Origin of the sequence: Rhodococcus sp. JG-3 (assembly GCF_000482405.1) — a bacterium.
Lineage (GTDB): Bacteria > Actinomycetota > Actinomycetes > Mycobacteriales > Mycobacteriaceae > Rhodococcoides > Rhodococcoides fascians.
The window spans coordinates 4,275,667-4,333,088 of the sequence record NZ_KI519398.1 but is presented as its reverse complement, the minus strand read 5'-3'; the positions used below and the strand labels follow the sequence as shown (position 1 = coordinate 4,333,088).

At 62.7% G+C, this 57,422-nt stretch carries 53 protein-coding genes (2 of these 53 only partly in view); 28 read left to right on the top strand and 25 right to left on the bottom strand.

What is annotated here, in order from left to right:
* Nucleotides 1–1,218, top strand: the 3' portion of a protein-coding gene (locus K414_RS0121720) for a DUF4185 domain-containing protein (protein WP_032388551.1). The gene continues 51 nt to the left of window position 1, outside the view; 1,218 of the gene's 1,269 nt are visible here — the last part of the coding sequence; its start codon lies off the left edge, out of view; it ends in the stop codon at nt 1,216–1,218.
* On the opposite strand, the gene K414_RS0121715 is transcribed toward K414_RS0121720, so the two are convergent.
* Together K414_RS0121715 and K414_RS0121710 are read right to left on the bottom strand one after the other, a co-directional pair.
* Nucleotides 1,181–1,804: a hypothetical protein gene (locus K414_RS0121715; protein ID WP_027497847.1), complete on the bottom strand. Its 624-nt coding sequence runs from the start codon at nt 1,802–1,804 to the stop codon at nt 1,181–1,183. The genes K414_RS0121720 and K414_RS0121715 overlap by 38 nt on opposite strands.
* Nucleotides 1,801–2,757: a hypothetical protein gene (locus tag K414_RS0121710; protein ID WP_237606292.1), complete on the bottom strand. Its 957-nt coding sequence runs from the start codon at nt 2,755–2,757 to the stop codon at nt 1,801–1,803. The genes K414_RS0121715 and K414_RS0121710 overlap by 4 nt, the downstream gene beginning before the upstream one ends.
* Nucleotides 2,758–3,076: 319 nt before the next feature.
* Here K414_RS0121710 and K414_RS0121705 point away from each other — a divergent pair, with 319 nt between their 5' ends.
* From K414_RS0121705 to K414_RS0121680, 6 genes are all read left to right on the top strand, one after another.
* Nucleotides 3,077–4,057, top strand: a complete 981-nt coding sequence (locus K414_RS0121705; RefSeq protein WP_027497845.1) for an ABC transporter permease — start codon at nt 3,077–3,079, stop codon at nt 4,055–4,057.
* Nucleotides 4,058–4,089: 32 nt separating this feature from the next.
* Nucleotides 4,090–5,010: an ABC transporter permease gene (locus K414_RS0121700; RefSeq protein ID WP_027497844.1), complete on the top strand. Its 921-nt coding sequence runs from the start codon at nt 4,090–4,092 to the stop codon at nt 5,008–5,010.
* Nucleotides 5,003–6,904, top strand: coding sequence for an ABC transporter ATP-binding protein (locus K414_RS0121695; RefSeq protein ID WP_027497843.1), 1,902 nt, complete (start codon nt 5,003–5,005; stop codon nt 6,902–6,904). The genes K414_RS0121700 and K414_RS0121695 overlap by 8 nt, the downstream gene beginning before the upstream one ends.
* 35 nt (nt 6,905–6,939) lie before the next feature.
* Nucleotides 6,940–8,628 (top strand): ABC transporter family substrate-binding protein, encoded by a 1,689-nt coding sequence (locus K414_RS0121690; RefSeq protein ID WP_027497842.1) that lies wholly within the window; start codon nt 6,940–6,942, stop codon nt 8,626–8,628.
* A gap of 209 nt (nt 8,629–8,837) precedes the next feature.
* Nucleotides 8,838–9,278: a hypothetical protein gene (locus K414_RS27655; RefSeq protein ID WP_141215041.1), complete on the top strand. Its 441-nt coding sequence runs from the start codon at nt 8,838–8,840 to the stop codon at nt 9,276–9,278.
* Nucleotides 9,279–9,367: 89 nt separating this feature from the next.
* Nucleotides 9,368–10,726 carry an acetamidase/formamidase family protein gene (locus K414_RS0121680; RefSeq protein WP_027497841.1) on the top strand — a complete coding sequence of 453 codons (1,359 nt, stop codon included), beginning with the start codon at nt 9,368–9,370 and terminating at the stop codon, nt 10,724–10,726.
* A gap of 75 nt (nt 10,727–10,801) precedes the next feature.
* Here the strand turns inward: K414_RS0121680 and K414_RS0121675 are convergent, their stop codons facing one another.
* Nucleotides 10,802–11,419, bottom strand: coding sequence for a TetR/AcrR family transcriptional regulator (locus tag K414_RS0121675; RefSeq protein WP_202595077.1), 618 nt, complete (start codon nt 11,417–11,419; stop codon nt 10,802–10,804).
* An 85-nt stretch (nt 11,420–11,504) separates the two neighbouring features.
* Between K414_RS0121675 and K414_RS0121670 the strand changes: the two genes are divergently transcribed.
* A complete protein-coding gene (locus K414_RS0121670; protein WP_027497839.1) occupies nt 11,505–12,857 on the top strand; it encodes a cytochrome P450 in 1,353 nt (450 codons plus the stop codon).
* On the opposite strand, the gene K414_RS0121665 is transcribed toward K414_RS0121670, so the two are convergent.
* From K414_RS0121665 to K414_RS0121655, 3 genes are all read right to left on the bottom strand, one after another.
* On the bottom strand, nt 12,854–13,723 hold the full coding sequence (locus K414_RS0121665; RefSeq protein ID WP_152530464.1) for an alpha/beta hydrolase: 870 nt from the start codon (nt 13,721–13,723) through the stop codon (nt 12,854–12,856). The two genes, K414_RS0121670 and K414_RS0121665, sit on opposite strands and share 4 nt — an antisense overlap.
* Nucleotides 13,724–13,770: 47 nt before the next feature.
* Nucleotides 13,771–14,067: an antibiotic biosynthesis monooxygenase gene (locus tag K414_RS0121660; RefSeq protein WP_027497837.1), complete on the bottom strand. Its 297-nt coding sequence runs from the start codon at nt 14,065–14,067 to the stop codon at nt 13,771–13,773.
* A 68-nt stretch (nt 14,068–14,135) separates the two neighbouring features.
* Complete coding sequence (locus K414_RS0121655) at nt 14,136–15,512, bottom strand: NAD-dependent succinate-semialdehyde dehydrogenase (RefSeq protein WP_027497836.1); 1,377 nt, start codon at nt 15,510–15,512, stop codon at nt 14,136–14,138.
* Nucleotides 15,513–15,752: 240 nt separating this feature from the next.
* Between K414_RS0121655 and K414_RS0121645 the strand changes: the two genes are divergently transcribed.
* Complete coding sequence (locus tag K414_RS0121645) at nt 15,753–17,990, top strand: NADP-dependent isocitrate dehydrogenase (protein WP_027497835.1); 2,238 nt, start codon at nt 15,753–15,755, stop codon at nt 17,988–17,990.
* A gap of 196 nt (nt 17,991–18,186) precedes the next feature.
* Here the strand turns inward: K414_RS0121645 and K414_RS0121640 are convergent, their stop codons facing one another.
* Together K414_RS0121640 and K414_RS0121635 are read right to left on the bottom strand one after the other, a co-directional pair.
* The gene (locus K414_RS0121640; protein ID WP_051365229.1) at nt 18,187–19,023 is read right to left on the bottom strand and encodes an adenylate/guanylate cyclase domain-containing protein; all 837 of its coding nucleotides are present in this window, start codon (nt 19,021–19,023) and stop codon (nt 18,187–18,189) included.
* Nucleotides 19,020–20,000: a helix-turn-helix domain-containing protein gene (locus K414_RS0121635; RefSeq protein ID WP_027497833.1), complete on the bottom strand. Its 981-nt coding sequence runs from the start codon at nt 19,998–20,000 to the stop codon at nt 19,020–19,022. The genes K414_RS0121640 and K414_RS0121635 overlap by 4 nt, the downstream gene beginning before the upstream one ends.
* Before the next feature lie 122 nt (nt 20,001–20,122).
* Here K414_RS0121635 and K414_RS0121630 point away from each other — a divergent pair, with 122 nt between their 5' ends.
* Nucleotides 20,123–20,761, top strand: a complete 639-nt coding sequence (locus K414_RS0121630) for an isochorismatase family protein (protein WP_027497832.1) — start codon at nt 20,123–20,125, stop codon at nt 20,759–20,761.
* 45 nt (nt 20,762–20,806) lie between these two features.
* Here the strand turns inward: K414_RS0121630 and K414_RS0121625 are convergent, their stop codons facing one another.
* Nucleotides 20,807–22,009, bottom strand: coding sequence for a VWA domain-containing protein (locus tag K414_RS0121625; protein ID WP_027497831.1), 1,203 nt, complete (start codon nt 22,007–22,009; stop codon nt 20,807–20,809).
* Between the two features lie 219 nt (nt 22,010–22,228).
* Here K414_RS0121625 and K414_RS0121620 point away from each other — a divergent pair, with 219 nt between their 5' ends.
* Genes K414_RS0121620 through K414_RS0121610 form a run of 3 tightly spaced genes read left to right on the top strand, consistent with a single transcriptional unit; the run spans nt 22,229 to nt 24,311 of the window.
* Nucleotides 22,229–22,648: an EVE domain-containing protein gene (locus K414_RS0121620; protein ID WP_237606290.1), complete on the top strand. Its 420-nt coding sequence runs from the start codon at nt 22,229–22,231 to the stop codon at nt 22,646–22,648.
* 12 nt (nt 22,649–22,660) lie between these two features.
* On the top strand, nt 22,661–23,647 hold the full coding sequence (locus K414_RS0121615; protein ID WP_027497829.1) for an alpha/beta fold hydrolase: 987 nt from the start codon (nt 22,661–22,663) through the stop codon (nt 23,645–23,647).
* A 7-nt stretch (nt 23,648–23,654) separates the two neighbouring features.
* Nucleotides 23,655–24,311 carry a nitroreductase family protein gene (locus K414_RS0121610; RefSeq protein WP_027497828.1) on the top strand — a complete coding sequence of 219 codons (657 nt, stop codon included), beginning with the start codon at nt 23,655–23,657 and terminating at the stop codon, nt 24,309–24,311.
* A gap of 9 nt (nt 24,312–24,320) precedes the next feature.
* Here K414_RS0121610 and K414_RS0121605 read toward each other — a convergent pair whose 3' ends face one another.
* Together K414_RS0121605 and K414_RS0121600 are read right to left on the bottom strand one after the other, a co-directional pair.
* Nucleotides 24,321–24,965, bottom strand: coding sequence for a response regulator transcription factor (locus K414_RS0121605; RefSeq protein WP_027497827.1), 645 nt, complete (start codon nt 24,963–24,965; stop codon nt 24,321–24,323).
* A complete protein-coding gene (locus tag K414_RS0121600) occupies nt 24,956–26,176 on the bottom strand; it encodes a histidine kinase (RefSeq protein WP_037219478.1) in 1,221 nt (406 codons plus the stop codon). The genes K414_RS0121605 and K414_RS0121600 overlap by 10 nt, the downstream gene beginning before the upstream one ends.
* 170 nt (nt 26,177–26,346) lie before the next feature.
* Between K414_RS0121600 and K414_RS0121595 the strand changes: the two genes are divergently transcribed.
* Nucleotides 26,347–27,003, top strand: coding sequence for a DedA family protein (locus K414_RS0121595; protein WP_027497825.1), 657 nt, complete (start codon nt 26,347–26,349; stop codon nt 27,001–27,003).
* Nucleotides 27,004–27,032: 29 nt separating this feature from the next.
* Here the strand turns inward: K414_RS0121595 and K414_RS0121590 are convergent, their stop codons facing one another.
* Both K414_RS0121590 and K414_RS0121585 read right to left on the bottom strand, forming a co-directional pair.
* Nucleotides 27,033–28,100, bottom strand: coding sequence for a ParB/Srx family N-terminal domain-containing protein (locus K414_RS0121590; RefSeq protein WP_037219476.1), 1,068 nt, complete (start codon nt 28,098–28,100; stop codon nt 27,033–27,035).
* Between the two features lie 108 nt (nt 28,101–28,208).
* Entirely contained in the window at nt 28,209–28,739 is a 531-nt protein-coding gene (locus K414_RS0121585; protein WP_027497823.1) for a GNAT family protein, read from the bottom strand.
* 116 nt (nt 28,740–28,855) lie between these two features.
* Here K414_RS0121585 and K414_RS0121580 point away from each other — a divergent pair, with 116 nt between their 5' ends.
* From K414_RS0121580 to K414_RS0121560, 5 genes are all read left to right on the top strand, one after another.
* Entirely contained in the window at nt 28,856–29,716 is an 861-nt protein-coding gene (locus tag K414_RS0121580; protein WP_081701718.1) for an ABC transporter permease, read from the top strand.
* A gap of 3 nt (nt 29,717–29,719) precedes the next feature.
* Nucleotides 29,720–30,439: an ABC transporter ATP-binding protein gene (locus K414_RS0121575; RefSeq protein ID WP_027497821.1), complete on the top strand. Its 720-nt coding sequence runs from the start codon at nt 29,720–29,722 to the stop codon at nt 30,437–30,439.
* A gap of 36 nt (nt 30,440–30,475) precedes the next feature.
* Entirely contained in the window at nt 30,476–31,528 is a 1,053-nt protein-coding gene (locus K414_RS0121570; RefSeq protein WP_051365228.1) for an ABC transporter substrate-binding protein, read from the top strand.
* A 28-nt stretch (nt 31,529–31,556) separates the two neighbouring features.
* Complete coding sequence (locus K414_RS0121565; RefSeq protein ID WP_027497819.1) at nt 31,557–32,660, top strand: LLM class flavin-dependent oxidoreductase; 1,104 nt, start codon at nt 31,557–31,559, stop codon at nt 32,658–32,660.
* A 104-nt stretch (nt 32,661–32,764) separates the two neighbouring features.
* Nucleotides 32,765–34,021 carry a DUF4143 domain-containing protein gene (locus K414_RS0121560; RefSeq protein WP_237606288.1) on the top strand — a complete coding sequence of 419 codons (1,257 nt, stop codon included), beginning with the start codon at nt 32,765–32,767 and terminating at the stop codon, nt 34,019–34,021.
* A gap of 37 nt (nt 34,022–34,058) precedes the next feature.
* Here the strand turns inward: K414_RS0121560 and K414_RS0121555 are convergent, their stop codons facing one another.
* From K414_RS0121555 to K414_RS0121540, 4 genes are read right to left on the bottom strand one after another with little or no spacing between them, the layout of a single operon-like run.
* On the bottom strand, nt 34,059–35,192 hold the full coding sequence (locus K414_RS0121555; RefSeq protein WP_027497817.1) for an EstA family serine hydrolase: 1,134 nt from the start codon (nt 35,190–35,192) through the stop codon (nt 34,059–34,061).
* On the bottom strand, nt 35,182–35,808 hold the full coding sequence (locus K414_RS0121550; protein WP_027497816.1) for a TetR/AcrR family transcriptional regulator: 627 nt from the start codon (nt 35,806–35,808) through the stop codon (nt 35,182–35,184). Before K414_RS0121550 ends, K414_RS0121555 begins: the two co-directional genes overlap by 11 nt.
* Nucleotides 35,805–37,367, bottom strand: coding sequence for a class I adenylate-forming enzyme family protein (locus tag K414_RS0121545; protein ID WP_027497815.1), 1,563 nt, complete (start codon nt 37,365–37,367; stop codon nt 35,805–35,807). Before K414_RS0121545 ends, K414_RS0121550 begins: the two co-directional genes overlap by 4 nt.
* 25 nt (nt 37,368–37,392) lie before the next feature.
* Nucleotides 37,393–38,055, bottom strand: coding sequence for a nitroreductase family protein (locus tag K414_RS0121540; RefSeq protein WP_027497814.1), 663 nt, complete (start codon nt 38,053–38,055; stop codon nt 37,393–37,395).
* 184 nt (nt 38,056–38,239) lie between these two features.
* Here K414_RS0121540 and K414_RS0121535 point away from each other — a divergent pair, with 184 nt between their 5' ends.
* Nucleotides 38,240–40,165 (top strand): NAD(P)/FAD-dependent oxidoreductase, encoded by a 1,926-nt coding sequence (locus K414_RS0121535; RefSeq protein ID WP_237606286.1) that lies wholly within the window; start codon nt 38,240–38,242, stop codon nt 40,163–40,165.
* On the opposite strand, the gene K414_RS27650 is transcribed toward K414_RS0121535, so the two are convergent.
* The 3 genes from K414_RS27650 to K414_RS0121520 are packed head-to-tail and all read right to left on the bottom strand — an operon-like array spanning nt 40,166 to nt 42,137.
* A complete protein-coding gene (locus K414_RS27650; RefSeq protein WP_152530463.1) occupies nt 40,166–40,777 on the bottom strand; it encodes a DUF6636 domain-containing protein in 612 nt (203 codons plus the stop codon).
* Between the two features lie 20 nt (nt 40,778–40,797).
* Complete coding sequence (locus K414_RS27645; RefSeq protein WP_152530462.1) at nt 40,798–41,451, bottom strand: hypothetical protein; 654 nt, start codon at nt 41,449–41,451, stop codon at nt 40,798–40,800.
* A 14-nt stretch (nt 41,452–41,465) separates the two neighbouring features.
* Nucleotides 41,466–42,137: a hypothetical protein gene (locus tag K414_RS0121520; protein ID WP_027497812.1), complete on the bottom strand. Its 672-nt coding sequence runs from the start codon at nt 42,135–42,137 to the stop codon at nt 41,466–41,468.
* 262 nt (nt 42,138–42,399) lie between these two features.
* Here K414_RS0121520 and K414_RS0121515 point away from each other — a divergent pair, with 262 nt between their 5' ends.
* Both K414_RS0121515 and K414_RS0121510 read left to right on the top strand, forming a co-directional pair.
* Nucleotides 42,400–42,927, top strand: a complete 528-nt coding sequence (locus K414_RS0121515) for a hypothetical protein (RefSeq protein WP_051365225.1) — start codon at nt 42,400–42,402, stop codon at nt 42,925–42,927.
* 25 nt (nt 42,928–42,952) lie between these two features.
* Nucleotides 42,953–43,477: a hypothetical protein gene (locus tag K414_RS0121510; RefSeq protein ID WP_051365224.1), complete on the top strand. Its 525-nt coding sequence runs from the start codon at nt 42,953–42,955 to the stop codon at nt 43,475–43,477.
* Between the two features lie 13 nt (nt 43,478–43,490).
* On the opposite strand, the gene K414_RS0121505 is transcribed toward K414_RS0121510, so the two are convergent.
* From K414_RS0121505 to K414_RS0121495, 3 genes are all read right to left on the bottom strand, one after another.
* Nucleotides 43,491–44,681, bottom strand: coding sequence for a DUF3089 domain-containing protein (locus tag K414_RS0121505; protein ID WP_343294191.1), 1,191 nt, complete (start codon nt 44,679–44,681; stop codon nt 43,491–43,493).
* 76 nt (nt 44,682–44,757) lie between these two features.
* Nucleotides 44,758–45,231 carry a helix-turn-helix domain-containing protein gene (locus tag K414_RS0121500; RefSeq protein WP_027497808.1) on the bottom strand — a complete coding sequence of 158 codons (474 nt, stop codon included), beginning with the start codon at nt 45,229–45,231 and terminating at the stop codon, nt 44,758–44,760.
* Entirely contained in the window at nt 45,228–46,331 is a 1,104-nt protein-coding gene (locus K414_RS0121495) for a serine hydrolase (protein WP_027497807.1), read from the bottom strand. The genes K414_RS0121500 and K414_RS0121495 overlap by 4 nt, the downstream gene beginning before the upstream one ends.
* A gap of 159 nt (nt 46,332–46,490) precedes the next feature.
* Between K414_RS0121495 and K414_RS0121490 the strand changes: the two genes are divergently transcribed.
* Nucleotides 46,491–47,087, top strand: coding sequence for a TetR/AcrR family transcriptional regulator (locus tag K414_RS0121490; protein ID WP_051365223.1), 597 nt, complete (start codon nt 46,491–46,493; stop codon nt 47,085–47,087).
* Nucleotides 47,088–47,126: 39 nt separating this feature from the next.
* Nucleotides 47,127–47,561, top strand: coding sequence for a GNAT family N-acetyltransferase (locus K414_RS0121485; protein ID WP_027497805.1), 435 nt, complete (start codon nt 47,127–47,129; stop codon nt 47,559–47,561).
* 52 nt (nt 47,562–47,613) lie between these two features.
* Here K414_RS0121485 and K414_RS0121480 read toward each other — a convergent pair whose 3' ends face one another.
* Both K414_RS0121480 and K414_RS0121475 read right to left on the bottom strand, forming a co-directional pair.
* The gene (locus tag K414_RS0121480) at nt 47,614–48,387 is read right to left on the bottom strand and encodes a hypothetical protein (protein WP_027497804.1); all 774 of its coding nucleotides are present in this window, start codon (nt 48,385–48,387) and stop codon (nt 47,614–47,616) included.
* A gap of 43 nt (nt 48,388–48,430) precedes the next feature.
* On the bottom strand, nt 48,431–49,306 hold the full coding sequence (locus K414_RS0121475; protein WP_027497803.1) for a helix-turn-helix transcriptional regulator: 876 nt from the start codon (nt 49,304–49,306) through the stop codon (nt 48,431–48,433).
* An 86-nt stretch (nt 49,307–49,392) separates the two neighbouring features.
* Here K414_RS0121475 and K414_RS0121470 point away from each other — a divergent pair, with 86 nt between their 5' ends.
* The 4 genes from K414_RS0121470 to K414_RS0121445 form a co-directional block, all read left to right on the top strand.
* Complete coding sequence (locus K414_RS0121470; protein ID WP_027497802.1) at nt 49,393–50,178, top strand: SDR family oxidoreductase; 786 nt, start codon at nt 49,393–49,395, stop codon at nt 50,176–50,178.
* A 150-nt stretch (nt 50,179–50,328) separates the two neighbouring features.
* The gene (locus K414_RS0121465; protein WP_037219469.1) at nt 50,329–52,776 is read left to right on the top strand and encodes an AAA family ATPase; all 2,448 of its coding nucleotides are present in this window, start codon (nt 50,329–50,331) and stop codon (nt 52,774–52,776) included.
* Between the two features lie 492 nt (nt 52,777–53,268).
* Nucleotides 53,269–55,056 carry a DUF262 domain-containing HNH endonuclease family protein gene (locus K414_RS0121455; RefSeq protein ID WP_027497799.1) on the top strand — a complete coding sequence of 596 codons (1,788 nt, stop codon included), beginning with the start codon at nt 53,269–53,271 and terminating at the stop codon, nt 55,054–55,056.
* An 804-nt stretch (nt 55,057–55,860) separates the two neighbouring features.
* On the top strand, nt 55,861–57,422 hold the 5' portion of the coding sequence (locus K414_RS0121445) for a hypothetical protein (RefSeq protein ID WP_027497798.1). 73 nt of this gene lie beyond the right edge of the window; the window shows 1,562 of its 1,635 coding nt (coding positions 1–1,562); it begins with the start codon at nt 55,861–55,863; its stop codon lies off the right edge, out of view.

The following is a 57,422-nucleotide window of genomic DNA, read 5'->3' as shown; positions in this document are numbered from 1 at the left end:
GTGAGCGGGCTGAGCGCATTGACTGCGCCGACCGTCTCTGCAGAACCGTGCGGCGGCCTCGGTGGGCCGGGCTCCTCACCGCTGTTCGGTTCGTCGGGCAGCGCGGGAATGTCGGGCAAGAACCCGCAGGGACCGCAGGGTCCTCTGCCGCGCATCACCGGGAACACTCAAAGCATCGCCTGGGTCACCGGTCCGCAGAGCGTGAACGACACCTACGACAACCTGGCGATGTCCGGAACCGACCTCGGTATCACCTGGGACAACGGTGCGGGCCAGATCTTGATGGCGTTCGGCGACACGTTCGGTGATTGCTCCTCCGGCAATGCCCAGTGGCGCAGCAATGCACTCTTCCGCTCGGACAAGGCGTCGACGAACCTGTCGCAGGGCATCACGATCGGTCCGGCCGACCCCGCGAACACCACCTCGGGTGCGGTTGTCAGAGCGAACAATCCGCGTTACGCCGCCGAGATCATCTCGAGCGCAAAGCTACCGAGCGTCGAGGACACGACCATCCCGACGGCGGCTATCGCGATCGGCAGCACCCAGTACATCAACTACATGTCGGTGCAGAGCTGGGGCACACCCGGTCGCTGGATCACGAACTACTCGGCGACGGCCAAATCGACCGACAACGGCCAGAATTGGACGACGGATCCCAAGACGATCCGCGTCAACAAGGGTGTCACGATCCCGGGCTTCACCAACGTCCACGAAAGCCAGGGCAAGTTTCAGCAGAGCGCCTACGTTCTGGGACAAGACGGTCGGTACCTGTACCAGTTCGGTACTCCCAACGGACGATTCGGCGACGCGTTCGTCTCCCGAGTCGCGCCCGATCAGATCGAGAATCTCGACGCGTACGAGTATTCGACGCAAGATCCCGATCCGGCCAAGCAATGGTCCAAGAACGTCGGCGACACCGTGGCCGTGGTGAAGGGCCCGGTCAGCGAGATGTCGGTGGCGTGGAACGACTACCTCGGCCGGTACGTCATGATGTACGGCAACGAGAACAACCGGACGTTGGTGGCGCGCACGGCGGAAAACCCGGAGGGACCGTGGAGCGAACCGAGGACGATTCTCGACGCCAACCAGACGGCAGGCGGCATCTACGCGCCGTTCATTCACCCGATGTCGAGCGGAAAAGACCTGTACTTCACGGCTTCTCGGTGGTCCGATTACAACGTCATGCTTCTGAAGACGAACCTCGATGCGTTGAAGTGACGCGTCCGGCGGCGGCGTCGAGGTAGGCGTCGACGTCCATGTCGATTTCTGCGGACAGTAGTCCACGCCGGATCGTCGAGAGATACTTGCTCGACGGTTCGCCGTGCTCCCGCACGATCGAACTCGTCAGTGTGAGCGCGGGCAGTCCGTCGATGTCCGGAAGCCTTAGCAGCGCATCGTATTTCCCTCTGTATGCTTCACCTCGGCGGTCGATGTCGAGTGCGGCCCACTCGCCGATGCCCAGCGATTCCACAGCCGAGATATCGACGGAATCGACCACGTTCTCCACCGAGGCGACATGCGCCAACTGCACACTGTCGATCAGGTATCCGTGTACCAGAGACGGATACGCGGGATCGGTGTTCAGCGACACGAAGGCCGACGCCCCGGTCCACCGTCGGGACACGCCAGCGAAGTACAGGGCGTGATCGATCCACAACCAGCGTTCCGCCTCGACCTCTTCCGACGAGGGTGCCGGTGGATGCGCCCCGAACTCCGAGCCGTCCTCGGAGCCCGTCAGATAGACGGAGAACCTCTCTCGCAGCAGGTTCGAGCCGTATGCGACGTACCAGAGGCGGTCGGTCACTCGGCCTCGAACAGCTGCCGGTATGCCTCGGCGAGTAGGTCGGCCGCGAGATCGTTGTTGTGTGCCGCTGCGCCCGTTGAGTTTCCGGACCGCATCAGCCGCGCGTTGAGGCCGTACGCGAGATCGTCTAACGTGTCGTCGTCGATGCCGAGATCGACATCCACGTCTTCTTCCAGCAACGCGCCGAGGTCGATCGACCACGACCACACCCGTTCGTCTCGGTACGGTCCCCGTCCGGCGCTGACGGTTTCGTTGGAGACCTCGAGTTGCTCGTCTGTCCGGTCGCGCGGAACGTTGGTGTTGATGCGCAGGTCGAGCTCGATCGTGTCGTCGTCGTGCACGATTTCGTCGACTCGCAGGGTCTCGAAGCCGCCGCACGTCAGCGTCAGCAATCGTCGCGGACCGGTGTCGTCCTGTACGTCGGACAGAGCGGCTGTCTGCCACAGGTATTTCGCGGTGTTGGCTGGGTCGGGGATCGACGAGTTGATGTAGTCGGCCACGATGCTGCGGATGGCGGGGTACGCGATGTGGTCGGACAGTTCCCAGAACTGGCGACGACTGCGTCCCACGGCCGCGTCGAGGAGCGTCGTGCGCTTGGCTCGTTCTTTGGGCAGTGCCGTCTTCACTCCCGGAGCTTCGCCGATCGCGGTGGGCTCGGACGGGCGTTGTCGCAGTGGGTGGAGCTGGGACACGAGATCGGTGAGCTGCTCCAGACGATCTGCGGCACCGGGTGCAACCTCGAGCGCCTCGATGTCTGGCCATATCTCGCGGTCGGCTTGCACTCGGGCCGCGAGTGATTCGGAGTAGCCCACGAAGGCCGCGTTGTCTGCGAAATGCAGAACGTAGAGTCCGTTTCGGTAGTCCTTGGCGGCGAAGATCGTGGCGATGGCCCCGGAATCGGTGACGTCGAAGCGTTCGAGGGCGAATCCGTCGGGTGTGGAGTCTGTCGGCATGGCACTGAATCTACCGACGCGTCCGAGCACCGCCTATTCGTCTCCTGTCCGCATTGTCGCGAATGCGTTCTGTGAGCCGATGAATTAGGCGACCCTACGACAGCCAGGTCGTCAGACTCGTTCTGCGACCGATGATTCCGCATTGTCCGAAGTGTCGGTAAGAGTTTCGCAACCGTCGTCGAAATACGAATTCCTGGTGCTATCTTGAGGATTGTCCGTTTCCACCGCTAACGAAACACGCAGGAAACAAGCGGTGTGAACAATGCCGAGAGCAGTGCCGTCGGGCACGGCCGTGGTGCTCGATGGAAGGTGGTTGCGCGTGGGCGGTTATCTTGCACGCAGGTTGCTGAATTACGTCGTCCTGCTGATCATCGCGACGTTTCTCACGTACTTGCTGGCCTCGCTCACGTTCGATCCACTGTCGAATCTGCTCAGCCGCAACCCGCCGCCGTCGGATGCTGTACTCGACGCCAAGCGCGCGGCACTGCACCTCGACGACAATCCGGTGTTGCGGTATCTGAAATGGCTGTGGGCGGTACTGCACGGAGACTTCGGGCAGACCATCGCTGCAGGCTCGGTCAACGACGAATTGTGGCGACGCATCCTGGTCTCGCTGCGGTTGGTCGTGCTCGGCACCGTCCTCGGTGCGGTACTGGGAACCCTCGTCGGTGCGTACGGTGCCGTCCGGCAGTACAAGATCTTCGACCACGTCGCAACGGTGGTGACGTTCATTCTCATCAGCACCCCGATCCTGGTTTTGGCCCCGGTGCTCAAGTACCTTGCTGTACAGGTGAATCAGAGCACCGGCAGTCAGTTCTTCCAGTACACCGGTGAAACGTCGACGACGCTCGCCCCCGGTCTGATGAACGAAGTTGTCGACCGCGCACAGCATCTGCTGCTGCCGACCGTCGTCTTGATGCTGTTCACCATCGGTGGGTACAGCCGGTACATGCGCAGTTCGATGCTCGACGAGCTGAACATGGACTACATCCGTACTGCCCGCGGCAAAGGACTCACGCGCGGGCGCGCAATCTTCAAGCACGGCTTCCGTACTGCGTTGATCCCGATGGCCACACTGTTCGCATTCGGTATGGGTGCGGTGATCACCGGCGCGACGTTCACCGAGCGCGTGTTCGGCTGGTACGGCATGGGTGACTGGCTGATTTACGGCATCACCAGTCAGGACATCAACATCACGCTCGCGGTCTCGCTCTTCACTGCGCTGTCGGTCCTGGTTTCCGGAATGTTGACCGATATCTTCACTGCTGCTTTGGATCCGCGCGTTCGCTACGCGGACTGACCCGCCACTTCGAGTAGAGGAAAGGACCGGCGATGGCGACACCTGTGGTTCCCGAGATCGCTGCGGTCGAGGGCCCGATCGACTCGTCTGCCCCGATTACCCGTCGGCGGTTGGTGCTGCGCCGGTTCCTGCGCAACCGGCCGGCGCTGGTGGGCATCGTGGTCCTTCTCGCGATGTTCGTCGGCGCGTTCGTGCTCCCGCATTTCATCCCGTTCACCTACGAGGAACTCGACGCGTACGCGCTCAACTCGCCGCCGACCACACGACACTGGTTCGGCACCAATCAGATCGGCCAGGATGTTCTGGCTCAGACGCTGCGCGGTCTGCAGAAGTCGCTGATCATCGGCATGCTCGTCGCGCTCATTTCCACGGTGCTTGCCGGCGTCGTCGGCGCGGTGGCGGGGTACTTCGGCGGTTGGACCGACCGTGCGCTGATGTGGGTCGCCGATGTATTGCTCGTCGTACCCAGCTTCCTGGTGATCGCTATCTGCTCTCCGTTGTTCCGCGACAAGAGCTTCTTCATCCTGGTGCTGCTGCTCGCGGCCTTCGCGTGGATGATCACCTCACGCATCATTCGCGCGATGACGCGGTCCCTACGTGAGCGCGAATTCATCCGCGCCGCAAAGTACATGGGCGCAACACCGAGCAGCGTGATCGGCAAGCACGTGCTGCCGTCGATGGCCTCCATCCTCATCGTCGACGTCACGCTCAATGTGGGTATCGCCATCATCGGGGAGGCATCACTGAGCTACTTCGGCTTCGGTGTCCAGCGACCCGACGTCTCGCTCGGCACGCTGATCGCAGACGGTACGTCGTCCGCGTTGACGTATCCGTGGCTGTTCGCATTCTGCTGTGGCGCACTGGTATTGATCGTGCTGGCGACGAATTTCGTCGGCGACGGTCTGCGCGACGCATTCGATCCGAACTCGACGAGGGGACAGGCACGTGGCTGAGACAGTGCCGGTGTTGAAGGTCAGCGGACTCGAGGTCAGCTTTCCCAGCGAGGAGGGGCGCGTCACCGCAGTGCGCGGCCTGGACTATCAGGTCGACAAGGGCGAGGTCATGGCCATCGTCGGCGAATCCGGCTCCGGCAAGTCGGTGTCGTCGCTGGCCGTCATGGGATTGCTTCCACAGACCGCACGGGTCACCGGGTCCATCGAGCTGAACGGCCGTCAGCTGCTCGGACTGTCCGATCGCGAGATGTCCCGTGAGCGTGGCCGTTCGGTGGCGATGATCTCGCAGGACCCGTTGACGGCGCTGACTCCTATCTACCGCATCGGCGATCAGATCGCCGAGGCGATCTCGGTGCACAATCCGTCGCTGAACAAGGCGAAGGTCCACGAGCGCACCCTGGAATTGCTCGATCTGGTAGGCATCGTCGATCCGAAGACACGGGCGAAGTCCTACCCGCACGAGTTCTCCGGCGGGATGCGCCAACGCGTCGTCATCGCGATGGCCATCGCGAACGATCCGGACCTCATCATCGCCGACGAGCCCACAACCGCTCTGGACGTGACGATTCAAGCGCAGATCCTCGATCTCCTCCGTACCGCCCGCGACGTCACCGGTGCCGGCGTCGTGTTCATCACGCACGACCTGGGAGTCGTTGCCGGCGTGGCCGATCGGGCCATGGTGATGTACGCCGGCCGTGCCGTGGAGACAGCTCCCGTCGACGAGCTCTATGCGCACCCGTCGATGCCTTACACCGTCGGGTTGCTCGGCTCCGTTCCTCGCCCGGATCGCCCCGCGCAGGAGCGGCTGGTGCCCATCGAGGGCACACCGCCCGCTCTGGTGAATCTCCCGACGGGTTGTCCGTTCGGGCCTCGGTGCCCGTTGCACACGGAGGCCTGCGACAAGGGTGAACCGCCGTTGATTCAGGTTGCCCCGAATCACAGCGCTGCGTGCATCCGTATCGACGCGGCAACGGCCGAGTCGGTGGAGGCCGAGTTCGAGGGTGCGCCGCGGTCGGAGGCCCCGGCCGAGCTGGCGGTGACGGTATCCAAGGATGCCCCCGTGCTGTCGGTGACCGATCTGCACAAGAGCTACCCGGTCTTCAAGGGCTCTGTGCTTCGTCGTCGGGCCGGGGAAGTACCTGCGGTGCAGGGCATCAGCTTCGACGTGCACGCCGGATCCACCTTGGCCATCGTCGGCGAATCGGGCTGCGGCAAGTCGACGACCCTGCTCGAGATCATGGAATTCGTGAAGCCGCAGCAGGGTTCGATCGAGATCAACGGCGTCGAGCCCTACAGCCTGAGCCGCGCCGAGCAACGAAAGTTGCGCGCCCACATCCAAATCGTGTTCCAGGATCCGATGGGCTCCCTCGACCCGCGTATGCCGGTGGGGGAGATCATCGCCGAGCCGTTAAAGATCAACGGAGTCCCGGTCGACGAGCGCACCCGCCGGGTTCGGGAACTGATGGACACCGTCGGAATGCGTCCCGAGCTCGCGGATCGGTATCCCACCCAGTTCTCCGGCGGGCAGCGTCAACGTGTCGGAATTGCACGGGCTTTGGCGCTGAAGCCGTCGATCCTTGTGCTGGACGAGCCGGTGTCTGCGCTCGACGTATCGATCCAAGCGGGCGTGCTGAACCTGCTGCAGGATCTGCAGGAGGAGCTCGGTCTGGCGTATCTGTTCGTCTCACACGATTTGTCGGTGGTCCGACACCTTGCCGACGAAGTGGCGGTGATGCGCAACGGAGTATTCGTGGAGAAGGGCCCAACGGAGCAGATCTTCGACGCACCCAAGGACCCCTACACGCGCGCACTCCTGAAAGCCATCCCCATCCCTGATCCCGTGCTCCAACGAGCCCGAATCGCCGAGGCCGCAAAACTGGCCGACGCCATATGACCCGCAAGATACGGCACACTGAGAAAGGTGAACTGATGAGAGCCAAGCTATTTCGGGCACTGGTCCCGATCGCGGTGGCCGTGACCACTGTGGGACTGGTGGCGGGGTGCAGCTCCGGTGATACCGGGCCGAACGCCGATGCGCCCGCGTCCTTCGATAGCGGAGCGCAGATCAATCCGCATCCAATCAGCGATCTGCAGCAGGGCGGGAACATGAACTTCCCGCTGTCGCAGGTGCCGACCAACTACAACTACTACCAAATCGACGGCACCACAGTCGATGCCGCTCGGTACTACCTCGCCTTGATGCCGAGAGCATTCACCGCGGCGGCCGATGCGAGCCTGACCACTGCGTCGGACTACTTCACCGACATCACCGAATCGGAGGTCGACGGTAAACAGGTCATCACCTACAACATCAACCCGAAAGCCAAGTGGAGCACCGGTCGGTCGCTGGATTACACCGACCTCGTCGCGACGTGGACCGCGAACAGCGGCAAGGACCCGGCCTACGAGGCGTCGTCAACCGCAGGTTACGACAAGGTCGAATCGGTGGTTCGGGGTGAGAACGACCAGCAGGTGATCTTGACCTTCAGCGAGAAGTTCGGTGACTGGCGTTCGCTGTTCGTGCCCTTGATGCCTGCAGAGTCGGTGAACACCGTCGAGGCGTTCAACACCGGTTCGGTGAGCACGATGCCCGCTACCGCAGGCCCGTTCCGTGTTCGCAACATCGAGCCCGGCGGAAAGCGCATCGTCGTCGAGAGGAACCCGGATTGGTGGGGTGAGAACCCAGCGGTCCTCGACACCATCACCTACCTCCCACTCGATTCGACGGCCTCCGTCGGAGCGCTGCAGAGCGGCGAGATCGATTACTACGAACTCGGCAGCAGCGCAGACGCATTCAAGGTTGCGCGCGGTGTCCCGAATGTGGACCTGCGGCAGAGCCTGGGGCCGCAGTACCGCCACTTCGACTTCAACGGTGCGTCGGGTCGTATCACCTCGGACAAGGCAGTGCGTCTGGCTTTGATGAAGGCGATCGACCGCGACTACTTGGCTACCTCACAGCTCGGTCAGATCACCTCGAATCCGACGGTGCTGAACAGTCATATCTACGTCGACGGTCAGAAGGGCTACCAGGCCAACAACGGTGATATCACCTTCGATCCCGAGAAGGCGAAGTCCGAGCTCGACGCGGCCGGTTGGACTATGAACGGTGAGTTCCGCTCGAAGGACGGCCAGCAACTCGATCTGCACGACATCATTCCGGCCGACACTCCGAATGCGACGCAGGAAGCGCAGATCATTCAGCAGAACCTCAAGGCCGTCGGTGCCAACCTCATCATCGATGCGGTGCCGTCGGACGACTTCTTCGAGAAGTACATCTTGGTGGGTGCCTTCGATGTCACCCACTTCACCTGGGAGGGAACGCCGTACACGTCCAGTAGTGACGGCATCTTCCGCCTGACGCCCGGCAGCACGTTGCAGAACTACGGCCAGGTCGGTTCCGAGGAGATCAACGGTCTGCTCGACAAGGCGGCCGGTGAGCTCGACGACGATGCGCGTATCGCCGACTACAACGAGGCGGACAAGGCGATCTGGGCCGAAGGCCACAGCCTGACGATGTTCCAGCGCCCTTCGACGTACGCGACGAAATCCAATCTCGCCAACTTCGGTGCTCCAGGATTCGGCGACATCGACATGTCGAAGGTCGGGTTCCTGAAATAGACAACGGGCTCGGATATCCGGTCGGTGTCGCGGCAATCACGCTGGTTGTCGCGGCATCGACCGCTGTCTACACCCCGCTCGGCCTGGTGGTTGCGCTCGTCGTGCTGATCTGGACGGGTTGTTCTGTGGCCTCGGCCTTGTTGGCCGGACGATCCGCAGCGCGGTCTCGGGATCGAATCTCCGTGCGTCGTGTTCGGTTTCAACACCGCATGCGTTCGCGCGGGTATGTGGAGGTTCAGGAGGGCGCCGGGCGGGCCTGGTATCCGGTGTACTTCCACACCGGTCTTCTCGGATTGGTCCCCGGCGCCGAAGCGAAGGTCGGTAGGTCGTTTCTCGGACACCGCGCTTTCGTCGTCGAACCGGGGATCGTTGCGTTGCCCTCCGGTCGGCGGCGATCGACCTTACCGCCGGGAACACCTCTCGATGCCCCGCGCCTCAACGACGCCGATCTGCGCAGGCGCAGCGCCAGATTCGGTTCGCTGCGTCGTCGGATCATGCTCGACGCCCCCGCAGCGGTGGCCGGCCCGTTCATCGGGCTGCTGTGGTTGATCGTCGACGGTGGGGGCTTTGCACAATTTCTGGCGGTGAGTCTGTTGGCAGCTGTCACCGCGATCTGGTGGTCGGCGATCGCCGGCAGCGACCCCAGTTGAGTCGCTGAGCAATTCGCGTGACGCGCGTTCGTAACTGCTGAGAAACACCCCTGATCTACGTTCGAGATTCGGACAATTCAGGAGGCAGTATGGCGCAGTCGATGGCAGAGCACGCAGCGGAAACTATCAGCAAAGGAATCGGCCGACGCGGCTTCATTCGGGCGGTGGCAGCGATGAGCGCAGGGGCTGGTTTGGCAACTACAGCTGCGTGTTCGACGACCTCGACGACCACTGCCGCCGCGAGTTCATCGGCTCCGGCACCGGTCGGCATTCTTCAGCCGGGAGCCGGTGACATCTCCGGCGATCACTACCTGAGCTCGGAGGTCGACAAGGTCCTGTGGGGGTACGTCCCGACGGTCGAGTCCGAATCGGTGCTGCAGATGAAGTCCGGCGAGACGGTGACCATCGACGCGCTCAGCCATGAGGGAATCCTCGAAGACCAGGGCCGCGATCCCGTCGAATTCTTCGGCGGCAAAGGTGTTTCCGAGTCCGATGTTCTTCAGGACGCGATCGACATCGCAGGCGGGTACGACCGAACGGTTCGCAACTTCGACGTCGACGGACCGCACGTGGTGACGGGCCCGGTGTTTGTCGAAGGTGCGCAGCGCGGCGATGTGCTCAAGATCGAAACTCTGGAGGCCGTTCCGCGGGTGCCGTACGGCGTGGTGTCGAGCAGGCACGGCAAGGGCGCGCTTGCAGTTACGGCGTCCGGCGAGGCACCGGCGGGCATCAGCCTTGATGAAGTCATGCCGCCGATCGGAAGCGACGGCAGGAAATCGGGTGCCCCGACGCAGTACGGCAATGTATCCACGTTCACGGCCGTCGAGGACGGACAGGGCGTGATGCGGTACGGCGATGCGGCCGTGCGCTTTCCGCTGCGCCCGTTCATGGGCATGATGGGCGTGGCGTTCGCCAGCGACCCAGGTCTGACATCCCCGAATGCCAACTCGATTCCCCCGACGCTCGGCGGCGGCAACATCGACGTCGGTCTGCTCGGCGTCGGCTCGACGTTCTACCTTCCCGTGTTCGCGGAGGGCGCGTTGTTCTACGTCGGCGATCCGCACATGGCGATGGGTGACGGTGAGGTGGCCCTCACTGCGATGGAGGGGTCTCTGCGCGGCACCTTCCGCCTTACGGTCTGCAAGGCGGGCAGCGGTGACGCGCCGTCTGTCGCGTACTCGTATCCCTTTGCCGAGAACGAGAACTCGTGGATTCCGATCGGCCTGTCAGATCCGGACGGGGCCGTCGGCGGCCAGAGTTCGGACCTGAACGCGGCGATGCGTCGGGCTGTGGTCAATGCTCTGGACTTCTTGGAGACCGATCTCGGCATGGACCGGGCGACGGCGTATGCGTACCTCTCCGCTGCCGCGAACTTCACCGTCTCGCAGGTGGTCGACAAGACCGTCGGCGTGCACGGACAGATCTCGAAGGCGCACTTCGACCGGTAGGAGTGCGCCTGCGGCGCAGTGGTGCGGGTAAGTGCCTCTGCGGGCACATAATCACGCCACTGCGCGTAGCGCACCTCAGCGGTGCGCGGTTGCGATGAAGTGACGTGTTGCGGCGTCGACGATGTCTGCAGGTGCGATGTCGATTTCGTCGTTCAGCCAGGCGATCACGAGTTCGGCAAGTCCACCGATGAAGAGCAGACCGTTGATCTCCGACTGTGGTTGGGGCCAAGCCTTGTCGCCATACAGTTCGCGCGACTGTTCGGCCACCAGATGAGCGAAGCCGCGCAGGGACTTTCGTCGGTATTCGCGGAGGGAGTCGACGGCGAGCGATTCGATCATCGCAACCCGGCCCTTGCGACGGTCCTCGGTCAGGACGCCGACGAACGCGGTCACCGCATTGTGTACCTTCTCGTCGACGGTCCGGGCGGGGGAGTGCAGTGCATCCAGCGCTGCCGTTCGTATCTCGGCGGACACCGATTCCACGACCTGCTCGAGCAAGTCGTCTCTGCTGCTGAAGTTTTGGTAGAAGTAGCGCTCGGTCAGCTTGGCGTGTGCGCAGATCGCGGTCATGGTCGCACCCTTCGCTCCGGCTGCCGCGAATACCTCGAGGCCGGCGTCGAGCAATCTCGCTCGGCGGTCGGCCGCGCGGTCGTCGGCGCTCATGCCGTTGTAGCGACGCGTCGTAGGGGGCATGGGTAGATCTTGACAGAGACCGTGACTGTGACGCAGACTACATCCCATCTGACATGACGTCATGTCAGATTGACGGAGGTCGACAATGGCACGTGCTCTGGCTGCTCCACCCGCAGATTCAGCTCTCCAACCGGTGTTCGGCGACGGCGGTCTTCCCGTCGTCGGGCACACACTCGAGTACATTCGCGACCCTCTGAAGCTGCTCGGTAGTCGGTGGGACAAGTACGGCGAGGTCTCGTGGATGACGATGGCCGGGCAGAAGTGGATCACCGTTCTCGGTCCCGATGCGTGTCAGCAAGTGCTGCAGAACGCGGACAAGGCGTTCGCCAACGGTGACGGCTGGTCGCTGTTGATCGGGCCGTTCTTCCACGGCGGGCTGATGCTGCTCGACTCCGAGGAGCACCTACGTCATCGACGAATCATGCAGCAGGCTTTCACTCGGGACCGGCTGACCAAGTCCGTCGCAGCGTTGAATCCCGTCACGGCAACAGGTTTAGACGCATGGGAGCCGGGCCGCGACTTCCAGGTCTATCCGGCGCTCAAAGCGTTGACGCTGGATGTCGCGACGAGCATCTTCATGGGCGGTGCGGAGGGAACGACGGACGCCGACATCGCTGAGCTCAACGCGAGTTTCATTGCCTGCGTGCAGGCTGCCACCTCGATCGTGCGCTACCGGGTTCCTGGCACGCGGTGGAAGCGGGGTTTGGACGGCCGGGCGGTGCTCGACCAGTTCTTCCGCCGCTACCTCCCTGCCCGTCGAGCCACCGAGACCGACGACCTCTTCTCGGTGTTGTGCCACATCGAGGGTGACGACGGAGAGCACTTCTCCGACGACGAAGTGATCGACCACATGATCTTTCTGCTCATGGCTGCGCACGACACGTCGACGATCACGCTGTCGACGATGATGCAGTACCTCGGCCAGCATCCGGAGTGGCAGGACAAGTGCCGGGCCGAATGCGAGGCGCTGGGCACCGATGCTCCGTCGTTCGCGCAACTCGACGAGCTGACCAACGTCGATCTGGTCATGAAGGAGTGCTTGCGCCTGGTCTCGCCCACACCGGTGGTGGCCCGCCGCGCCGTGAAGGACACGGAGGTGCAAGGCAAGTTCGTCCCCGCGGGAACGTATGCCTCTGTCGCACCGCACTTCACGCATCACATGGAGCAGTACTGGCCCAACCCCGAGCAATTCGATCCCGGGCGGTTCGCCGCCGATCGCCGCGAGGACAAGGTGCACCGCTATGCGTGGGAGCCGTTCGGCGGCGGCGTCCACAAATGCATCGGCATGTTCTTCGCCGGGGCCGAGATCAAGACGATCATGCATCACCTGTTGCTGCGATTCGACTGGACGGTCGACCCCGATTACGTTGCACCTCTGAACTTCACGTCGCTGCCCTTCCCGGAGGACGGGCAGCCCGTGCAGCTGAGACGGCGTTAGACCGATCCGGCGCGGTCGGTGAGCCAACCGATGATGTCGGCTGTGACCTCGTCACGGTTGGTCTCGTTGAGGATTTCGTGGCGGGCACCGGGGTACAGGGTGACGGTTACATCGCTCATTCCCGCCTCGCGGTAGCGGGCGGCCAGCGTCTCGATCAACTGCCCACCGCCGGCGAGTGGGTCGTCCGTTCCCGACGTGATGAGCAGGGGGAGATCGGAGCGAATCTGCTCCAGGTTGTGCGGATCGGCGAGCTTCTCGGCCTCGCCGAACAACGCGGGAACCGTCGACGCCGGAAGATCGAAGCCGCACAGCGGATCTGCCACGTAGGCGTCCACCTCGGCCTCGTCGCGCGAGAGCCACTCGTATCCGGTGCGGTGCTCGAAGGCGGCGTTGAACACGCTCAGGTCACCGGCGGGGGCGTCGGCCATTCCTGCGGCGAGTACGTCGAGTGTCGTCGAACCCGACAGCACCACGCCTTCGTACAGATCCGATCGCTCGATCAGAACATGCTGGGTGGCAAAGGATCCCATGGAATGAGCGAACAAGAACAGAGGCAGGTCGGGGTACTCGGTCAGCAGTGATTCGCCCAGTTGCTCGATGTCTGCCCACAGGCCGGCGAACGCAGCGGCACCGAAATCGCCCGGGGTCTCGACGATCGACTGGCCGTGACCGCGATGATCGGAGGCGACGACGTGGAATCCCGCTTCGTTCAGCGCGGTCGCGAAGCGGGCGTAGCGGCTGCCGTGCTCGGCGAGTCCGTGCGCGATCTGTACGACGCCGCGAGCCGGATCGGCGGCCGTCGCCCAGGTGTAGGTACTGATCTCGATGTCGTCCTGCTTGGATACGAACGACGAAGCGTTGGCCACGGAAATCTCCTTGGTGCGGCGAGAGGGTCGAGACACGAACCTAACTCTTACGCCTCGTACATCGGAGCAAAATGCTCGACGACGGGGAACGGATCGTAGAAGTGATGCAGTAGCGCCTTCCACTGCTGATACTCGTCGGAACCACGAAAGCCGTCGGTGTGGTCTTCGAGTCGTTCCCACTCCACCAACAGCAGGTAGGTGTTCGGTTGCTCGATGCCCTGCGAGAGGGTCAGATTCACGAACCCCGGCATCGACGCGATGATCGATTTCGCGTCGGCGAACGCGGTTTCGAACTCGTCGGTTCGGTGGGGGATGACATGCAGCAGGGCGTGTTCGACGATCATCGAGACAGTATGACCGCAGCAGCGCGATGCTCCCCGGGCAACTGCCCGGGGAGCATCGGCGAGTACGGCTACTTTGCGGAGACTCGGACGAGCTTCTTGTTCACGAATTCGTCCATGCCCCACGGCCCCAGCTCGCGGCCGACGCCGGAGCGCTTCACGCCGCCGAACGGCAGGCCAGGCAGTGTGGTGCCGTGCTCGTTGACGAAGGCCATTCCCACCTCGAGGCGCTCTGCTACGTCCCGGGCCTTGTCGAGGTCTGCGCTCCACACCGACCCACTCAGTCCGTAGGGGGAGGAGTTCGCCAATTCGATTGCCTCGTCGGCGTTCTGGACCTTGTAGATGACGCCTGCGGGGCCGAACAGTTCCTCGGTGTAGGCCCGCATGTCCGGCGTGACGTCGGTCAGCAGGGTCGGCTGCACGTACGCACCCGGTCCGTCGATCTTCTTGCCACCGGTGAGCAGTGTCGCGCCCTTGGACACCGCGTCGTCGATCTGCTCGATCAACGTGTCGGCAGCGGTCTGCGACGACAGGGGACCGAGGGTGGTGTTGGCATCCAATGGATCGCCGGTCTGCACGGCCTCGAAGGACGTGACCAGTTTGGCGACGAATTCGTCGTAGACATCTTCGGCGACGAGTATGCGCTTGGCGGCATTGCAGGCCTGGCCTGCGTTGGACAGGCGCGCACGGGTTGCGGATTCGACGGTGGCGTCCATGTCCGCGGAGTCGAGCAGGATGAACACGTCCGAACCGCCGAGCTCGAGCACGACCTTCTTGAGGTTGCGCCCGGCCGTCTCGGCGACGGACGTTCCGGCTCGCTCACTTCCGGTGAGGGAGACGCCCTGCACGCGGGCGTCGGCGATCATGTCGGCGATCTGCTCGTTAGTCGCGAAGATGTTGATGTACGCGTCTTCCGGCAACCCGGCCTGCCGGAAGATCTCTTCCATCAGCAACGCCGATTGCGGGCAGTTCGGTGCATGCTTGAGCAGAATCGTGTTGCCCACCATCAGGTTCGGGCCGGCGAATCGGGCTACCTGGTAGTACGGGAAGTTCCACGGCATGACGCCGACGAGCGCGCCCACGGGCTTGCGCTGCAGCACACTGATTTCCGCTCCGGGCACGTCGAGTGTCTCGTCCTCGAGCAAGCGGGGGCCGTTGTCGGCGTAGTACCGGTAGATGTTCGAGGACAGTTCGACCTCGCCCTGAGACTCGGTCAGAGGCTTGCCCATCTCGAGCGAGATGGTGCGGGCCAGTTCGTCGGCGCGCTCGACATAAAGGTCGGCGACCTTGTGCAGGATGTCTGCGCGATGCTCGGGTGAGGTCTTGCGCCACGTCTGGAAACCGGCGTGCGCATCCGCGAGGGCGCGCTCGATGCCGGCCGAGTCGAGAGTTTCGAATTCCTTGACGGTTGTGCCGTCGGCTGGATTGACAGTCTTGTAGGTCGTCATGCTCGGTTCAACGGACGGCGGGGCCGATTTTGTTCCTAATCGGGCAAATCGGATGGCCCGACGGTGGTCAGAGGCGGGACGGGACACGGTCTCGAAATCCATTGAGCGCCCTACTGGTCGGTAACTTGGATGCGCAGATGGAGTGATACCCCACTGCCCCCCACAGCGGCGAGAACGAAGATTAAAGTTGAGGACGAACGCATCCAAAAGACGACGTCGAAACTGAGGCAAAGGCGAAACATGACAGCGAAGAAGCCGACCATCATCTATACCCTGACCGATGAGGCGCCGATGCTGGCGACTCACGCGTTTCTGCCGGTCATACGTTCTTTCGCCAGCGCGGCCGGCATCGACGTCGACTCCAGTGACATCTCGGTTGCGAACCGCATCCTCGCCGAGTTCCCCGATTACCTCAACGAAGACCAGCGAGTGACCGACAACCTCGCCGAGCTGGGCAAGCTGACGCAGCTGCCCGACACCAACATCATCAAGCTTCCCAACATCAGTGCCTCCGTTCCGCAGTTGCTGACCGCGATCAAGGAACTGCAGGACAAGGGTTACGCGATCCCCGACTTCCCCGGGAACCCGAAGACCGACGAAGAGCGCGAAATCCGCGACCGCTACACCAAGTGCCTCGGCAGCGCGGTCAACCCCGTTCTGCGCGAGGGAAATTCGGATCGCCGCGCACCCAAGGCCGTCAAGGAATTCGCGCGCAAGCACCCGCACAGCATGGGTGAATGGTCGCCGGCGTCGCGCACCCACGTCGCGCACATGCGCCACGGCGACTTCTACCACGGCGAGAAGTCGATGACCGTCGAGGGCGACCGCGAGATCAAGATGGAGCTGCTGACCGAGGGCGGCGAGACCATCGTCCTCAAGGAGAAGGTGTCGCTCACCGACGGCGACGTCATCGACAGCATGTTCATGAGCAAGAAGGCGCTCATCGAGTTCTACGAGGAGCAGATGGAGGACGCCTACAAGACGGGCATCATGTTCTCTCTGCACGTCAAGGCCACGATGATGCGGGTCTCGCACCCCATCGTCTTCGGGCACGCCGTCAGGGTCTTCTACAAGGACGCGTTCGCCAAGCACGGCGACCTGTTCGAGGAGCTCGGCGTCAACGTCAACAACGGCCTCTCGGACCTCTACAGCAAGATCGAGGCACTCCCCAGCGCGCAGCGCGAGGAGATCATCGACGACCTGCACAAGTGCCACGAGACTCGTCCGGAGCTGGCGATGGTCGACTCCGCACGCGGAATCTCGAACTTCCATTCGCCCAGCGACGTCATCGTCGACGCGTCGATGCCTGCGATGATCCGCAGCGGCGGCAAGATGTGGGGCGCGGACGGTCGGCCGAAGGACACCAAGGCCGTCAGCCCGGAGTCGACCTTCTTCCGCATCTACCAGGAAATGATCAACTTCTGTAAGACCAACGGACAGTTCGATCCGACGACGATGGGCACAGTTCCCAACGTCGGCCTGATGGCGCAGAAGGCCGAGGAGTACGGCTCGCACGACAAGACGTTCGAGGTCCCTGCCGGTGGCGTCGCGAACATCACCGACCTGGCGACGGGCGAGGTTCTGCTGACGCAGGACGTCGAAGAGGGTGACATCTGGCGTCTGTGCATCGTCAAGGACGCGCCGATCCGCGATTGGGTTGCCTTGGCAGTGCGACGCACCCGTGAGTCCGGAATGCCGGTCGTCTTCTGGCTCGACCCGTACCGCCCGCACGAGAACGAGCTCATCGGCAAGGTACGCAAGTACCTGAAGGATCACGAGACCGAGGGCCTCGACATCCAGATCATGTCGCAGGTACGGGCGATCCGCTACACGATGGAACGTCTCATCCGCGGGCTCGACACCATCTCCGCGACCGGCAACATTCTGCGTGACTACCTCACCGACCTGTTCCCGATCCTCGAACTCGGCACCAGCGCGAAGATGCTCTCCATCGTTCCGCTGATGGCCGGCGGTGGACTCTACGAGACGGGTGCGGGCGGCTCGGCCCCCAAGCACGTCAAGCAGCTCATCGAGGAGAACCACCTTCGCTGGGATTCGCTGGGTGAATTCCTGGCTCTCGCAGTCAGCCTCGAGGACCTGGGAACCAAGACCGGTGACGTCAAGGCGACCATCCTCGCCAACGCACTCGACTCGGCCACCGGCAAGCTGCTCGAGAACAGCAAAGGGCCGTCGCGCTCGACCGGTGAACTCGACAACCGTGGCAGCCAGTTCTACCTCGCCCTCTACTGGGCACAGGAACTCGCCGAGCAGACCGAGGACACCGAGCTGGCCAAGCACTTCGCAGCTCTGGCAAAGACCCTCGCGGAGAACGAAGAGAAGATCGTCGGCGAGCTCAACGCGGTACAGGGCAACCCGGTCGACATCGGTGGTTACTACTACCCGGACCCCGAAGCCACCGCCGCAGTGATGCGTCCGTCCTCGACGTTCAACGAGGCACTGGAGTCGGCGAAGCAGTAGTTCTTCTGCCTGCTTCACCACCCTTTGGGATGAATGGCCCATTCACGCGCTCAGACGTTGTGAATGGGCCATTCATTCGTTCGGGGGCAACAACTTTCGGGCTTAGCAGCAGCTGCCAGCCGTCTGGGGTAGACAGTTCGCCCCCCGGTTGGGATCAATGCGACATTCACGCGTTCAGACGTTGTGAATGGGACATTCATGCGCTCGCGTGGCCGGTCTCCGCACTCGGAAGTGCCGGCAGCGCCACCGGATACAACTGAAAGCTTCCGCTCATTCCCTTGAGTTCGACGTCGCGGGGCGTCCCCAGAGTCAGGCCGTCCGCCCTGGCGATGGCGTTACGCACCGGCTCGCTGACAAGAATTTCTCCGCCCTCGGCTTGGTTCGCCACTCTCGCCGCCATGGCCACGTTGAGTCCGAACAGGTCGTCGCCTCGACGCACCGAACTGCCGACGTGGATGCCCATACGGACGCGGATGCGATCCCAGCGGTCGGGGTTCTTCTGCAGCGCTTCTTGGACTTCCACCCCGCAGCGCACAGCTTCAGCCGGGTCGGAGAAGGCGATCATGTAACCGTCGCCCTGGCTCTTGACCACGTGTCCGCCGTGGTCGTCGACGTGTTTGCGGATCAGCTTGTTGTGCTTTTCGAGCAGCTTCACCCAACCGCGGTCTCCCAGTTCCTCGTTGCGGGCGGTGGATCCTTCGATGTCGGAGAACATGACCACGATGTCGCCGTCGGCCGTCATGCGTGCCAGGTCGGGGCGTTCCACCTTGGCCCAGCCCGCGAGGTCTTCGACGGAGTTGCGGACGGTCGCGCCAAATCCCTTGTTGATGAGTAGGTCCGTGGTGTGGAAGGCGGTTCTGATCGCGAAGGGCACCAGGCCGCGTCGCTTACGGCGTTGCTGCGATTCGAGAGCGCGGTCGAGTGCTCGGCGCGCGTGCTTCAACTTTCGTCGAGACACGATGAGAACCACACCGAGCGCGATAATGGCGGCGAGCTCGACTCCGGCAACTATCCACAGGATCACGTTGCTCATCCTCGCCTGTCGGCGGTGTCCGTGGTTGCACAACCGACCGCGAACTGCTTCCGATAGGCCGTCGGCGTGACGGCGAACGCCGAGTGGAAGTTCTGACGCAGGGTGACGGCGCTGCCGAATCCGCACGAGGCAGCGATGGTCTCGATGCTGTGGCCGGTCGTTTCGAGTTGGCTGCGGGCGGCGTCGAGCCGCTGGTCGAGTACCCAGCGCGCGGGCGTGGTTCCCGTCGCATACTGAAATTGCCGGATGAAGCTACGCCGGCTCATACGTGCCCGCTCGGCGAGCCGCTCGATCGGTAGTGGCTCGGACAGTCGTTCCAGCGCCCAACTCTGGACGTCGGCGATCGCGGAGTCCTCCGACGCCTCGATGACCGGCCGTTCGATGTATTGCGCCTGACCGCCGTCGCGATGGGGTGCGACGACGAGGCTGCGTGCCACCCGCGTAGCCGCTGCCGCGCCGAGGTGTTTGCGGACGATGTGCAGGCAGGAATCTATCGACGATGCCGTGCCCGCGGAGGTCATGACGTCGCCGTGGTCGATGTAGAGCACGGACTCGTCGAGGCCTAGTTGCGAATTGCGGTCGCGCAGTTCGGTCATCTTGGACCAATGGGTGACGGCAGGGCGTCCCGCGAGCAGTCCGGTGTCGGCGACGGCAAACGACCCCAGACACAGTCCCGCGATCTGGGCTCCCCGTCTGTGAGCGCCTCGAAGAGCTGTGGACAGGTGAGCGCCGATGTGTGGCAACGACTCCGGCCACGACGTCACGATGACGATGTCGGCCCAATCGGCGATGTCGGGGCCCTCGATCTCGCCGACGGGGAAGCCCTCCTCGGTGCGGATCGACCCCGGCTCGTCGGACCACACTCGCGTCTCCCAGTCGGGGGCCAGCCCGAGGCGCGTCACCTCGCCGAACACCATCAACGGCGCGGCGAGGTGGAACATGGTGATGCCGTCGAACACGTACAGCGCGATGCGCATGAATCTCCGATCGACGAATTGGCGCAATTTCATCGAAAGTATGCATCCGTGCCACTCGTGAACGCAAGGTCGGTGCCGAAGTATGGGTATTGACCGAGTACGCCACTTGAAGGAGAACGTTCATGACTGCACCGCGTAGAGCCCTCATCGTCATCGATGTACAGCAGGAGTACTTCGAGGGAGTGCTGAAGATCCAGTACCCGCCTCGCGACGAGTCGCTGGCCAACATCGTTCGTACCATCGAAGCGGCTGTGGCGCAGGATGTTCCGGTGGCCATCGTGCAGCACGAGATGCCCGAGGGCTCGCCTGCTTTCGTCAAGGGAACCGCGACGTACGAGCTTCATCCCGACATTCAGGCCGTCGTGCAGCCGTGCTTCGAGCGAGTCGAGAAGCAGTACAGCAGCGTCTTCGCTGGCACCGACGTGGCGAAGTGGTTGCAGGGCAACAATGTCGACACCGTCACGATCGTCGGATACATGACCAACAACTGCGATCTCGCCACCAGTGCCGACGCCGAAGCACTGGACCTGACCGTCGAGATCCTGTCCGACGCCACTGGCGCGATCAACCTTTCGAACGAGGCGGGGACAGTCTCAGCCGAACAACTCCACAAGGCGCTGATGGTGCTTTACCAGTCCAATTTCGCAGCGGTGGCGACGACAGACCAGTGGATCGACGCGGTCAAGAACGGAAACGGGCTCACGGCAAACAATCTGGTGGTCTCGGCTGCGCAAGGCAATGACGCGGTCGGTACCGCCTGAGTCCACGACAGGCGGTCTCATTTCCATCAGGTCGGGTGTCCGTCGTCAGTCGATTATCTTCGCCGCCCGAGCTGCACGTATCCAACCCGGGAATTCGCTGAGAATTCGTTCGTACAGCTCGGCGTCGGAGACTTTGTCGATGTCGTCGAGCGCGAAGAACCCGGCGTTGTCGATGAACCGGCCTTCCATGGTGTCCAGCTTTTCGAGAACGCCGTAGTTCGCTTTGCCGACACCGATGAACTGCCAGAAGATGGGAGCGCTCGACGCCGTCCGCATGAAGCTCGCGATCGGCCCGCGTTTGGTGAAGCCACCGTCGGTGAAGAACAGCACCAACGTGGGCTGACGCGAGACGACCGTGGACAGGATCTGATTCATGATCGGCAGTTCGTCGTTGGTGCCGCCGATCGACGAGTAGTCGATGCCGCCATGGTGGCCGTACAGGTGGAGGTAGGTGTCAGCCCAGGAATCGGTGCCTGCGACGGTGATGACTGGCAGCTGCGCGTACCACGAGCCGTAGAGGTAGGGTTCGAGCTCGCCGTCGTCGTCGAGCTGGGTCGCAACCGGAACCATTCGTTCGACGACTCTGTGCACTACGCGCGTCGAGTACTGCTTGCTCATGCTGCCGGTTTTGTCGATGACAAGAATGATCCGAGCCCGCAGTCCCACGGCATTTTTCGTCAGCAACACCTTGTGTACATGTTTCTTGCGGAGATCGAGCTTCTCGCGTTTGACCATCGAGAGCTTTTCCTCGCCCGCTACGGAACGCACTGTCGGGGTATCGGTGTCCTCGACGTCAACCCCGTGTTCGCGGACGAGATCGGCAAAGCCCGCGTCCCAGCCGGCGCTCACATTGCGCACCTTCCAGTCGCCGCCGCGGCGATAAATTTCGACCAGAACTGCTGCAGTTTCCGTCGTCAAACCCGATGCTGGACTGACGATGTCGCTCGACCTTACGGTCATTCCGGCGCGAGTCGACAGTGCGCTGTCCGACGCAACCGCGACGACGATGGCGTCGACGTCGGTAGGCACGAGACGCAGGTCGATGCTCAACGAACGCGTCGATGACAGCCGAACCGCGCCCTCGGGCGACGATGGCTGATTGAAGAACACGAAGTCGTCGTCGCTGCGTACTTTTCGACCCGTGTTCACTTGAAACGCAAGTAGGTCGACACCGTTGGCGTCGTCGACGGTGACCTCGAACGCTCGTGCCTCGATCAGGGCATTCCCGCCTCGGGTCAGGGTCGTCATGGTGTCCTTTCGGTGTCGCTGGAACACATGAGGCCAGAGTAATGGCGGCACGAAATGGTGTACGAGCTGGTGCGAGAGCCGCCGCCTAAATGGATGACCGACCGGCGTCGCCGGCGAGTGGGAGATCCCAACGAGCTGCCATCCACACCAGGTGGGTTGGTAATTGTCCCTGCACAGGGCAACGACGCTGTCGCCCAGTTTGTCATTACGATGGCGAGTGTGACGGCACGGGCGATAACGGACCAGACGCTCGGCGCATGGGTGATCAAGTGCAATCCGCGCAAGACCGACCTCGCACCGATGGTCGAAGCCGGACGTGCGCAGGACAATTGGTGCGTCGCGAACAACTATCGAACTCGTCTGATGGCACCTGGGCAGCCGGTGTTGTTCTGGGTCAGCAGCCACCCGCGACGCGGGATCTGGGGTGCGGGTCGGTTGACCGGCACCCCGGTCCCCGGCCCCCAGTGGAAGGTCTCGACGGACATCACGCTGTTCGATCAGCCGATCCTCGCGTCGGATCTGCAGGCCGTTGCGGAATTGTCGACGCTCGAGGTGTTCCGGTCGCCGCAGCAGTCCAATCCCTCATGGGTCGACGCGTCCGCGTGGGCAGTGATCCGACAGATGCTGCCTCTCGAATGATGTGATGGCGCTATGACACCGGAGAACGAGCCGATACAGCACGGAATGCTGGATGTCGGGGACGGTCAGCGGATCTACTGGGAGCAATGGGGTCCGTCCGACGGCGTCCCGGCGGTGTACCTGCACGGCGGACCGGGCGGGACCCTGAACACCAGTCAGTTTCGTCGCCACTTCGACCTGTCCCGTGTTCGCGCAATCGGATTCGAGCAGCGCGGGTGCGGACGGTCGACCCCGCACGCGTCGGATCCCTCGACGTCGTTGGCTACCAACACCACTGCACATCTGCTCGCCGATATCGAAGCGCTGCGTGTGCACCTCGGCGTCGAGGCGTGGATCGTCAACGGCGCGTCCTGGGGATCCACTCTTGCTCTTGCCTACGCTCTCGCGCATCCGACAAGGGTTCTCGGCATGGTGCTCGTTGCTGTCACGACGACACGTAGGGCTGAGGTCGACTGGATTACGGAGGGAGTCGGCGCCGTCTTCCCGGAAGCATGGGATCGGTTCGCCACCTTCGCCGAGCAGTCGGGCGTCGGCTACCGCCGGGGCGAGGGCCGAATAGTCGACGCGTACAACCGCCTGTTCAATTCGACCGATCTGACGTTGCGCGACAATGCATCCCGAGAATGGGCGCTGTGGGAGGACGTCCACATCTCGATCGGTACCGATGGCGTGCGGCGCAATCCGCGATGGGACGACGACCGGTTCCGACTGGCCTTCGTCCGGCTGGCCGCGCACTACTGGTCGCACGACGGGTTCTGCGATCCACCCTTGCTCGATCGCGCCGACGGTCTGCGAGACATTCCGGGCGTCCTGATCCATGGCCGAAAGGACATCTCCGGACCCGCTGTCACGCCGTGGCATCTACACCGACGTTGGCCCGGTTCGACACTCGTCATCGATGAGGGCGACGGGCATGGGGGACTGTCCATGGCGGCGCGCTGGGACGCTGCGAACGAAGAATTGACCGACCGGGCCCTGCAGCGGCCGAATGGTGCATGATCGAAGGGTGACTTCTTTCCCGATCGTTGATCTGACTCCCGACGAGCTGCTGACCACCACGCGAACTGTGCGTAAGCGTCTGGACCTGACGCGGCCGGTGCCGATGGAGCTGATCAAGGAATGTCTCGAGATCGCGCTGCAGGCCCCGTCCGGGTCGAACAAGCAGGGGTGGCAGTGGATCGTCGTCACCGATCCTGATCTTCGTGCCCGCATCGGCGCGATCTACGGCGAATTGTTCGCCGCATATCAGGCGTCGAAGCATTCCGCGTCGGCTTTGTTCGCCGACGATCCGGAGCGCGCATCGGTACAGAAGCGCGTCGGCGACAGTGCCGGGTGGCTCGGCGAGCACATGGGTGAGGTTCCGGTGCTGCTCATTCCGTGCATCCAAGCCGGTAAGACGCTTCCGGCCGGTAATCAGGCCGGTCTGTGGGGCTCGCTGCTGCCTGCGGTGTGGAACTACGCCCTGGCTGCTCGGGCACGTGGTCTCGGAACAGCGTGGACGACAATTCATCTCGCGAAGGAAGCCGAGATTTCCGGACTGCTCGGTATTCCCGAAGGCTTCCATCAAGGCGCACTGATTCCGACTGCCTACTACACGGGGGAGACCTTCAAGGTCGCGCCCAGGGATCCGATCGAGACGGTGCTGCACGTCGATCGCTGGTAGTCGGCCCGGCTAGGTGCGCAGGTAGGCCACCACCGCCATCACGCGTCGGCTCATACCGGTCGAGTTCGCCAATCCGAGTTTGTCGAACACGGCGTTGATGTGTTTCTCGACCGAACTCACCGAAATGAACAGATCAGCGGCGATTCTGGCGTTCGTGAGACCTTGCGCCATCAGCTCGAGCACATTGCGCTCGCGCGGCGTCAGTCGTTCGAGGGGATTGGATCGGGTGGTGCGAGACAACAGCTGGCGCACCACCTCCGGGTCGAAGGCAGTCCCGCCGCCGGCAACTCTGTCGAGGGCGTCCAGGAACTCGTCGACCTGCGCGACTCGGTCCTTCAGCAGGTACCCGACCTTGCCTCCCGGCCCACTGATCAGCTCTGCCGCGTAGCGGTTTTCGACGTACTGGGAGAGCACGAGCACTGCCACCTCCGGCCATCGATCGCGAATGGTCAGTGCTGCTCGCAGACCCTCGTCGCTGTGGCCTGGAGGCATCCGAACATCGGTGACGACGATGTCGGGATGAGCCAGTTCCACGGCAGCCAGGAGCGCGTCGGCGTCGCCCACGGACGCGACCACGTCATGGCCTTCGTCGACGAGCAGACGGACCAGGCCCTCACGCAGCAACGTCGAGTCCTCCGCGACGATCACGCGCATGGGATGCTCGCAGTCACAACAGTCGGGCCGCCGACCGGGCTGTCCACGGTGAGGGTGCCATCCATGGCAGCGACGCGGCGGGCCAGTCCGGACAATCCGGTGCCGGACGGATCGGCACCACCGGACCCGTCGTCGGTGATGGTTGCCAGTATGCGATCGAACTTCTGCCGAGTGACCTCGACCTCCAACGATCTCGGGGAGGCATGCTTGGCTGCGTTGGTCACCGCCTCCGAGATGACGAAGTAGACGGCTGTTTCCACAGCGGGGCGCAACCTCTCTGTCAGTTCGTACGAGAGTCGAACGGGCACACCGGACCGCTCGGCCAGCGCCTCGAGAGCTGGGCGCAGGCCGTCCTTGTCGAGTGCGATCGGATACACCCGGTTGGCAACCTCGCGCAGCTCGTCCGTCGCTCCCTGCGAGGCGACCTGGGCTTGGCGGAGGAGTTCGTGCACCTTGTCGGGATCTTCAGCGCGGCGAGCCCGGCCGACGAGCATTCCCAGAGCAACCAGGTGCTGTTGCACGCCGTCGTGCAGGTCACGCTCGATGCGTCGGCGTTCGTCGTCGATAGCGTCCACGACATGATCGCGAGTGCTCGTCAGCTCGGCAACCCGTTGGTGCAGCAACCGATCCGACTGCCGGCCGAGTACCTGGATGGCGAACCAACGATCGAGAGATCCCACCCCTGCCACTCCGACTGCCGCGACGAAAATCAGGAGGATTCCGGGTAGTGCGGCCATAGCAACGAGTCCGCCGTCGACGCGGTTCGAGTCCTCGATCAAGCCCCAGTCGCCGCTGAGAGTCCATGCCGAGACCATCGATGCGGCGACGACGAGACACAGCGTCAGGAGGAGAACCACGCCGAGCCCGAGCAGCCCGATAGGCCAACGAATTCCGAGATACCAGCGGCAGCGACGAGGGGCCGCCGCATCCGTGGAGAACGCGCCGTGAAAGCGTGTGATCCGCCGGATCTCGAAGTCGGACAAGATCAATGCGGTCTCATCTACGGCCGTCCGTATTGGTTCTCCCCACCGGCCGAGGAGACGCACCAGTGCTAGGGCGAGTAAAGCCGCCACGGAGAACAACAGAGCCGCGATCGCGGTGAAGATTCCGAGCAGAACTCCGGAAAGTGCCGTGAGCCAGCGCCGTAGAAGTGAGCCGATCGACGCGCGATCAGCCTGCTCGGGTGAGTAGACGTCACGGTTGGCCAGCACACGAGCAGCGTAACCGAGCAAGTGGCCGCTGATACTGCGGTAAACCACACACTTCCATGCAGATAGCCCCGCGGCAGGCGACGGTCTTCCTCGATGTCCCGCATCCACATAGTTCGTAGCGTTTTCCGTGTCCTTCACGACCGGAAACATAGACGAACAAGGGAATTGCCATGTCCAACATATCGATTGCTACAGCAGCAGAAACCCGCACTCTCGACGGACTGGCCGGGTGGGCGGTCGGCGTCATGGATGCCCTTGGCGGCCCCGGCGCAGCGGTCGTCGTCGGTGCAGACAATCTGTTCCCGCCGATCCCGAGCGAACTCGTTCTCCCACTTGCCGGGTTCTCGGCCAGTCAGGGAGCGTTCTCTTTCGGTGCTGCGCTCTTCTGGACGACGCTCGGCTCGGTACTGGGCGCGGTCATCGTCTACGCGGTGGGTGCGCTCATCGGACGCGAGCGCACACGAGCATTGGTAGCGCGAATTCCCCTGATCAAGGCCAGCGACTTCGACCGCTCGGAGGCATGGTTCGCCAAGCACGGCTCGAAGTCAGTTCTGCTCGGCCGCATGATCCCGCTGTTTCGTAGCTTCATCTCCCTGCCGGCCGGGATCGCGCGGATGGGAATGGCGAAGTTCCTTCTACTCACGACCATTGGGAGTCTCATCTGGAACACCATTTTCGTCACCGCGGGATATCAGCTGGGCGAGAACTGGCACCTGGTCGACGCGTATGCCGAAATCCTGCAGAAGATCGTCGTCATGACGGTCGCCATGGCCTTCGTCGTCTTCGTGGCCCTGCGGTTGCGGTCTCGCCGCCAGGCCGGTCTGTGACAACGCCGGCCCGGCGACCTGACATGCACTTATCGGGGCAGTCCCGACTTGTACTGCAATGCGTAGGCCAGTTTGCCGGGCTTGTCGTTCGCGTACGGTGCGGAGAGTTTCCCGAACTCGCCCTTACCAGCAGCCTTGCCGTCGTTCCAGGAAGCCAGTGCGCCGAGTTCCGCTGCGGTGCGGCCACTGTCGATCACCGCGTCTTTCGGGGCCGCCACCTGAGCGCGCGAGACCGACTCGACGGTGCTCAGGTAGCTCGCGAGATTTTTGCTGTCCCAGCCGCTGATGTCGACTTCCGCCGAGTCGCGAACCCATGCACCCCAATAGAATTCCTGGAAGGGGATGGTGCCGGGGGTGAAGCCGATGTCGCGGGCGAAGTACATCAGGCTGCGGTACTTGTCGTTCTGGAACTTCGCGAGACCGACTCCTGACGGAAGCTGTTCAACCGGAACCTCGTTGCCGTCGACGTCGTAGTTCCACACCCACTTCTCGGCTTTCATTCGAGCCCAGAAGTCGGCAGGGCTCAGGTCGCTGAGATTCGCGACCACTCGCAGACGAAGATGCAGATTCGGTCCACCGTCGGCCGTTTCGTAGAACGACGTCAGAGTGTGGTGTCCGTCGGTCAGATAGGGCACGCCGCCCGGTCCGATGACAACCGTCTTCATGGGCGCGATCGTGTCGGGCGTTTCCTGGCCGACGGGCACGGTGCAGGTGAACGACGACGGATTGTCCAGGCGCGCATCGGGTAGCGCCGACGCGGCCTTCTCCTGGCCGTTGGCTTCGCACCAGTCGTCGAACTTCTTGTTGATCTCGTCCTTGCCGAGTGTGTATCGACCGAGCTTGTAGTACACCTCGTCGTATCCGAGAGAGGGTTGCGTCGCGCGCACATCACCGATCGGGAGATCGAGAAGCTCGCCCGCCTCGGCACATTGGTAGCCGAGGCCAGACGACGATCCACTGGGGAGCAGGTCTGCGACCTGACACAGCGGCGACGCCGTCCGTGCCGGGCCGGCAGTGGCGACGCCGCCCATCGACGTGGAGACGACAGAGACCAGTGCGAGGATGCCCAGTAGAGCAGCTCTTCGACGCGATGCCATTCGTGAAACTCCCAGAGTTCGGAAAGTGAAGTTTTCCGAGACTGTCGCACCGCGGTCACCGGCCGGTGTCGGGGAACCGACGCGGAGGTGAACGTCGCATGATGTGCGTCAGCGATCCTCGCGCAACAGTGCGTAGACGAGCGTGTCGGTCCACTCACCCTTGCACCACCAGTTCTGGCGGAAGTGCGCTTCCTGACGCATCCCGACCCGCGCGGCCAACCGCGCCGACGCGTCGTTGCGTCCGTCCAGCTGTGCGCTGATTCGGTGGATCTGGGGAAGCGAGAACACGTGGTCGATCAACGCGTTCACTGCCTCGGTCGCGTAACCCCGACCGGCCACGGCGGGGGAGAAGGTCCAGCCGAGCTCGACAAGTGCCGGGGATCCGTCCACCAACCATGCCTCGACGTTGCCCACCACAGTGCCTTGATGTTCGACGACCATCGCCAATGCCTGGGTGTGCAGCCCGCTTCGCTTCATCCGTTTGCCCACCGCCGCAACAGCATCGGCGTGCGTCCACGCTTCGTGCAGGAGGTAGCGGCACACTTCCGGGTCGCTGTAGTAGGCGAGAATCCGGTCTGCGTCGTCGGGTTCGTACAGACGAAGGGTCAGGCGCTCGGTGTGGATGGGCTCGACTGTCATATGTCTGATTCTGCCCGACCTAGATTCACGCTGATTCGAACCCTGGCCCCGGACCCCTCTCATAACGGAGGGTGGTGAGTCGAAGCTGATCGTCATCAAGTGGAAGGCACGTGAACATGGTCGTGACGTCGTACGCCGCTCCCGCGGGACCTGTGGACACGCGGCACAGCGTCGTATCGAAGGTCGACCCGGTTTCCGCCTCGTCCAAAAGGCCACTGTGGCAGCGATACCGATGGACCGTCCTGCGCGCCTTGTCGCCGATCGTCCTCCTCGTCCTCTGGCAGATCGCCAGTGCTGCCGGAGTCCTCTCCGAACGAGTGCTGCCCGCACCGTCCCTGATCTTCGACGCGGGTCTGGAATTGCTGCGCAACGGTGAATTAGCGGATGCTCTCGCCATTTCGGGGACGCGAGTGGTTCAGGGGCTTGTGCTCGGCGGGCTGATCGGAGTGGCGCTCGGAGCGCTCGTCGGACTGTCGAAGCTCGCCGAAGCAACCGTCGATCCACCGTTGCAGATGCTGCGCGCACTCCCACACCTCGGGTTGATCCCCCTGTTCATCCTGTGGTTCGGGATCGGCGAGACTCCCAAGATTCTGCTCGTCGCTCTCGGAGTGGCATTTCCGTTGTACCTCAACACGTTCTCGGCCATCCGGCAGATCGATCGCGACTTTCTCGACACTGCCGTTGTCCTGGGATTTTCGTGGCGACAGCGATTCACAACGATCATTCTGCCGAGCATCGCGCCCCAGCTGTTGGTGGGACTTCGGCAGTCGTTGGCCATCGCGTGGCTGTCGTTGATCGTGGCCGAGCAGATCAATGCAGAATCCGGGCTCGGCTACATCATCAACAACGCGCGGGACTTCCTGCGTGTGGACACCATCATCTTCGGGCTCGTCGTCTACGCGCTGATGGGAATCGGCACCGACGGAATCGTACGAATCCTCGAAAAACGAGCCCTCCGTTACCGATTGGACGCGTGAGCCATGACTACGACGACCACCTCCGTCGCCACCCTGCACGGCATCGACAAGTTCTACGGATCCAGTCACGTGTTGAAGGGTGTCGACCTGTCCATCGAGCGCGGCGAAATCGTCTCGCTGGTCGGACGATCCGGCTCCGGTAAGTCGACCATCCTGCGCGTCCTGGCCGGACTGTCGACCGACCACACGGGTGAGCGGCACGTCGCCGGACATCCTGCAGTCGCGTTCCAGGAACCGCGACTGTTCCCGTGGCGATCGGTTCGCCAGAACGTGTCCTACGGTCTGAACACCGCAGGCGTCACCGGCAACGAAGCATTGACTGCTGCGGACGCGACTCTCGACGAGGTGGGGCTGGCCGAGAAGCGAGACGCATGGCCACTCACATTGTCCGGTGGGCAAGCTCAGCGCGCTGCGCTGGCGCGGGCTTTGGTGGGGGAGCCCGAACTGCTGCTCCTCGACGAACCGTTCGGCGCGCTCGACGCACTCACACGACTGACGATGCAGTCACTTCTGCTCGACCTGTGGGGACGGCATCGCTTCGGCATCCTCCTGGTCACGCACGATGTCGACGAGGCGATCGCGCTGGCCGATCGGGTTGTGGTGCTCGAGAACGGCGCAGTCTTGGACACCGTCACCGTCGATCTGCCCCGCCCCCGCGATCGCGGAACGCCGGGCTTCTCCCGCCTTCGCACCCATCTGCTCGGAGCTCTCGGAGTTCACTGACCGTCCAATTCGGCACCTGACAAGGATCTTTCACGCATGTCGTCATACGCTCGTCCTCGTCCTCGTTCTCTGCGCGCACTCGGTGTGCTCGCTGCGCTGTCTCTGACGGTCGTCGGACTTACCGGTTGCGTCTCTCGTGGTAGCGACACCACTTCCACCGAAGCCCCCGAACTGGTCTCGAACGACCAGCTCGCCACAGTCACCCTCGATGTCGGCGACCAGAAGGGTGGCACCGAAGCCCTACTGCGCGCATCGGGTGAGCTGGACTCCGCTCCCTACGATGTTGCGTTCTCCACCTTCACTTCCGGCCCGCCTCAGGTGGAGGCGGCAACGGCCGGACAGATCGACTTCGCGGTCACCGGCAACACGCCTCCCGTCTTCGGGGTTGCAGCCAATGCCCGAATCAAGGTCGTGTCCGCCTACACCAACGATGCGAGTGGGGATCAGATCCTTGTACCCGCAGAGTCGACTCTGGCGTCGTTCGCAGACCTGCGGGGCAAGAAGATCGCAGTGGGCAAGGGAAGTTCGGCGCACGGCCACGTGCTGCTGCAGTTGCAGAAGGCCGGCTTGACCACCGACGACGTTCAGTTGGTGTTCCTTCAGCCGGCCGACGCGCTGACTGCATTCACTTCCGGTGAGGTCGACGCCTGGGCGATCTGGGATCCGTTCACGGCGATCGCGCAGGTGCAGAACGGTTCGAAGACACTGACCACCGCCGAGGGCGTTGCCAACGGTTATGGCTTCGGTGTCGCCTCGCAACAGGCGCTGGACGATCCCGCGAAAAACACTGCGTTGCAGGACTTCGTGGTTCGTCTGGCCAAGGCGTCCGCATGGGCGGACGCACACCCGGCAGAGTGGGCGGCGGCGTACTCCACGGCCGTCGGCATCGACCCGGCCGCGGGTGAATTGGCGCAGGGGCGGAGCCAGCGACCAGCAATTGCTTTGGACGACAGTGTGATCGAGTCCGAGCAGGCGCTCTTCGATGTATTCGTCGAGAGCGGAAGCATCCCTGGCGGCAACACGTTCGCAGACTTCGTCGACACGCGTTACAACGACGCCATCGCCGCCGCGACCGCCTCCACCAACTGATCACCCACCACGTCGTAGGAGTTCACTCGTGACCGCACGCATTTTCTGGTTCCTCCCCACCGCTGGCGACGGCCGCTCCATCGTCGGTGCATCTCACGCGTCGGCCAACATCGTCGAACCTGCCGGGTTCCGTCGTCCGTCGCTGCGGTACCTCACGGAGGTGGCTCAGGCCGCGGACCGCCTCGGCTACGAGGGAGTGTTGACACCGACCGGAACCTGGTGCGAGGACGCCTGGTTGACCACCGCCGCGCTACTGCAGAGCACCCGACGGTTGAAGTTCCTCGTCGCCTTCCGTCCCGGCCTCACGCCGCCCACGTTGGCGGCGCAACAGGCAGCGACGCTGCAGCGGTTCTCGGAAGGTCGGGTGCTGTTCAACATCGTCACCGGCGGCGAAGACGTCGAGCAGCGTCGTTTCGGGGATTGGATCGACCACGATCGGCGATACACCCGCACCGACGAATTCCTCGGACTAGTGCATCGGATCTGGACGGAGACGTCGGTCGATCACGAAGGCGAATTCTTCAAGGTGGCCGATGCGCGTGTTTCGGAGGCACCGGACCCGTTGCCCGAGTTCTGGTTCGGCGGCTCGTCGGACCCCGCACTCGCCGTCGCCGCCAAGCATGTCCAGACGTATCTGACGTGGGGTGAGCCTCCTGCCGACGCCCGCGCCAAGATCGAGAAGGTGCAGGCGCTCGCGGACGCCGAGGGCCGCAAGCTCACCTATGGCATTCGCCTGCACACCATCAGCCGCGACACCTCCGAAGAGGCCTGGGCCGTCGCACAAAAGCTGCTCGACGAGCTTCCCGAGGAACAGGTGTCGGCGGCGCACGCGCTGCACTCGTCCTCGCAGTCCGAGGGACAGCGCCGGATGGCCGCATTGCACGGCGGCAGCAAGGATTCCCTCGAGATCTACCCCAACCTGTGGGCCGGAGTCGGCCTGGTCCGCGGCGGTGCCGGTACGGCTCTGGTCGGGTCGCACGAGGAAGTTGCCAACCTGATCGGCGAGTACCACGACGCCGGATTCGACGAGTTCATCCTCTCGGGCTACCCACACCTCGAGGAGGCGTACCACTTCGCCGAAGGTGTTCGACCCATCCTCGACGCGCGAGGAATCACGGTCCCCGCACGCTAGGGCACGTGGGATCGAACCACCGGGTGTGCCGGTTATGGGAAATCTGTCCAGTAGATGGCGTGAAAAATGGATGATAGACGAGGGTAAATCTGTATGATGGCCGCGTGTCCAGTGCCATGTACGTCCCGCGAATCGTGGACGAGGAGCTCGACGACCTCCTCCCTCACCTCGCCGCCATCAACCTCGACGGTGCGAAAGGCGTAGGCAAGACCGCTACCGCCACCCGCCGTGCGAAGTCGGTTCTCGAACTCGACAACGCGGTGAATCGGCAGCTGATTTCTGCGGACCCAGATCTGCTCGCGAGATCGGCGCGCCCCATGCTTATCGATGAATGGCAACGATTCCCGCCGTCATGGGATCTGGTTCGCAGAGCCGTGGACAACGATGCGTCGGGTGGGCAATTTCTGCTGACGGGAAGCGCGCCGCCTTCCGACGCTGTCGTCCACTCCGGTGCAGGCCGAATTGTCCGTGTACGAATGTGGCCTCTGAGCTTCGCCGAACGTCGGCCGTCGGATTCGGCTGTATCCCTGAAGGACTTGCTGTCTCCCCGGCAGGTGACTATTTCGGGTTCGACCGAGACCGTGCTCGGCGATTACATCGAAGAAGTGCTGGTTTCCGGCTTCCCTGGCATCCGTCGTCTCGCCGGTCGCGCGAATCGCGCAGCTTTGGACGGCTACCTGCACGCGATCATCGAACACGACTTTCCGGAGCAAGGCCACGTGGTTCGACGTCCGGAATCCCTTCGTGCCTGGATGACTGCATACGCCGCAGCCACATCGACCACAGCATCCTGGGAGTCGATCAGGGATGCGGCAACGCCGGGTGCGACCCACAAGCCAACCCGTCAAACATCGATCAACTATCGCGATGTGCTCAGTCGCCTGCGCATGCTGCATGACGTAGAAGCATGGTTGCCGCAGGATAATTCGTTGGGGAAGCTGGCCAAGGCACCTAAGCACCATCTAGTGGACCCAGCCCTGTGCGCTCGATTGCTCGGCGTGACAGCTGAGTCCCTGTTGACGCCTGGCGGCTCGGCGGGCGTCAGATTGGGGCACCTTTTCGAGTCGTTCGTAACGCAAAGCCTCGAGGTGTACGCGCAAGCGAACGAGGCGAGGCTGTTTCATTTCCGTGGCAGGACTGCCGAAGTGGATCTGATCGTCGAGCAAGGCGATGGATCGTTCATCGGCATCGAGGTGAAAGTCTCGCCCGATATCACGGACCACGATGTCCGACATCTGAAGTGGCTTCGGAGCGCAGTGGGCAGTCGAATGAGGGACGCGATCGTAGTGACGACAGGTCCTCACGCTTACCGCCGACAGGACGGTATCGCGGTGATTCCGTTGGCTTTGCTCGCGCCATAGCCGGTCCTCGGCCGCTCGGAGTCGGTGATACGCACTGTCAGCAGATTCCGGCGTACACCGCCCGGACGTACTGCTCCGCGCGGTCCGAGCCGATGATTCCGGGCCCCATTCGGTTCATGACGTAGGAGATGGTCAGCTTCGACTCCGGGTGCAAAACGGTGAGCGATCCGCCCCAGCCACCCCAGAAGCAGATTTTGCCGTCGGGGATGTAGGGCATCGATTCTTGCTGCGGCAGAGCGAAACCCAGACCGAAGCGCAACGGAATGCCCAGCGCCAGATCGACTCCGTTGGTCTGCTCCTCGAAGATCGAGTCGATGGTCTCGGGGCTCAGTAGTCGTATGCCGTCCACAGTGCCGTCTCGGGAGATGACCGACAGGATTCTGGCGACCGATCGTGCGTTGGCATGCCCGTTCACTGCGCCCATGTCCGCGCCGCGCCACGCCGGGGTGTTCGCGGACGAGGCCTTCACCAACGGTCCGAGAAATGTTTTGCGACGCAACATCTTCGGGTCGGGCACGGCATCATCGGTCGGTGGGGGCGGCGGTACGACGTCGGCGATCCGATTCCAGTCGGCCTCGGCGGCACCGATCTGGAAGTCGGCACCGAGTGGCCCGGCGATCTCCTCGGCGACGAACTGCCGCAACGACTTTCCAGTGACGCGGCGGACCACTTCGCCGATCAGGTGGCCTTGACTCACAGCGTGGTACCCCGATGTGGTGCGCGAGTCCCACCACGGAGCTTGCTCAGCCAGACGCGAGGTAGAGAGTTCCCACTCGTAGAGGTCCTCTTCGCCGAACGGCCGGTCCCAGCCCGAGACGCCCGAGGTGTGCGACATCAGATGCCGCACCAGGATGTTCTCCTTGCCTGCGGCTGCGAACTCCGGCCAGTATGTCGCGACCGGCGAGTCGGGATCGAGCGCGCCGCGATCGATCAGCATCAACGCGGCCAGGCACGTCACCATCTTCGTCGTCGACCACACGTTGGTGATCGTGTTCGACTCCCACGGCAGGCTGTGCTCGGTGTCGCGGTAACCGCCCCACAGATCTACGGCGATATGGCCGTCGATGTCGACGACGATGGACGCGCCGAGTTCCTCGCCGCTGTCGAGGTTGGCTGCGAGCGCGTCACGCACCGCTGAGAACTCGGGGTCGCAGTGACCGTCAATCGCCATGTGATGCTCCTAGAATGCGGTGAACGGCCAGTTCGACGTAGTTGTCGGCGACGTCCTCGATGCTCAGCTCGCCCCCGTCGTGGAACCAGTTGCTGATGCCGTTGAGCATGTCGGTCAGGGCGAATGACGCCAATCGTGCATCAGGAACGGTGAATTCGCCGCTCCGCATACCCGCGGTGATCACGTCGCGGACGCGTCGTTGGTACTGACGGCGATAATCCTCGACAGCAGTGCGGTGCTCGGGCGTGAGCGACGCCAGCTCGTGTAGGCCGACGATGTACTCCACCCGGCGCCGATTCAGATGCACCAGGTGCGCGCGCACCAGAGACGACATGCGCTCGGTGGGGGTTCCGGCCGCGTCGAGCAGCGGCAGGTTCTCCTCGGCCGGCTCCTGCGTCACCGTCAGACAGATCGCGAACAGGATGTCTTCCTTGGACGGGAAGTGGTGGTAGAGGCTGGCACCCTTGATGCCGACGGCGTCGGCGATATCGCGCATCCCTACGTTCGAGTAGCCCTCACGCGCAAAGATATTCGCGGCGTTGGCGACGATGTCATCTCGTCGTTGCCGAGTGCGCACCTGCCGGGGGAGAGCGGTGACCTCGGATGGCTGCGTCATACGGTTTCCTCGACCGCCGCCAACAGTCGCAGTTCACGCTTGAGGATCTTGCCCTGCGGGTCGACGGGCAGCTCGGACACGATGTGTACCGACTTCGGGGCTTTGTACGACGCCAACTCGGTGCGGCAGTACTCGATGATCGCGGCCGGGTCGGCGGTCACTCCGTCGTGGGCAATGACGAAGGCTGTCACTGCCTCGGACCAATACGGGTCGGGTACGCCGACGACGGCGGCGCGCAGCACGTCCGGATGAGTGTGGATGGTGCGTTCCACTTCCTGCGACGACACGTTCATCCCTCCCGACTTGATCATGTCCTTCATCCGATCGTAGAAGAACAGGTTGCCGTCAGCGTCGATACGGACCATGTCGCCGGTGTGCACCCAACCGTCGCGGAACACCTCGGCGGTGCGCTCGGGGTCCTTGAAGTAGCCGAGCATCACCGATGGAGTGCGGCAGAGCAATTCACCGATCTCGCTCTCGTTGCCCGCGGGGTCGACCACCTTGATCTCGAGGTGGGTGACGGGCTTGCCGATCCACGACGCGTCGCCGTCGGGGATGTCGTCGAGAGTGGAGAACCAGCCCACCGAGCCGAGCTGGGAGAGCTCCGACTGTCCCCAGTAGGTACCCCAAATGGCGTCGGGTGCCGCGGCGGCCCAGGCGGTGATCGTGTGCGGTGACACCTGGCCACCGTAGGTGAGGCAGCGCCGCACCTGGCTCACGGCCTCGGGCCCGAACTGCGCATCACGGGCCAGCGCCAGGTAGAACGTCGGAGTCTGCGCGATGACGGAAATCTTCTCGGCGGCGATGATGCGGAGCGATTGGGCCGGGTCGACCGTCGCGGGCAGCACCAGGGTCGCGCCCATCAGCGTGAGGGTGGTCATCGAGCCGAGTCCGGCGATGGTGTGGAACGGCATGACGAACAACCAGGTGTCTTCCGGTCCCGTGCGCAGGCCCCAGCTCCACGCGGGCGCGGTGGAGATGAGGAAGTTGCGGTGCGGGATCATGACGCCCTTGGGGGCCGCTTCGGTTCCGGAGGTGTAGATGACCATCGCGACGTCGTTCTCGTCCATCTCGACGCCCGGCTCGGTGGACGGCGTGTCCGCCGTCAGCGCGGCATATTCGGTACCGAATGTCACCAGGGTGGTGGTCTCCGGCTTCACCGAGGAGATGATCTCGGCGTAGGCCGGATCGGCCACCACCACAGTCGGTTCCGCGTGTTCGAGTTGATGCTTCACCTCGGCGGCGCGATACATCACGTTGATGCCGGTGAAGGCCGCTCCGGCTTTGAGCGTGCCGTAGTACGCCACCACCACGTCGACGCTGTTACGAGCCATCGATGCGACGCGGTCACCCGCTGTCACTCCGAGATCGACCAGCAAGTTGGCGAACTTGTTTGCGCGAGAATCCAGTTCGCCGTAGGTGGTGACCTCACGGGTACCGTCCGCCGCGTAGCTGATGAACGCGACCTTGTTCGGCTGAGTCCGCGCATGGCGACGCAGCTGATCACCGATGGTGGCGCGACCGATGGGGGAACGGTGGTGAATGGCAGTACCGGGCACGGCGGACTCCTCGAGGTGCGAGCTGTTACAGGGCGGGGGAGAGTGCAGCGGAGTCGAACATCGGCTGCGAGAACGTCTCTGCCGCAACGATCTGCTCCACCGGATCACGGGTGAGCTTGCGCGGGAACGACTTCTCTGGATACCCGACGGCGATGTGCGCGGCGGTGATGTAGTCGTCCGGGATGCCGAGCAATTCTCGAATGGCGGGCTCCTCGTGGCACAGCAGTGTGGTCACCGCGGTCGCGACGCCCTGATCGCGCAGGCTCAGGCACAGGTTCTGCACGGTGGGGTAGATGGACGCTCCGCCGACGACGGAGAGTCGGCCGAGTTCGTGATCGGTGGGGTGCAGTCCGTCCAGCGCGGCGCAGACCACCACGATGGCGGGCACCTCGTGGAGGTGGCGGGCGAAGTAGTCGGCGTCCTGCACGGTCTTGGGCAGTGCGCCGACGGCGACGGTTCCACCGGTGATGCCGGCGAAATAGGCGTCCCACATCGGGAGGTAGAGATCGGCGAGGGCCTGCTTGCGGGCGGCGTCACGCACGACGATCCACCGCACGGGCTGACGATTGCCGCCTTGCGGGCCGAAGCGCGCGACGTCGAACGCGGCTTTGAACACCTCGTCGGGAACAGGATCGCTGAGGTACCGCCTGCAAGTGCCGGTGGTGCGCATCGCCTCGGTGAGTTCCATGGGTGTTTCCCTTCGCCTGTCCGCTGTTAGGTAGTGCCCTGAAGCATTGTGTGGCGTGGGCCACATTGTCAAGGGCTGAGATGCTGTGGAGATCGAGACCGCGAATCCCTTGCGCGAAATTGCCTAACCATGGTTAGTTGCACTATCGGAGTCGGATAGAGCAGCACGCAACAGGAGGTAACCGGTGTCCACATACGCAGCAACGGCAGCGGAGACCGTGGATGGGGTGGATCGGGATCGGCTCGCGCGGGCACTCACCGCGGCGAATCTGCCCACGCTGGTGGCGGTGCTCTATCAGTTGACCGGAGACCGTGCGTGGCTCACCGATCCGTATCGCCCCACCCGTAGTCGGGGCATGGACAACAACGACACGGGCGGGTTCGACGACGCTGTGGCCGACCGCATCCGCGCCGCGGCGCTCGACGCGATCTGCGCGTTCCACGAGGGCACGCCCATGGCGGTGCCCGCACCCGACTCGGAGCACCTCGTCGAGATGATCAGCGTGGCCGTCGGTGAGCAGGTTCCACCCGAGTTCGGCGTCATGGTGGCCGAGGACATGGGCTTCACCTCCTCGGACACTCCGGTGGCCGCACCGAACGATCTGTCCGTCATCGTGATCGGTGCCGGCGTCTCGGGGATGCTCGCGTCCATCAAGCTGCACGAGGCGGACATCAGTCACACCGTGCTCGAGAAGAACTCCGACGTGGGCGGCGGCTGGTTCGAGAACACCTACCCCGGTGCCGGCGTCGACACCCCCAGCCACCTTTACTCCTACTCCTTCGCGCCGCGTGCGTGGAGCACGCACTTCGGCAAGCGCGACGAGGTGTGGCAGTACCTCAGCGATGTCGCCTCCGAACACGATCTGCGGCAACGCATTCGTTTCGACACCGAGGTGGCGACCGCCCAGTACGACGCGCAGCGGCAGGGCTGGACCGTCACCACGGTCGATGGCGAGATCCTGACCGCCGACGTGGTGATCACCGCTACCGGTCAGCTCAATCGGCCGAAGGTGCCCCACATCCCCGGGCTCGACTCGTTCGACGGCCCGATCTTCCACACGGCGAACTGGCCGGCCGATCTGGATCTGACCGGCAAGCGTGTCGCTATCGTCGGAACCGGGGCCAGTGCCATGCAGGTGCTGCCGGCCATCGCGTCGACGGTGGGGCATGCGACCGTGTTCCAGCGGTCGCCGCAGTGGGTGTCGTCGAGCGATGTGTATTTCACCGAGATGGGCGACGATGCCAACTACCTGATGGATGTCGTTCCGCTGTATCGGCTGTGGTACCGGACGCGGTTGGCCTGGAACTTCAACGATCGTGTGCACAGCTCGCTGCAGGTCGATCCGGAGTGGGAGCATCCGCAGCGTTCGATCAACCCGATGAACGACGCCCATCGACGCGTCTTCACCCGCTACATCGAACGCCAGCTCGAGGGCAGGCCGGACCTGATCGAGAAGTCACTTCCCGAATACCCGCCCTTCGGCAAACGGATGCTGCTCGACAACGGTTGGTACGCCGCGCTCAAACGAGACAACGTTACCCTCGTTGCCGACGCCGTCGCGTCAGTCACCTCGAATTCGGTTGTAGCGCGCGATGGTTCGGAGACCGAGGTCGATGTGGTGATCCTCGCGACGGGCTTCGAGACCCACAAGCTGCTGACGCCGATCGATGTTAGGGGTCGATCGGGTGAGTCCATCCGCGATATCTGGGGTCCGGAGGATGCGCACGCCTATCTCGGCATCACCGTCCCGGACTTCCCGAACTTCTTCATCACCTGCGGTCCCGGAACGGTATTGGGTCACGGAGGCAGTTACATCACCATCGCCGAATGCCAGGTCCGCTACATCGTCGATGTGCTGATAGACATGGTGGACAAGCGAATCGGAGCCATCGAGTGCAAGGCCGACGTCGAAACGGAGTACGTCCGCAAGCACGACGAGGCGCACGCGAAGATGATCTGGTCGCACGGCGGCATGGACAACTGGTACCGCAACGACGCCGGACGTGTGGTCTCGACGCTCCCGTGGCGCATCGTCGACTACTGGGAGATGACGCGACGGGCCGATCTGGACGACTTCGTCATGGAGCCTCGACGGGATGAGGCTCGCTGATCAGTTGGACGTCGCCTGCTGCATCGACAACACGAAACCGTGTCCACTGCCCGCGTCGCAGACCATGGCGTCGACTCGGGAGTAGCAGGTGTACCCGAGGTGCGAGATCGATGTGTTGTAGTCCAGCGATTGCGCGTTCTCGACCCCGAAAGCGCCTTGGTTGAAGCACATCGGAGTCACCTTGCCCGGGTCCAGGAAGAAGCCTTTGCTCATCTCGTCGGCCGAGAAGGGTGGTTTGTCGCAGTCCGCGCCGTCGGGCACGGGTGCGTCCGTGGCTTGGCAGCCGGACGAGAACGCGGTGGAGCCGAGCTTGCAATAGATGTTGCCCGACGGCGACTTCCAGCCAACTTCGTTGTTGATGGCGGCATATCGGGCCGGGTCCACGGGCGTGATCGGTGCGGAGTCGACCGATGGTGTTGTCGCAGAACCAGTCTCGGACTGGCTGCCACTCGGTTGCGGCGCAACGGTGACCTGCGGTCCGGCCTCGGTCGATGTCGCCGGCGCACCCGCGACGACGGTGGGAATGACCGACGGCATCGCATTGGTCGGTTCGTCCGAGCTGCTGCATCCCGTCAGGAGTACACCGATGAACGCAATGGCGGCTAGGGCCACGCGACTGCTGTATCTCGGCATCAGTTGGACGTCGCTTGCTGCATCGACAACACGAAGCCATGCCCGCCACCGGCGTCGCAGATCATTGCTTCGACTCGAGAGAAGCACGTGAAGCCGTTGTAGGAGACGGACGTGTTGTACTCCAATACCTGGGCGTCCTCGGCACCGAATACTCCTTGGTTGAAGCAGGTGGGAGTCACTTTGCCGGGGTCGAGGTAGAAGCCCTTGGACAGCATGTCCACGCTGAAGGTCGAGTTCGGGGCGCAGTCGGCCTCGGCACCGTCGGGAACGGGGGCGTCGGACGATTGGCAGCCGGAGGAGAAGGGTCCGGAGCCGATCTTGCAGTAGATCTTGCCGGACGGCGACTTCCACGCGACCTGATTGCCGGGAACGATGAGGCTTGCCGGGTCGACGGGCGTGATCGGTGCGGTGTTGTTCCCGGGGTCGGCAGCGGTTGGCGTCGACTCGGTCGCCGCGGGTGCACCGGACTCACCTCCGGCGTTGCTTCCACTGGTCTGGGTCGGCGCTGCAACGGTCACCTGCGGCGGAGCGGAGATTTGTGACGCAGCGGTGGGGGCCGGTGCGGCCGCGGGGGCGTCGTCACTCCCACAGGCCGTCAGAGTCACGGCCGTGAGTGTTGCGGCCGCCGCGAGCAGAGCAGTTCTTCGGAACATTCGGAGCTCCTTCATCAGAAAGCAATGTTGACGTCGCGGGAGATCGTGAAGCCTCTGTCGCCGTCGTAGCAGGTGATGCCAGCTTCAGTGGACCGGCAGATGTTGCCTGTCACTCCGATGACCTGGCCGTATTCCAGGACTCGTGGGCCGGGATTGCCACCGAAAAAGATTCCCTGGTTGGTGCAGATCTGTTCGACGGTGCCGTCCTGTGTGATCTGCACGCCGTAGGTGTTGTTCTCGGTGTTGAGGCACTCGCGCCCGGTGTTGCCCGCCACCGAGTAGCGGACCTGACAGCCCACGATCGTTCCGGGTGCATTGGATGAATTGAATGCGCAGAACACGTTCCCACTCGGGGACTGGAAGAAGTACTGGCCACCGTCTACCTCGAAGTCGCGTGCGTCGACGTTGACGTCGTCGCGGTTCGGGGCAGGCGGCACGGCAGCAGGTCCTGCGTCGGAGGGCTGCTCCGGTGCCGGAGTCACGACCTCGGGAGTCTCGACGGCCGGCCCGTCCGTCCCGGTGCCGCCGCCTGCATCAGGGGAACCACCGGCTGACGGCGCGGGAGCGGCGCTGGTGACGGGCGCTGCATCGGTGCTGCTCGGTGCCTCGGACCCGCAGGCGGTGAGGGACAGGGTGGTAGCAGCGACCAGGGCGCACATGGCCACGATGTTGCGGACTTGCCTCATTCGTTCGTCCTCACCGGTGGCTGCAGAGTGCATCACCTCTGAACTATGAATCGAACGGGCCAGGTGGTCTGTTAACGTCGTTCGTGTCACGACCCCGTCACGAATCGGTATACGACGGGAACATCGGACATTTCGCCTGAGAGGGTGGAGGCATCAAACACTCAACAGCCAGTTGATGTTTCAGCTTCAACCTGAGACGCATAGCGCAGGATTTATCTCGATCTGGAATCACGTTGTGCGACTTCGACGAAAGGTACGCAGTATGCGAAAGTCATTGCGGCGAGCGGTAGTAGCAACGGCGCTGACCGTGCCTCTGGTGTTCGGGATCGGAGCCGGCACGGCAGCAGCCGCCCCGCAGGTGATGAACTTGCAGGTACCCGTTGTGACCGGTTTCCAGATTGCCCCCGGAGCCGTTCCAGGTGGTCTCTTCCAGACCATTCCGATGAAGGCCATTGTGGGCGACGAGCCCGGTGTCGCTCGCTTCTCGGCCGCGAACATTGCCCCGTTCGCCGATCAGTATCCCTACCGGTATCTGAACCTGAATTGGCGAAACCTGGCGACGGGTGCGACGGGTGCCGCCGATCTGCGGCACTGGCAGGATGATCCGACACCGTCGCCGAGTGGCCCCTACGGACGGGAAGATCTGCCCCTCGAGGTGGTCGCGAACACCGGACCGGGTCCTGTTGTGGTGACGGTGACGCACACCAAGGACTACTCGAACGGCGGTCAGTGGGGCTCTCCGTACCTCGACACTCTTCTCCCCGGTGCCGGCGTGGTGCTGGTCCCCTGAATTCCACATGGATGAAAGGCAAACGATGCGAACATCTTTACGACGCGGAGTAATTGCGCTGGCGCTCTCCGTACCACTGGTTCTGGGTGTGGGAGTGGGTGCGGCGACGGCTGCACCGACGACGTCCGAGCTTCTGGTCCCTGTCGTCACCGGGCCGGAGTTCGGTCCGGCTGGGGTGCCAGGCGGACTCGTTCAGACGATTCCGATCACGGCGACGGTAGGTGAGAAGCCAGGTGAGGTGCGCTTCAAGGCTGCGGAGATCAGGCCGTACTACTACCAGTTCAATTACCGTTTCCTGACGGTCAACTGGCGCAATCTCGCCACGGGTGCCGTCGGAGCGGTCGATCTACGGCACTGGGAAGCCCTCGAGAATCCATCACTCCCGATCAACGCTGAGCCGAGATATCCGGTCAACTTGCCTCTCGAAGTAACTGCGCAGACCGGGGCGGGCCCGGTGGTTGTGACCGTCACCCACAATCGTGAGCAGTGGCAAGCCCCGCCGGAATCGAACGCCCTCATCCCCGGCTTGGGTGTGTTGCTCGTTCCGTGACACGTCTGGACGGTCAGCGGGCCGTTTGCCACGCTGTCGTCTGCTGATCGGCGATGCTGACCAGACGATCGAGGCCCACGTTCATGTCGACCAGATGTGAATCGAGAAGCGGCACTTCGTTGAGCGGCTGAGGTTCCACGAACGTCAGGTGATATTGGTTGTACCCGCCGGCTTCGATGCACGATCCGACCACTCGGCCGCGGCTGGTGGTCCACGTCGAGTTCGAGGTCGGCACGGTCTCGGGGGCCGTGGAGTACTGCAACAGAATCGAAATGATTCCGAACGCGAACGGTGCGCTCGGCACCGTGATTCCGACGGGCCGATCGTCTCCGCTGAGTGCCACCGGATCGGTGCAGGCCACCTGATACTGCGGGCCACTCGGCAGGCCCCATCTCTGAGACCACAGATCCAGCGACGAATTGCCGAACGTCGACAGCGGCGGCAGTAGCGTGTTGGTGGAATATGCTACGACGCAACCGAACTGGCCCTGTTCGGTGCACAAAGGGATGTTCGTGAAGTCGCCACCGGTGGTGCTGCCGCGGGCCGTCTCGACATTCCCGCCCATGAGGAATGCGCCGACAAGTTGCTGTCGTAGGGCTGCATCTTGATCGAAGGTGTCGCGCATCAGCTTGCGGAGCATGAACGTGCCTTGTGAATGGCCGATGAGGATGACGCCTCGGCCGTTGTTCTCGGTTGCCATGTAGTTGTCCCAGGCGGCGCGCACATCGGAGTACGCCAGATCTATCGACGGTCCGGCCGCACCCACCAGTGCCAGAGGCAGCCCGACCAACGGGGTCTGGCGGTAGACCGGCGCGAATACTCGGCATTGGGTGTTGAACCGGGCAGCCTGGAAACTGGCGATAGAAGCCACCTCGGGCGTCGCGTAGCCGGGGGCATTGAGTGCGACGTCGTTGGTGACGGTGGGGTAGAGATAGAAGCAATCGACGGGCTTGTCGGACTCCGGCACGGCCGCGGGGCCAGGAGTCACTGTGCCGGTGCCGAGGTCGGTGGTGTCGCCGCCCAGGTCGCAGGGGTCGTTTGTCAGTTCGGGGCTACACAGCCACGTCGTGGCCGGTGCGGGTTGCGCCGCAGCGGTGCCGGTGCCGACGAGACCGCCCGCCATCAGAAACAGCCCTAGTATCGCTGCCGTTGCGCGTCGTCCCACTGCCGCTTCTCCCTGTGCTCTGCTGGTGACGGGTGTCACTGCCACGAAAGTTAGCACGGCTGGCATTCCGATCGATTGCGAGAGACTGTGGTGTCGCCTCACCTGGCCGTAACGGTCAGGTGCCGAGGTCTCCCGCGATGTCGGCGGCGGTGAGCATCGAAACCAGAATCGGGACAACTCGTTTCGGTGCTATCCGGTATTCCCCGCGGCTCTGCTGCTCCACGATGTTCGCCGAGCTCAGCGTCTTGAGGTGGTGGTAAATCTGACCCGAGGAGCCGACCCCTACTGCCGCGTGCAGATCTGCCGCGTTCGCCGGACCGCGCAGCAAGGTTCGGACGATTTGTAGCCGAACTGGATGGCCTAGTGCAGCAAGCACTTCCGACATCGAGGCGATAGGCAGATCGATGATGGCGTCGGCGGAGTAGCTGATGTCCCAACGGACCGTGCCGTGCAGATGCACGTCGCCCTGATAGGCGACGATGCCGCCCGTCGACGGGGCCGCATCGACCTGCTCGGGAGCGTCGCGTCGTTCCAGCTCGGCGACGCGAGCCTCCAGCTCTGCCAGTCTCGACTCGAACTCTGCGCTCACACCACGCAGGCTATCCGGTCGAGTACGTCCGATGAGAGCATGGCCTCGAGGATGAGTTGCTGCTGCACGCCAGCGTCCGCATACGCTTGCTCGAATCTGTCTGCAGAAAGACCATCGATCAGCCACACTGCGGTCGCCACCGTTCCATCGGTGCGCCGTAGCTCGAATCCCTGAGTGAGCACGCCTGCGAGGCTGCCACCCTTGAATCCGACACCGAGAACGTCGTCACCTGCGGGCTGCCATTCCAATTGGCGCAGAATGGTATCCGACGCGTTGCCGAAGGTTCCATCCGTGAAGGCGCGATACATTCCGTTGAGTTGTTGGGCCGAACCGCCACGGAAGGTGCTCTGCACTCGGGCGGCTTGCTCCTCGGGGGTGGACGGTTGCAGCGACGCCTCCAGTTGGGCGCGGAACTTCGGGTCGAAGGCCCACTTCTGCGCGGTCTCCCACCGGTCACCGGCGGCGAGAGCGGGGTCGTAGAGCGACAGCATGTCGGCCACCAGGCTCGGCACCTCAAAGTTCTCCCACCCTCCGGTGGCTGCCGCATCGATGATGGCTTGGTCGCCGAGTCGGTATCGGAGGTAGTCGGGGACGGAGTTGTCGCTTTCTTGAATCATGGCCGTGACGACGTCGTCGATGCGGACCGTGACATCGGGGTCGGTTGCGTTGGTGCCGGTGTTTACGATTCCCAAGCGATTCAGGGCATTCGGATGCGCGCCACCATCAGTGTTGGGTACGTACCAGCGTTCCCAATCCGAGAGCGACACTTGCTCGTTCGGGTCGATGCTGCCGTTCGCGACGGCTTGGGCGTAGGCGGCGAGATGCACCACCTTGATCGCCGACGCGAGTACCTGCTCCTGATCGGCTCGATGTTCGACGGTACGGCCGCGTCCGTCGTCGATCACGAGGCCGACGGTGTCGGGTGCCTGATCGATCAGTCCGATCCACCCGTCTTCGGTGGCGAGGTCGGTCGAGGTGACGGGTGCACAGTTCTCCGGTGTCGGGGTGGCGGCTTCGGCGGTGTCCGAGTCGGTGGAAGCACATCCGCTCATCAACAGGACCGTCGCGCAGGCTGCCGAAGCCAGGGTGAGGCGTCGCATCTCGAGCTCCTTGGTTGTTATTCCGTAATTACGGAATAACAGTAAATCGGTTTGCGCGTCTCGGCAACCCCTTCCTGTGGCGTCCTGCAGATGGCTCGCCGTAACACCTGTTACGCTCGTCCGTAACAAGTGTTACGGCGAGAGGGGAGGTGGGAACGAGTGACACTCGAAGCGGACGATCCGCGGCATCGCATTTCGCAGGCCGTGTGGGACACGATCGCGGAGTTGGGAATCGAGGCGACGACGGTGCGCGCGGTCGCGACTCGGGCGGGCTGCACGACCGGTCTGATCATGCACCGCTTCGGCTCCCGGTCCGCGATGTTGGTGCACGCGCGACAGACCCTGTTCGAGCGCACAGCAGCGCGGGCCGACGAGGCCGGTACCGGTGGCGCACACTCCGCGGCGGAGCGGCTGTATTCCGTTGTCTGCTCAGTACTTCCACTCGACGACGAGCGCATTGTCGAAGCTCGAATTTTCACGGGCTTCGCGGCGGCGGCGATCGCGGACGCCGAGCTGCGGAACCCACACGTGACCCACACGCGTCAGTGGCTCACTCGCATAGCCGGTCTCGTTGCCGACCTCGGCACTCACATCACCGATGCCGAGGCCGCGGAGTACGCCTTGCAGATTGCTACCGCGGTGGAGGGCATCGTGGTCCTGGCGGTACTCGACCGCGAGACGTATCCGCCGGCGACGCAGAAACGACTCGCCAAGCGCACGGTTGCCACCGTGGTCGACCGCAGTGCCCGGCACTGATCGGTGACCTTGTCCCTACCTTCGACAGAACGGATCCTTATGCCCACGCTCCATCACGCCCCGCTGGCACGCGTCGACCAGAACACTCTGTACCGCATCATGGCGCTTCGGGTCGCGGTATTCGTGCATGAGCAGGGCATCGTCGACGACACCGAACTCGATGGTGCGGATCTGCTTCCGACGACGGAGTTGTTCTGGATGCAGGACGACGACGGTGAGGTGCTGGCGACCATTCGAGTCCTCGTCGATGACACCGTTCACATCGGCCGAGTCGCGACCGCCGCCAGTGCACGGGGTCGGGGCTACGCCGGCGAACTCGTGAAAGCGGCACAGGAGGCATATCCCGGGGTCGTCGAACTCTCCGCTCAGGCGCACCTCGAAGAGTGGTACGGCCGCTTCGGATTCGTTCGTGTGGGGGAGAACTACTTGGACGCTGGAATCCCGCACGTGCGCATGGTGACGAGCGGACGATGAACCCTCTTCTGTTCTGACCAATGCAGTTGAGCTGCAATGATATTCGAGCGGCTCAGAACAACGTGGGTGCGGTGTAGCGGCCGTGTCGTGCTTCGTTGAGTCGGGCGCTCCAGCGCTGCACGAGCCACATCTCGACGAGCTCGGGGCTGGTACCGATGTCGGTGGCCCATGCAGTGATGAGTTCGACGTAGCGGTCGTAGCGACGACGAGTGAATCCGGTGACGGACGGGTCTTCTAGCCATCCTTCGTGGATGAGGGTCGAGACTCCGTATTGGTCGATCAGCTGCGCCGGGCCGCCGTAGACCGACGCGTTCACCGCCCATAGGAACGTGGCCATCAGGGACATTCCGACGCCCGGTGCGTCGGGCCAGCCGGACCAGGTCGAGTTCGGATGGTCGGGCACTGCGCGGTTGCGGACGCAGCTGTCGAGCACAGCGAGAGTCTTGGCGACGGGGTTCTCGTCGGGACGGCTGAGGTGTGGGTTCATGACATTCGAGAATCGTCGCATCGCTCTTCGGTGCCGATGACTGCCCTGCCACGCCGCGCACAGAAGCAACAAGCCGAGCGAATCATGTTTGCTTACAGTCAAATCGGTGCCGATTCGTAGATCGTTTCGCTGCACAATGGCACCGCCGTACTCGACGATTTCTCCGTCGAGGTTGCGGCCGCGCAGTCGCAAATCGTGGCCTGCTCGGTCGAGGTGGCCGTTCCACCAATCCAGGTCTACCTCCACACCGTCGTCGAGGACATGCAGGTCGTAGCTGCGGTGCTGACACCACTGCACACAGGCCGTGGGCGGCGGGAACCCCTCGTCGAGTCGTGACATACCGCCATCGAAGCATCGGGTACCGACAGATCGAAGGCTGCTGTCACTCGGTGCGGGTCCCGGCTGGTTTGTCGTGGTGCTCAGTTTGCTGGTGTCCGATCATCGCCAGTAGCGCCAACTTGTCGGCATCGGGGCTGCCGACAGCGGCGGTGTACAGGATCAGGTGCTGGTCGAGTTCGACGAGCTTCATCGAATCGCAGTCCACCGTGATCTCTCCAACGGGGGTGTTCCGAAAGGTCTTTCGCAGGGCGGGGGAGACTGCGACGTCGTGTCGTTCCCACAGTCGCGCGAAGTCGGGGCTGCCGTCGCGCAGTTCGGCGACGAGGTTGCACACAGTCTCGTCTGTCGGATAGCGGGTGAGTGCGGTGCGGAGTTCGTTGACGGCGCTGTGGCGGAAGTGGGCGTCGTCGGAGATGCCGTAGAGCCGCTCGCTCGGCTGCTCGGTGCCGAGGAAAGCTTTGCGGGCAAGGTTGCGATGACGAGGGGTCAGGGTGCCGAAATCTTCCATGAGCGCTGCGGCGAGATCGTTCCAGGCGAGTACCTCGAACGCGGCCGACATGACGATGCCGGCGGTCTGCGGTAACCGTTCCAGGAGCGTGAGAATACTGGGCCGTACATCGCGCCGGTGGACACCTGACCTCGCGGGCGCGGTGCCCGCCAGCGCATGCAGATGGTCGGACTCGGTGTCGCCGAGGCACAGGGCAGCCGCGATGCCCGCCAGCACCTCTGCCGACGGGCGTGGTGCGCGGCCCTGTTCGAGGCGCACGTAGTACTCCGTCGAAATATGCGCGAGCACGGCAACTTCTTCACGGCGAAGACCCGGGGTCCGGCGACGAGGGCCGGACGGTAGACCCACATCCTGCGGTTGAAGCTTTTCTCGGCGGCTACGGAGAAACGCCCCGAGTTCCTGCTTGTTCATGAGTTCGATTGTGCCCCGAGTCGAGCGTCGGACCCTAGTACCGTTTGTGCCTGTATCCGATGTCGATGCGCCTTGATGCTTGCATCATGACCATCAAAACATCCTCCAGTACAGCCGGCCTCCTGGCCGGAAAAATCGTGTTCATCACCGGTGCCAGTCGAGGAATCGGCGCCGCTGCGGCTCAACTCTTCTCTGCTGAAGGGGCTGCGGTTGTGCTCGCCGCCCGCAATGTCGATTCGCTCGATCAGCTCGTGACGATAATCCGAAGTGCCGGGGGTACCGCCGACGCAGTCTCTATGGACCTTGCCGACTCCGACAGCATCCGGGCCGCCGTCGCCCGCGTCGAGCAGCTGCACGGACGACTCGACGGCGCGTTCAACAACGGTGGCGTCAACCAGCAGCAGATAGGTCCCCTCGACATCACCACCGAAGACGACCTCGACGAGCAGTTCACCGTCAACTTCCGCGCCCACTGGATCGCGATGAATGCCCAAGCCGCCCTTATGCGTCGGAGTGGAGGCGGTGCCATCGTGAACACTTCGAGCATCGGCAGCCGCCGTGCCGTTCCGCCGCTTCCGGCGTACGGGGCCATGAAGCGGGCGCTCAACAGCATCACCGAAACCGCAGCGGTCACCTGGGCCCCTGAGGCTATCCGTGTCAACGGTCTGATGCCCGGAGGAACTGCAACAGAAATGATGGACGAATGGGAGGCCAAGACACCTGGTGTGATCGCAGCCAGTAGCGCTGCGTCGCCAATGGGTCGCATGGCCGAAGCCCGCGAAGTTGCCGAGGCCGCCGCGTGGCTGCTGAGTGACAGGGCCTCCGCGGTGACCGGAGCGATCGTGCCCGTCGACTGCGGTTCGGGGGCCTGAATCTGATCCTCACGTTCTTGCCTACCTGAGACCAACCTTCGCAAGCTCGTACTGACGGTGAATCGGAGATGGTTCATGTCCCTGCGGACTGTCGGTCTCATATGGAACTGTGGGGTCTGGTTAGCCATCAGAACGAACAGGGGAGTGCCGGTGACCGTTGCCGACAATGCTGTCGACAGGCCACTCGTCGACGTGGTGATCGACGCCATCGACGCGGACAACGACCTGTCCGACGAGGCCAAATACTACGTTTTGGCTGCCCTGGAAGGGCCGACAGCGCTACAAGAGCTTCTCGACGGCGTCGCGACCCCTCTCGTTCCGGAGCCGTCGGGTAGCCAGCTCGTCGAAGAGCCGGTCGGTGCGTTTCTGACCTCGATCACTGTTGCGGGATTCCGCGGTATCGGGCCCAAGGCAGCCCTCGAGCTACACCCCGCGCCGGGCATCACGATCGTCAGTGGCCGCAACGGATCGGGCAAGTCGAGCTTTGCCGAGGCGCTCGAATTCGCGATCACCGGTTCGAGTCACCGCTGGGAGAACAAGGCCAAGCTGTGGGCCGATACCTGGCGCAATCTGCATCAGGGAGATCCGTGTGAGGTGCGGGTGGGGCTCACGATCGAAGGGTCCGAACCGACGGTTGTCGGTGTCGACTGGACCTCCGATGCCGCGCTGAAGGGATGCTCCACCTGGACTCAGGTGGGAAAGCAGAAGCGCAGCAACGGTACCGATGCACTGGGGTGGAAGTCTGCCGTCGAATTACATCGCCCGATCCTGTCCTACGACGAAATCGGCGGACTGTTCGACGCGACGCCGTCCACCCTGCACGACGCCCTGGCCAAACTCCTCGGACTCGACGAGATCACCGATGCCGAGAAGCGACTGGCAGCGGTACTCAAGGAGGTCAAGGGGCCCCGGCAACGAGCAGCGGAGAGCATGCGCCAGCTCAAGAACTTGTTGTCGGATGCGTCGGACGATCGTGCGAAAAGTGCTGCAGACCTGGTCAAGAAACGGGTTGCGGATCTCGACGCGGTGCTGGCGCTCGCCACTGGAGCCGACGCATCGGCATCGCCCGCGCTCATCGGCTTGAAGCGGCTCGCAGCGCTGAGCGCCCCGACGCAGCAGCGTGTCGACGAGGTGGTGGCGGAGCTTCGGGCAGCTGCGGCCGATACCGCGGATTCGGCTGATGAGGCACTGTCGGTGGTGGAGCAGCGCAACGATCTGCTCGATGCGGCCCTGCGATTGCACAGTGAGACGGGCACTATCGAGTGCCCGGTCTGTGCGGCCGGGACGCTCGACGATGCGTGGGCGGAGCACTCGCGGGCGCAGTTGGCCGAGCAGAGCCAGAAACTGGCCGCTTACAAGCACAGCCGCCGCCGACTCGACCAAGCGCAACGTGCCGCAGTCGAACTGGGGAACGGAATTGCCGACGCCACCGCAGTCGAGGGCGTCGACCTGCCTTCCCTGTCCGAATATCGAAAGTCCGTCGCCGCGGCGCGAGAACCCTCGAGTTCTTCCGGTCTGGCGGATCACTTGGCTACGACGATCCCCGCGGTTATCGAGTCTACTGAGGCGCTGCGCACCGAAGCCACGGAAGCGGCGGCTCAGCGTGAGGACACCTGGGCGCCGATTGCTGGACGTCTGGCCGCGTGGGCCACTCTCGAATCCACGGCGCGAGAGGCGGATGAGGTCGTCAAGAACGTCGATGCGGCCAAGAAGTGGATTGCCTCGCATGCCAAGCAATTGAGGGATCAGCGGCTCGCTCCGATTGCCGAGCAGGCGCGCGACATTTGGGCGGAGTTGCGGCAGGAAAGCAATGTCGACATCGGTGCTATCAACTTGGTGGGCCACAACACCAGCAGGCGAGTGGTGATGACCGGCTCGGTCGACGGCGTGGAGTCCGAGGCACTGTCGGTGATGAGTCAGGGGGAGCTGCATGCGTTGGCGCTGGCGCTGTTCATCCCGAGGGCGACTACGCCGAACAGTCCGTTCCGATTCATCGTGCTGGACGACCCGATACAGGCAATGGATCCGGCGAAGATCGACGGCTTCATCAAGGTGCTGTCGACGCTCGCGAATACCAGGCAGGTCATCGTGTTCTCGCACGACGACCGATTGGCCACTGCGATCAGGCAACTCGCCGTCGACGCTCGGCTCGTCGAGGTGATGCGGGAACCAGGTTCCACCATCAGTGTTTCCGAGACGCAGAATCAAGCGACCCGCTATTTCAATGATGTACGTGCCTTGGTGTTGGACGAGAATGTGCCCGACGACGTCAAGCGGCGGGTCGCACCGGGCTTGTTCCGATTGGCCCTGGAATCGGCTGCGCAACAGGTGTTTTACGCAAAGCAACACCGGGCGGGGGAGTCTCGGATGGTGACCGAGGAGCGTTGGTCGTCAGTGCACAAGACTCGCAACAAGATTGCGCTGGCCGTGCACCAGGATTCCGAACGTGATCTATCGCAGTGGCTGGGCTTTCGCACCGAACGCTTCCCGACGCTCCGTATTGCGAACGCCGGCACTCACAAAGGTGCAGATCGGCCGATCACCTGGGAAGTGGTAAACGACCTGAAGAAGATGGTCGACGGGATCCTCGCCGAATGACTACCGCAACGTCGCCGGCGGTTGCGTTGAGAAATGCCGAACTGCTGCTCGACGGAAGTCATGGTGCTGCAGGCGGATCTGCGCGTCTAGCCGCGTTCCTCGCTCGCCAGGCTTTGGAGGAGTTGGTAATCGAGCGATGTGTGGCGCTAGGAGTGGACATCGAGCGACCGAGTATGCGATCGAGATTGGTGATCTTGCGGTCCCTCGATACAGCTGAGAACGCCGATGCTGCAGCGATGGCATGGAACAGATTGAGCAACGCATGCCACCACCATGCGTATGAACTGGCACCCACGGTCGCCGAAATGCGGCACCTCTGCGGTGTGGTCGCGATTCTGTTGGAGAGTGAATGACTGGCAATGCGCAAGTCGGTTTCTTCTGCCGGACGACGCTACCTCACGAACTATCCGATGAATTCCATTCAGAACACTGATTCGCTCCAGGCGACCTGCATAGTGCCAATGCTCAAAGCGACAAGGGAGAACAAAGGTAATGATTAGCTCGGTTGACAACGTCCCTGTATATACACTTCTGAGTCCGGAAAACGCGATCGTGTATCGTGTGCCTACTTATCAGCGTGAGTACTCCTGGAGTAAACCGCAATGGGATGACTTGTTCGACGATCTCCTGGACGCAGCTGGTGATGGCGGACATTTCCTGGGGACTATTATCTGTGTCAATCAAACGCAGAACGCAACCCACGAGACCATTCTGGAACTGATTGACGGACAGCAACGAATGACGACACTGTCGCTGTTGCTGGCGGCGATCCATGGCACTCTTGAAGTCAGGCGCAGTAAGCTTGACGAAGATGACCTTACCGACCTGAATAATCTTCGTAGGCAACTTGTGCTAAAACGTCCAGCCCGTTCGCGCATCCGTCCTCAGAAGCAAAACTCAAACTATGAAGACTATATTAATGTGCTCGCGCGCGCCCAGATCGACATCGAAAAGCCCAAGGTCCGCAATCTGGGAAATAGAAGAATTATGCGGTCGTACATCCATTTCGTGAACAGAATTGAAGCTCGGGCTGACGAGACTGGTCAGGATGTGGTTTCTGTCGCGCTCGATATGCTTGGCAGGGTTAAGAATGCAACCCTTGTCAAGCTTGAGGTTGTAAGTCATTCAGATGCGTTCGTGCTCTTTGAGTCGTTGAACAATCGCGGTATGCCGCTTACGCCAATTGATCTAATTAAAAATAACTTGCTTGCATCCTACGACGGGAGCAAGGACCGCGAAAGCGACAAAATTTTTGAGCGATGGAACGATCTTCTCAGTGATCTGGGTGATGACTATAAGAATCAGGAGCGATTTTTCAGGCAGTACTACAACGCGTTTAAGAAATCTCTACCGCCGGTTTCGAAAGCGCCCATCGCAACCCGCACGAACCTAATTCGAATTTACGAAACGCTTATCGACGCAGAGCTTCCGGTCTTTCTGGATAAGATTTCAGTAGCAGGCGTGGTTTATAAAAGAATTATCGGTAATTTAGACGATGAAGATTCTCGGACAGATTTAGATAACGCGCTCCGCGATTTAGTGCGAGCTCAAGGCGCGCCCTCTCATATCTTGCTTCTGTACTTGATGCTGCGCTGCGTCGATCTCGAACTGGATGAACGAAAACTTACATCAATTGCTCGGTTGCTGGCAAGCTTCTTTGTCCGACGTAACTTGACGGGGACACCTCAAACCTACGCTATGCAGTCTTTATTCATGGACCTGATTGATACGATATCTCCGCTAAAGGGCGATTTCATCGAAACTGCAGTTCGAGATCTACTGCGCAATGTGTCGGCATCCGACGAGCGCTTCCTCGAAAAGCTGACCGGATCAATTTATGATGAAAATGCAGATGTCGCGCGGTTCGTTCTAGTCTCGCTCGCGGAGCGGGAGTTCACAAAAGAAACCCGTCGTGACTTATGGATACGCGAAAGTGGGCATTACACGTGGACCATAGAGCATATACTTCCTCAGGGCTCAAACATGCCCGATGAATGGGTCGAAATGCTCGGAGGAGGTCGCGATATTGCTGTGGATGTTCAGCAGCGCGTTGTCCACAAGTTAGGGAATTTGACGATTACCGGTTTTAATAGCAACCTTGGAAATCGGTCTTTCAATTACAAGAAAGAGCGCACTGATAGTCACGGAAGATTTATCGGCTTCCGGAATGGGTTGAGCCTCAACTCCGGGGTTGTTGATGCCGAGCGTTGGACGGAAACTGAGATCGAAGAACGGACTGCAGTCTTAGCCGAGGAAGCGCTGGAGCTCTTCAAAATATGAAAGGGCCACTTTTGAACGTTGAGCATCGCGGTCGGGCGTGTCTGTGGCAGAACCGCGCGAGCCCTCGACAATCATGCCAACGTCTTCCAGGAGCGAGCTGCGGGGATGAGCGGACAATCCTTCGTTCGACCTCGCATGTCAGATGACCTAGCGATCCCCAGGACACGGGCGGGTTCGGCAGTCAACCACGATACGGCCTGCGTCTTGACAAATGCGCGTGATCGATCTCGCGCATTTGGGGCGCGATGTCTATGGTGGGAGTCCGGCGATTCAGTTGCCGTCTCAGCTCGCGGATCACGCCATCCTCCTGAATTGGCTCCGGTTCAGCTGCGGCGACCTTCGACAGATCAAGGGCCGTGTGGCTATCGCGGGTGTCCATTAGCCCATCTAACCGGACACACTGTTGGTCACGCCGGAATGGTTTCCGTCGCGCTGTTGATGTTGCGGCGTCGGCCTGTCATTTCCCGGCCGCGAATTGTTGTCTCTGTCGCCGACCTGGCCAGCAACATCCGCCCCACGGGCACGGAGCGCTGGCTAATTCATCGGTTCAGGTACATTGTTTCCGGAGAACGGTCAGGTGCTTTCGCCAACGATTTTCGGCACAGCACAGGGCCGTTCGGTCATTTGAATGAGCAGGTGAAGCGGGGCAATGTCTCCTAGATCACGAAGGTGGCGGAGTCAGGCGCAAGCGGTATCCGGTCTCGACGTCCGGCCGGCCGTCGCGTCGACAGCGTACGAATCTAAACGGTGAATCGGCTGCCATCCCCATCTTGCATCGCATGAAAACCAAAGGAGTTCGATCGAGTGTCGGTCAAAGAATCAGCGTCCGTCGGTCTATGGGCCGAGCAGAACCAATACAGTTCGACGACGCTCTATGGGGAGGACGGTCTCGGCCAGATTGCAGCCAAGACTTGCGGTCTGTATCTGTTGGAATTCGCTGACGGACAAGCCTACGTGGGCATATCTATCGACATCAAGGCCAGACTGAAACAGCATGCCGTCAACCATCCCGACATTTTGACGTTTCGTGTCCGCCCCATGAGTGGAACCTCGATCGAGCTGCGGCGCGTCGAGCGGGCGCTGGTTCACTCGGCGGAAGCAGCGGGGCTCACACTGCGCAACCGTGAACATGCATCTGCCATCGTCGGCCTTAGCACCCTCGACGCGGTGGTGTCGCCTGACGAGCAGGCTGAGTGGTCGAGGAACCCATTAGCTGTCAACCGGCAGGACGTATCGCTGGGCGTCGAATACTCGGATTCACAGCTGGCAGCCCACGCCGGTACGTACGCGAGGTTGCAGGCGCATCCTCGTTACGCGGACATCGTCCGTGCCCTGGGCACGTATCTGAATGCGTGCGTACCGTTTCCGTCGAGAACAGAAGGCACATTCTGGACTGTCAGTTGTTTCCCCGGGTCGTCCAAGACTCTCATACTTCGTGTTTCGATGAGCATGCTCGAAACGTTCTTCATCTGGGAGGATCCGGAAACCGGGATGCTCCAAGTCCGCTTCTTCGTCAACGGAACGTACTTACCCAAAGCTCGTCGTCTTTCTCTCCCCAAACTGTGGAGGAAACTGTCGAAGCATGTAAAGGCAGGGCCGATAGGGCATAAGTCCGCCGGTGCCTTCGAGCGAACAGTTGTCGTAGACGACATCGACTACATCGACGAGGCGTTCCGCATCCCCGGCGTTGCGCTGGCAGCAGGAAGCCACGTGATGGCTGTCATGCGGAAGAGGCAATCTGGCTATAAGTCGTCACACAACCCGCACCTGGCAGCGGCTGCGGTGGCTGTGTTCGGTTCTCACATTGCCGAATTTGCTCCTGCTGCGGAGACCGCCGGTACCGAGAAGCCGGAACCGACCTTGCACACGCTTCCTGATCCCAGCATTAAACCGGCTGATTCGGAAGTCGCGTCAGAGAAGGTACGGGCGTTCCACAGCGCAGATGGAAGCGGTGAGGTCGGGAGGTTCTTGGCAGCTTTGATCGATGTAGCGCTACCCGACTATCGCGAAGACGTGGGGCTGAACTGGGGGTTGACCTGCATGCCGCGTACCAACGCGGGGGCAGGTCGAAAACGGTTGTTCACGTTGAACATCGGACAAATCGAAGTGGCCTACGCGATCAAGTCGACTAGGAGCGACGAGTCCGCGCTAATTGGTGTCGTGGTTGTCTCTGCGTCCGAACTAGAGACACGGACTGGTAAGAGCCTCGCTGATCTGAGCGAGACGTACACCCTGTTGGGGTTTCACCAGCACGGTTACGTGGCGGCCAAGGGGGACGACGTCAGCATCGCATGGGGCTTCGAAGCAGAAGCGCTGGCTCAGTTGCATCAGTTGCCGTGGAAAGAAGCAAGCGCGGTGCTGGCCGA

What these genes read in the sequence shown, in the direction of transcription:
- K414_RS0121710 (WP_237606292.1), bottom strand. Translation starts at nt 2,757, where the DNA reads ATGCCGACAGACTCCACACCCGACGGATTCGCCCTCGAACGCTTCGAC.
- K414_RS0121700 (WP_027497844.1), top strand. Translation starts at nt 4,090, where the DNA reads ATGGCGACACCTGTGGTTCCCGAGATCGCTGCGGTCGAGGGCCCGATC.
- K414_RS0121690 (WP_027497842.1), top strand. Translation starts at nt 6,940, where the DNA reads ATGAGAGCCAAGCTATTTCGGGCACTGGTCCCGATCGCGGTGGCCGTG.
- K414_RS27655 (WP_141215041.1), top strand. Translation starts at nt 8,838, where the DNA reads ATGCGTTCGCGCGGGTATGTGGAGGTTCAGGAGGGCGCCGGGCGGGCC.
- K414_RS0121680 (WP_027497841.1), top strand. Translation starts at nt 9,368, where the DNA reads ATGGCGCAGTCGATGGCAGAGCACGCAGCGGAAACTATCAGCAAAGGA.
- K414_RS0121675 (WP_202595077.1), bottom strand. Translation starts at nt 11,419, where the DNA reads ATGCCCCCTACGACGCGTCGCTACAACGGCATGAGCGCCGACGACCGC.
- K414_RS0121670 (WP_027497839.1), top strand. Translation starts at nt 11,505, where the DNA reads ATGGCACGTGCTCTGGCTGCTCCACCCGCAGATTCAGCTCTCCAACCG.
- K414_RS0121660 (WP_027497837.1), bottom strand. Translation starts at nt 14,067, where the DNA reads ATGATCGTCGAACACGCCCTGCTGCATGTCATCCCCCACCGAACCGAC.
- K414_RS0121655 (WP_027497836.1), bottom strand. Translation starts at nt 15,512, where the DNA reads ATGACGACCTACAAGACTGTCAATCCAGCCGACGGCACAACCGTCAAG.
- K414_RS0121645 (WP_027497835.1), top strand. Translation starts at nt 15,753, where the DNA reads ATGACAGCGAAGAAGCCGACCATCATCTATACCCTGACCGATGAGGCG.
- K414_RS0121640 (WP_051365229.1), bottom strand. Translation starts at nt 19,023, where the DNA reads ATGAGCAACGTGATCCTGTGGATAGTTGCCGGAGTCGAGCTCGCCGCC.
- K414_RS0121635 (WP_027497833.1), bottom strand. Translation starts at nt 20,000, where the DNA reads ATGCGCATCGCGCTGTACGTGTTCGACGGCATCACCATGTTCCACCTC.
- K414_RS0121630 (WP_027497832.1), top strand. Translation starts at nt 20,123, where the DNA reads ATGACTGCACCGCGTAGAGCCCTCATCGTCATCGATGTACAGCAGGAG.
- K414_RS0121625 (WP_027497831.1), bottom strand. Translation starts at nt 22,009, where the DNA reads ATGACGACCCTGACCCGAGGCGGGAATGCCCTGATCGAGGCACGAGCG.
- K414_RS0121615 (WP_027497829.1), top strand. Translation starts at nt 22,661, where the DNA reads ATGACACCGGAGAACGAGCCGATACAGCACGGAATGCTGGATGTCGGG.
- K414_RS0121605 (WP_027497827.1), bottom strand. Translation starts at nt 24,965, where the DNA reads ATGCGCGTGATCGTCGCGGAGGACTCGACGTTGCTGCGTGAGGGCCTG.
- K414_RS0121595 (WP_027497825.1), top strand. Translation starts at nt 26,347, where the DNA reads ATGTCCAACATATCGATTGCTACAGCAGCAGAAACCCGCACTCTCGAC.
- K414_RS0121590 (WP_037219476.1), bottom strand. Translation starts at nt 28,100, where the DNA reads ATGGCATCGCGTCGAAGAGCTGCTCTACTGGGCATCCTCGCACTGGTC.
- K414_RS0121585 (WP_027497823.1), bottom strand. Translation starts at nt 28,739, where the DNA reads ATGACAGTCGAGCCCATCCACACCGAGCGCCTGACCCTTCGTCTGTAC.
- K414_RS0121580 (WP_081701718.1), top strand. Translation starts at nt 28,856, where the DNA reads ATGGTCGTGACGTCGTACGCCGCTCCCGCGGGACCTGTGGACACGCGG.
- K414_RS0121575 (WP_027497821.1), top strand. Translation starts at nt 29,720, where the DNA reads ATGACTACGACGACCACCTCCGTCGCCACCCTGCACGGCATCGACAAG.
- K414_RS0121570 (WP_051365228.1), top strand. Translation starts at nt 30,476, where the DNA reads ATGTCGTCATACGCTCGTCCTCGTCCTCGTTCTCTGCGCGCACTCGGT.
- K414_RS0121555 (WP_027497817.1), bottom strand. Translation starts at nt 35,192, where the DNA reads ATGGCGATTGACGGTCACTGCGACCCCGAGTTCTCAGCGGTGCGTGAC.
- K414_RS0121550 (WP_027497816.1), bottom strand. Translation starts at nt 35,808, where the DNA reads ATGACGCAGCCATCCGAGGTCACCGCTCTCCCCCGGCAGGTGCGCACT.
- K414_RS0121540 (WP_027497814.1), bottom strand. Translation starts at nt 38,055, where the DNA reads ATGGAACTCACCGAGGCGATGCGCACCACCGGCACTTGCAGGCGGTAC.
- K414_RS27645 (WP_152530462.1), bottom strand. Translation starts at nt 41,451, where the DNA reads ATGTTCCGAAGAACTGCTCTGCTCGCGGCGGCCGCAACACTCACGGCC.
- K414_RS0121520 (WP_027497812.1), bottom strand. Translation starts at nt 42,137, where the DNA reads ATGAGGCAAGTCCGCAACATCGTGGCCATGTGCGCCCTGGTCGCTGCT.
- K414_RS0121515 (WP_051365225.1), top strand. Translation starts at nt 42,400, where the DNA reads ATGCGAAAGTCATTGCGGCGAGCGGTAGTAGCAACGGCGCTGACCGTG.
- K414_RS0121510 (WP_051365224.1), top strand. Translation starts at nt 42,953, where the DNA reads ATGCGAACATCTTTACGACGCGGAGTAATTGCGCTGGCGCTCTCCGTA.
- K414_RS0121495 (WP_027497807.1), bottom strand. Translation starts at nt 46,331, where the DNA reads ATGCGACGCCTCACCCTGGCTTCGGCAGCCTGCGCGACGGTCCTGTTG.
- K414_RS0121485 (WP_027497805.1), top strand. Translation starts at nt 47,127, where the DNA reads ATGCCCACGCTCCATCACGCCCCGCTGGCACGCGTCGACCAGAACACT.
- K414_RS0121480 (WP_027497804.1), bottom strand. Translation starts at nt 48,387, where the DNA reads ATGTCACGACTCGACGAGGGGTTCCCGCCGCCCACGGCCTGTGTGCAG.
- K414_RS0121475 (WP_027497803.1), bottom strand. Translation starts at nt 49,306, where the DNA reads ATGAACAAGCAGGAACTCGGGGCGTTTCTCCGTAGCCGCCGAGAAAAG.
- K414_RS0121470 (WP_027497802.1), top strand. Translation starts at nt 49,393, where the DNA reads ATGACCATCAAAACATCCTCCAGTACAGCCGGCCTCCTGGCCGGAAAA.
- K414_RS0121455 (WP_027497799.1), top strand. Translation starts at nt 53,269, where the DNA reads ATGATTAGCTCGGTTGACAACGTCCCTGTATATACACTTCTGAGTCCG.